This is a genomic window from Methylobacterium sp. FW306-05-D (assembly GCF_058782155.1).
The window spans coordinates 1-47,839 of sequence record NZ_JBYSXL010000034.1 but is presented as its reverse complement, the minus strand read 5'-3'; the positions used below and the strand labels follow the sequence as shown (position 1 = coordinate 47,839).

Below are 47,839 nucleotides of genomic sequence, written 5' to 3'. Positions count from 1 at the left end.
CCCCACCCCTTCGCGGCCGGCCCGGCCCGCGCCCAGGCGCCGGAGGCCGCCCCCGAGGAGGCGGAGGCCCCGGGCCGCAAGAAGTCCCGCCGGGGGCGCGAGCGGGCCTCGAAGGCCGTCGCGACGGCGCCCGGCATGCAGCAGGCGACGCCGGTGGCGATCTTCGGCGACTGGAACGTCTTCGCCAACGGCCAGGGCAAGACCCGCGTCTGCTACGCCATCGCCCAGCCGCAGACGCGCTCGCCCAAGACCCTGAAGCGCGACACGGCCTACCTCTTCGTCACCGTGCGCAAGGCCGAGAACGTGGCCAACGAGGTCGCGGTGATGCTGGGCTTCCCGGCCAAGCCGGCGGGCAGCCAGGCCAAGGCCAATGCGGGCCCGGCGCCCACCGACCCGACCCTGAACCTCGGCGCCACCCGCTACGGCCTCGTCACCAAGGACAACAACGCCTGGCTCCAGAACCCGGCGGAGGAGACCCGGGTGGTCACCGAGATGACCCGCACCCCGAAGCTGCAGATCAGGACCACCTCGATGCGGGGCAATCCCACCAGCGACGAGTACGCCCTGGCCGGGTTCGGCGACGCGATGAAGCGCGCCCGCGAGGAGTGCAAGTAAGGGGGACTACCCCGCCGCCGCCCGGGCCGCCTCGGCCCGGATCGCCGCCAGCGTGAGATGGGCCGGCGGGCCGTCGCCGGCGAGGTTGAGCCCGTCGGCCCCGGAGGCGAGGAGGAGCGACAGCGCCTCCCGCAGCGAGGCCCCGGACGCGATGGCGGGGGCGTCCGGCAGGGGGCCGGGGGTCGCCAGGCTCCCAGCGGCGATCAGGGCGAGGCGGCGCAGGGCCCGGTCCTGCCCGACGAAGCCGGCGACGAAGGCGTCGGCCGGGGCGGCGAGGAGACGCTCGGGCGTGTCGGCCTGGACGATGCGGCCGGCGCGCATCAGCACGACCCGGTCGCCCATCCGCATCGCCTCGTCGATGTCGTGGGTGACGATCAGCACGGTCTTGCCCAGGCGCCGCAGGATGGCGCCGATCTCGGCCTGCAGGCGGTCGCGGGCGACGGGGTCCACCGCGCCGAAGGGCTCGTCCATCAGCAGGACCGGCGGGTCGGCCGCGAGCGCCCGGGCGACGCCGACGCGCTGGCGCTGGCCGCCGGAGAGCTCGTGCGGGCGGCGCCCCCGGTACTGGGCCGGATCGAGGCCGACGAGGTCGAGCATCGCGTCGACCCGCTCGGCGATCCGGGCCCGCCCCCAGCCGAGCAGGCCCGGCACGGTGCCGACGTTGTCGGCGACGCTGCGATGGGGGAACAGGCCGACGCCCTGGAGCACGTAGCCGATGCCCCGGCGCAGGGCGACGGGATCGGCCCGCATCACGTCCTGGCCGGCGACGAGCACCCGGCCGGAATCCGGCTCGACCAGCCGGTTGACCATGCGGAGCGTGGTGGACTTGCCGCAGCCGGAGGGGCCGATCAGGGCGCAGACGCTGCCCTCGGCGACCGCCAGGTCGAGGCCCTCGACGGCCGGGCGCTCGGCGCCGGGAAACCGCTTGCCGACGCCTTCCAGGCGGATCACGGGGCCCTGGCCGGCGCGCGGTCCGGCGGCCCGCGCCTCAGCAGCCCATGCACTCAGCAGCCCTTGCAGATCGAGCCCATGGTGGTGCGCATCTTGGTGTCCCAGGCCTTGTCGCGGGCGGCGGAGGCACGCTGGGCCTTGGCCATGTCCGCCTCGGTGGAGGCGCGGGTATAGGGGGCCTTGCCCGCATCCGCGCGGCCCGGCGGCTTGGTCACCCCGGTCGGGGCAATGTTGCGCGGGGGCGCGCCCGGCGAGGGCTGCGCCAGGACCGGCGCGGCCCCGAGGAGGACGGCCAGGGCGGAGGCGGCGACGATGCGGGACATGATGGCGGACGATCCCTGACAGGTGACGAAGCGTCGGGACGGCCGGGCGTGACCGGTCCCGCGACCCGCTGGTCCCGTGCATCTACGACGAAGACCGTTCGGGATTATGGCACCTCGGCCGCGCGGCGCGAGGCATCGGCCGGGCAGCGCGTGCGAAATGGCACCCCTGGCGGGCGGTTCCCCGCCCGGCGCCGGCTCAGGGGCCGCTGAGGAAGCCGATCCGCTCCCGCGCCGGCTGGCCGAGCCAGAGCAGGACGGCGCCGATCACGAGGCCGATCAGGGCGGCGGGCGCGAGGGTGAGGGGCAGGACCAGGATCTTCCAGAGCCAGGGGGCGACGCTCTCCACCGTCCCCTGGAGGGCGTTCGCCCGGTCCTTGAACAGCGTGAAGGCGAGGTCGCTGACGCTGGTGACCCGCAGGGTGTTGTTCGCGATCGAGCGGGCGCCGTCATAGACGAGGCAGACGAAGCCCGCCGCCAGGAAGACGAGGCCGAGGAAGCGGCTGAGGAAACGGACCATCGCACCCGATCGCACCCGCCGGCATCCGCGCCGGCCCTGGGGCTGAGTAGGAGGGCGCGCCGACGGGCGCAAGCCACCGACGCCGGTGCCGCCGAGACCGGACCCTGCGGGCCTCGCGGTTTGCGCCGGCGGTTTGCGCCGGATGGCGAGCGCGCCATATGCGGGCACGGGGCCGCGCCGCGGGCGGGGCCCGGCCGCAACCCGAGACCCGATCCAGACCCATGCGCGACGCCTCCGCCCTCCTCGACCCGGTGCCCGCGCCCGGCGAGACCGCCCCGCCCCTCGGGCTGGTGATCTTCGATTGCGACGGGGTGCTCGTCGACAGCGAGCCGATCAGCCTGGCGCGCCTCACGGCCGGCCTCAACCGCATCGGTGTGCCCATCGACGTCGAGACCGTGCGGGCGCGCTTCGCCGGCACCTCGATGGTCTCGATCATGGGCCACATTGCGCAGGATTACGGGATCGCGGCGCCGGAGGGCTTCGTCGAGGCCGTGAAGGCGGATACGCTGCGGGCCTTCGACACGGAGCTGCGCGCGGTGGCGGGCGTCGCCGCGGCGGTGTCCGCCCTCGGCCTGCCCTCCTGCGTCGCCTCGAGCAGCGACCCCGTGCGGCTGCGCCATTCCCTGGGACTCACGGGGCTGCTGCCGCTGTTCGAGGGGCGGATCTTCTCCTCGACCCTGGTGGCGCGGGGCAAGCCGGCGCCGGACCTGTTCCTCCATGCCGCCGCCGCGATGGGCGTCGCCCCCGCGGCCTGCCTCGTCATCGAGGACAGCGTGCCCGGCGTCACGGCGGCCCGCGCCGCCGGCATGCGCGTCGTCGGCTTCAGCGGCGGCGGGCACTGGGTCCACGATCCGGCGGCCGCGGACCTGACCCGGGCCGGCGCCGCCCGGATCTTTCGCGATTACCGGGACCTCGCCGCCGTCATCGCGGCCGCCTGATCGGGTTCGCGAAGGAAGCCCGCGTGCCGGCGGCCGAGCGGGGCCGTTTCTGCCAAGGATCGCACGGCATTCGGAAGATCGATCCGTTGACGAAATGCGGTCCGATGAGCATCTTGAAGACGTCCGGCGACGCCACTGCGCGTCGCCGGACCGCGGTGATTTGAAGTGTGTAGCTTGCGCCGCGTCATCAAACGCTAAAGCACCGCGATGCGCTCGCGCCTCGTGGTCCTTCTTGGAAAGGATGACTTGCCGTGACTGTCTGCAACGCAATCCCTGGGCGGGGCGATGCCTCGCTTCTCCCGTCCTCGGCGCTCCGGTCCCAACGCGGCTGCTGTCGACGCTGACCTCTCCGTCGCGTCCCACCGTTCGTTGTCCGCCGGCCCCGCGCCGGCCACCGGAGTCCTTGTCATGTCCCATCTTCAGATCGAGGCCGAGCGGGCGCTCAATCGCCTGCACGCCGCCCACGGCTTCGTGGATCACCGGGCGGAGCGCGCCCGCAACCGCCTCCATGCCGAGCCGGCCCCGCCGCGGGTCATCGAGATCGGCGAGATCACCGCCGGCATCGCCGTGCCCGAGCCGGGCGGCGTGCGCTTCTTCTCGTCGAGCCGCGACTTCGCCCCCCTCGACGGCACGGTCTTCCGCAGCGTCGAGCAGGCGGCCCGCGCCGCCCGGGACCGGTTCCGCAGCCGGACGCGTCCCGCCGCCGGCGCACGGGCGCCCCGGCTCCAGGCCGTGTGAGCGTCGTCCGTCGCGGGTCCGGGCTCGCCCACGGCGCCCCGGAATGACGGCGCGGGGCCGTCTGCGATCCCCCTGCCCGAAGGGAGAGGGCCCTGTCGCGAGCGGGCCGACCGACGTGATCGGCCGGAGCGGGTTTCAGACCGGCCAAGCCGCGCCGCGATAGGCCCCGTCCCAGAACAGGTATTCGAGGCGGGTGGCCTGGGTGTAGGCCCGGTGCATCCCGGCCCGGACCTCCGGCGAGGCGCCCCGGGCGGCCTCGTCGGTGGCGGCGATCATCGCGGCGACCGCCTGGGCGAAGTCCTCGCCCGCATAGGTGTCGATCCAGGCGCGGTACGGATTGTCGGCCCGCGCCCGGGCGACGATGTCCCGGCCGATCTCGGCATAGATCCAGAAGCAGGGCAGCAGCGCCCCGAGCACCACGGCGTAGGGCTCCGCATAGGCGGTGGCCACGAGGTAGGACACGTAGTGGTCGCAGGGCGGCGAGAGCGGGGTCGCCGCGAAGGTCTCGGCGTCGATGCCGTAATCGCGGAAGAAGCCGCCGTGGAGCGAGCGCTCCACCACGATGGCGGTCTCGGCCGCCCGGGCGAACTGCACCATCCGGTCGGGGTTCGGCGCCTTGGCGGCGGCCAGCGCCAGGGCGCGGCCGAAGCCCACGAGGTAGTGCGCGTCCTGCACGATGTAGTGGATGAAGCGCGCCCGGGTCAGGGTGCCGGCGGCGAGCTCGGCGTTGAACGGCATGGTGCGGATGGCCTCGTAGGCCGCCGCGTTGCGGGCCCAGGCCTGCGCTGAAAAGGCTTCGGACGGGACGGTGTCGGTCATGCCCGGCTCTCCCGCTCGAAGGACAGGGTGACGCCGTGGCGGGCGCGGCCGCCCGGGGCCAGCAGGCGCTGCGAATCGCGGTCCTTGAGATCGCCCGCGAAGCCGGCCCAGTCGGCGTGCCCGGTCCAGCATTCCAGCGAGAGGAACGGCGCCGTCGGCTTGGTCCAGACCGCGAGGTGGGGAAAGTCCGACACCGCGAGGCGGATCGCCGTGCCGTCCGGGCCGGTGAAGCGCATCCAGCCGCTCGCCGCATCGCGGAAGACCAGGGCCTCGGTGAAGAGCGCCGGATCGAGGGGCAGGGTGTCGCCCTGGAGGGGGATCGGCCGCTCGTCGCGCAGGAGCAGCCCGCCCGGCCCGACCTCGGGGGCGAAGGGGCGCTCGGGGTGCTCGAACCGGACCGCGTAGCCGCCCCCGGCCGCCCGGGTGCCGCCGGCGAAGGGCCAGGGAAAGGCCGGGTGGAAGCCGAGCCCGTAGGGCAGGGGCACCGTGTCGGTGTTCTCGATCCAGATCTCGAAATCGAGGAGCCCGGGGCCGACCCGGGCCGTGATGTCGAGGCGGAAGGCGTAAGGGTAGTGCACCCGGGTCTCTTCGCTGTCGGCGAGGCGCAGGCTCACGCCGTCGCCGGAGCGCTCGATCACCGTGAAGGGCAGGTCGCGGGCGAAGCCGTGCTGGGGCATCGGATAGGCCGCCTCGCCCACATGAACCGTGCCGCCGGTCGAGGCGCCGACCACGGGGAAGAGCCAGGGCGCGTGCCGGTTCCAGTGCGCCGGGTCGCCGCTCCAGAGGTACTCGCCGCCCCCGACCCGCCAGGAGACGGGCTCGGCCCCGTCGGCGTCGATGACCGCCTGCGTGCCGTCGCCGGCCGTGATCGTGATCCGTTCGCCCATCGCTCGTCCTGTCGTCCGGCTGGCCGCCCCCCGCGCCGGGAGCGGCGGGAGAGGTGCTTCAGCGCGCCTTGAGCACCGCCCGGCAGGCGGCCGGCAGCGCGGCCATGGTCATCGGCGGCTTCGGGCGCGGCGGCTTCGTCGCGGGCTTCGGGTTCAGGATCGCGTCGCTGAACCAGTAGGCCAGCTCCTCGCCGCAGCCGTCGCCGGCGGGCGGCGGGGCCTGGTCGTCGCATTGGTCCTGGCCCGCCGGGCAGGCGAGGCGGATGTGGTAGTGGTAGTTGTGCCCGTACATCGGCCGCACCTTGGAGAGCCAGGCGCGGTCGCCGCCGGCCTCGCGGCACAGGGCCTTCTTGATCGCCGGGTTGACGAAGATGCGCGCCACCTCGCGCTCCTGGGCCGTCATCCGGATCAGCTTGAGGTGCTCGGGGGTCCAGACCTGCGGGTCGATGTCCAGGCGGTCGGGCCGGACCACGTCGGTGGCGGAGGTCTCCTCGCGCTCGACCCGGCTCATGCGGTGGTCGGGCATCGGGGTCAGCCAGATGTCGGCGTCGAGGCCGAGCTGGTGCGAGGCGTGGCCGGTGAGCATCGGCCCGCCGCGGGGCTGGGACATGTCGCCCACGAGGAGGCCGTTCCAGCCGATGCGGGGCGCCTTGGCGGCCAGGCGCTCCAGGAAGTCGACGAGGGGCGGGGTGCCCCACATCCGGTTGCGCGACAGGCGCATGACCTGCCAGTTCGGCCCGTCGACGGCCAGGGCCTCGCCGCCCGAGAAGCAGCCCTTGGCGTAGGAGCCGTAGGCGTGGGCGGGGCCCGGCGCCGGGGTGGTGGCCCGGCCGAACAGGGCCTTGGCCGGCGTGTCCGGCGCGTCCGGGTTGGCGAGCGGCGGCAGCGGCTTCGGGTTGACGCTGCCCCGGTCCTGGGCCTGGGCGGGCAGGCCCAGACAGGGGCCGAGGAGCAGCAGCGTCGCGAGGCGGAGGCGAAGGGTCAGCGGAGGGCTCCCGGGATCGCGTCCCCGCCGGGCGGGGCGCCGAGGATCGTCTGAGGCGAAGGGTCGAGGGCGAAGGGTCGACGGCGAAGGGTCGAGATCTCGGCGCCACGCTAGTCCATCGGGGATCGCCTCGTCGAGGGTCCGCGGCGCCGCCCTACTCCGCCGGCGCCACGGCGATCCGGATCGTGTCGGCGGGCGCGCCGCTGACCAGGAGGGTGATCGGCGCGGTGCCGAGCTGGAAGCGCACGCTCTTGGCGAGCAGGGGGCAGCCGGGCCGCATCGTGCTCGCGGTCGGGGGCCGGGTGGTGTGGCCGTCCTGGCTCACGTCGATCCAGGCGGGCTGCGACAGGGTGACCTGATAGGCCCCCGGAGACAGGGGCGCCTCGAGCCGCAGCAGGCCGCCATAGGTGCCGGGCTTCGGCTCCCGCGACGGCGGGACGGGCGCCTCGACCGCGTCCTGCGGCTTCAGGGCCAGGATCGCGGCCGGCATCGCCGCCGGCAGGGTGCCGCCGGACTCGACCCGGGGCAGGCTGGCGGCCGAGAACCAGGCCTGCTCGCGCAGGAGCGACCAGTCGAACTGCGTGCAGGCCGCCGGGTCCGCGGCCGGCATCGCGCCGGGCTCGCGGGGCGGCGGGTCCTGCGCCCAGGCCGACGGGGCGGACAGGGCGAGGAGCGCGAGCGCGGCGAGCCGGCGCATCGCCCTCAATCCACCGCCACCAGCACGTCGGAGGACTTCACCACGGCATAGGCCTCGCCGCCCACGGTGAGCTTCAGGCTGTCGACGGATTCGTTGGTGATCGAGGCGGTGACCAGCTGGCCGCCGGCGATCTCGATCTTCACATGGGCCGTGGTGGCTCCCTTCTCGACCGAGACGACCTTGCCCTTGAGGACGTTGCGCGCGCTGATCTTCATGGCGACCTGTTCCCTGTGCTGGGCCGGCCCGGGGGGAGGGGGCCGGCGCGGCGGGACGATGCCGTCCGGGCCGGCGCGGTGCAAGGTGCCCGGATGCAACCCAGCACCGGAGCCCACGCGACCGTGATCGCGCTCAGTCGGACTCGTCGTCCTCCGGCGCGGCGATCTCCTCCTCCGAGACCCGGCGGCGCGAGCCCCATTCGGCCAGCACGGCGTTGAGGTCGTCGAGGACGAAGTGCCGGGCGCTGTCGCGGTCGTAGCCCTCGTCCAGCAGGGCGTCGTACTCGGTGAAGACGTGGCGGGCATAGGACACCAGGGCGAGCCAGGCCGCGTTGTCCGGGCGCGCGTTGCGCAGGCCCGGGCTCGCCAGGGCGCGGTCGACCACCGCCTCCGATTCGAATTCGGGCAGGCGCGGGGCGAGCTGCGCCAGGGCCGCCGCCACGACCTCGCGCCGGTTCATCGCCCGTCTCCCATCGGTTCCGCCCCTCGCCGTCCGCACCCTGCGGGCAGGAGGTGCGCGACCGGGCCGCAAAAGTCCACGCCCGCCGATCGTCGCCCCGGGGCGGGTCGTCACGCCGAGGCGGAGCGATCGGACGCGGTCCGCGAGATTTGTCGGCGATGCCCAGTGCCGGCCCGTGTCGGGTGGGATTTCGCCCGGCCCCTATCCCTGGCTGATCCGCAGAAAACACGTAGACGGATCGCCACGACTGGGTGATGCTTTGTCGTGAATTGTTCGATAATGAATTGGTGTCAAATGTTGAGGGTCGGGCTCCGGAGCCGGATCGCAGACCACGTTGACGGACCCTCTCGTGACCCAGGACAATTCCGTTCTCATCGTCTCGGACAGGCCACAGCTGGCGGCCCTGCTCTGTCGCGCCGTCGAGAACGTGGTCGCCTGCCGCTGCATCGAGCCGCGCGCGGCCCTGCCGGCGACGCTGCCCCTCGTCGCGGTGGTCGACGTCAGCGGTGACCCACGCCTCGCCGCCACCTGGATCGCACGCTTCCACGGCGCCCGCATCGCGAGCCTGCAGCTGACCAATCAGGCGCCCGCCACCCGCGGCCGGGCCGCCGTGGCCACGCGGACCCTGCCGGCGGACGCGCCCCGCACGACGGTCCTCGCCACCCTGTTCGCCCTGGTGGACACCTGGCAGGCGGCCCGCCGGAGCGCCGCCGCCCCGGTCCGGAAGATCCGCGACATCGCCGAACGGGCGCGGGCGGCCGTCACCATGGTGGCGGACGCCTTCCGGGCGGCCGAGACCGGGCGCCCCGTGAACCCCGAGGAGGTCGATGCCGGGACCGAGCTGATCCTGGAGGCGGTCTCGGATTCCGGCATCCGCACCTGGCTCGACGTCATCCAGAGCCACGACCAGCAGCTCTACCAGCACTCCCTCAGCGTCGCGGGCTATGCCGCCGCCTTCGGGGCCGGCCTGCGCCTCGCTTGCGCCGACCAGAAGCGGCTGGCGCGCGCCGCCCTGCTGCACGACGTCGGCAAGGCGAAGATCCCCCTGGCGATCCTGAACAAGCCCGGCCGCCTCACCGAGGCGGAGATGGCGGTGATGCGGACCCATCCGGGCATCGGCGCCGACCTGCTCGCCGCGCAGGGCGGCTTCGACGCGGCGACCCTCGACGTGGTGCGCTTCCACCACGAGATGCTCGACGGCAGCGGCTATCCCGACGGCCTGAAGGGCGCGGCGATCCCCGACCTCGTGCGCCTCGTCACCATCTGCGACATCCACTCGGCCCTGACCGAGCGGCGCCCCTACCGCGATCCGCTGCCCCACGCGGAAGCCCACGCCCTGATGCAGGGCATGCTGCCCAAGCTCGACGCCGACCTGCTGGCGGCCTTCCGGCGGCTGGTGCTGCAGGACGTGCTCGACGACGCCGTCGCCTGACGGCGCGCCGCCCGGGTTCGGCGGAGCCCGATCGGCCCGGGCGGTGAAAATTCCGGCACCATAATGCCTGTCGAACGGGATCATCTCCCGATGGCCCGCGGGCCGGAGAGATCGTCTCCCGTGTGCTGCGCATTCAAAAGAACGTTTCATTGATTCTCGGACGTGCAAGGGGCACGTTTTCGACAGACGCGGCGTCACGGAAAACACGTGGCCCGGCCCGTTTTGCAGAGCGAAGATCTTCGGAATCACCGGTGCTGACCAGCGCTCGTCTTGAGCGCGTGCGCAGACGTGTCCGGAGAACTTGGCGCCTACGAGAGTCACCCCATGTCGCTGCCCCGTATCGTCGGCTTCACCGCCAACCTCCAGCGCCCCTCGAAGACCCGGGCGCTGGCCGAATCCCTGGCCGAGGCGGTCGGCGCGCAGCTGCGGGCCGAGATCCGCCTGTACGACATGCTCGATGCCGGCACCGGCCTCGGCGCGGCCTGGTCGCGGGACCTGCTGCCGCTGCCGGCCCGCCGCATCGTCGAGGCGATCGAGGGGGCCGACGCCCTCATCGTGGGCTCGCCGGTCTACAAGGGCGCCTATACGGGCCTGTTCAAGCACCTGTTCGATTTCGTCGATCCGGCGGCCCTGGTGGGCAAGCCCGTGATCCTCTCGGCCACCGGCGGCGGCCCGCGCCACGCCCTCGTGGTCGAGCATTCCTTGCGCCCGCTCTTCGGGTTCTTCAGCGCCCACACCATTCCCAGCGCGGTCTACGGCTCGGACGCGGATTTTCGCGACGGAATCCTCGTCGATCCGGGCGTGAAGGCCCGCATCGCCGACGCGGCGGGCCAGCTCGCGGAGCTGCTCCAGGCCCGGGCCGCCCGCGCCGGGACGCCGGAGGCCCCGGTCGCCGCCTTCGCCAGCGCCGGCTGAGAACCGCCCCGATGCTCTCCCGACGCGACCTCCTCGCCGGCGCCCTGGCGGCGGCGGCCCTGCCCGGGCCGGCCGCCGCGCCCGCGCGGGCCGAGGGCGGCACCTTCCGGATCGGCTACCAGAAGAACGGCATCCTCGTCGTCGCCAAGCAGCAGGGCGCGATCGAGCAGGCGCTGAAGCCCCTCGGCGTCTCCGTGCGCTGGACCGAGTTCTCGTTCGGGCCCCCCGTCCTCGAGGCCCTCGGGGTCGGCGCCATCGATTTCGGCCAGACCGGCGCGCCGCCCCCGGTCTTCGCCCAGGCCGCCGGCAACACCCTGCTCTACGTCGCGGCCCAGGATGCCGGCGGCTCGGGCGAGGCGATCCTGGTGCCGCAGGGCTCGCCCCTGACGACGCTCGCCGATCTCAAAGGCCGGCGTGTCGCCTTCGCCAAGGGTTCGAGCGCGCATTACCTCGTGGTCCGCGCCCTGGAGACGGCCGGTCTGACCTATGCCGACATCGAGCCCGTCACCCTGGCGCCGGCGGATGCGGCCGCCGCCTTCGCGCGGGGCGCCGTCGACGCCTGGGCGATCTGGGACCCCTACTTCGCCATCGCCGAGCGCCAGCCCGGCACCCGCATCCTGGCCAGCGCCGCCGAGATCGAGAAGCCCACCAACTTCTTCCTCGGCAACCGGGACTTCACGCAGGCCAACGCCGCCGTGGTCCAGGCGGTGGTCTCCGCCCTCGGTGACGTGGCGGCCTGGTGCGAGGCGCATCGCCCGGAGGTCGCCGCCCTGCTCGCGAAGGGCACGGGCGTGCCCCTCGACGCGACCCGGCGCGCCGTCGACCGCAGCGTCTACGTCATCGCGCCGCTGAGCGAGGCGGTCGTCGCCGGCCAGCAGCGCGTGGCCGACCGCTTCCAGGCGCTGGGCCTGATCGCCAACCCCATCCGCGTCCGCGATGCCGTGTGGACGCCGCCGGTGCCCCCGGCGAGCAAGGGCTGAACCCCATGACGACCTCGTTCCACACCCGCACCCTGGAGCGGCTGACGCCCTGGCTCGTGCCCGCCGCGATCCTGCTCGGCTGGCAGGTCGCCGCCTCCACCGGCCTCGTCTCCACCCGCTTCATGCCGGCCCCCTCGGGCGTCGTCGCGGCCGGCTGGCAGGCGGCCCGCAGCGGCGAGCTCTGGACCAACCTCTCGATCAGCTTCGCCCGCGCGGCCGTCGGCTTCCTGATCGGCGGCGGCATCGGCTTCGCGCTCGGCCTCGCCAACGGCCTGTCGCGGCTCTCCGAGCGCCTCACCGACACCACGCTGCAGATGATCCGCAACATCCCGCACCTGTCGCTGATCCCGCTCGTGATCCTGTGGTTCGGCATCGACGAGGAGGCCAAGCTCTTCCTGGTGGCCATCGGGGTGTTCTTCCCCGTCTATGCCAACACCCTGCACGGCATCCGCTCGGTGGACCCGCAACTCGTCGAGATGGGCCGGGTCTACGGCATGTCGCCCACCACCCTGTTCCTGCGCGTGGTGCTGCCCGGCGCGCTGCCCTCGATCTTCGTGGGCCTGCGCTACGCGCTCGGCATCATGTGGCTGACGCTCATCGTCGCCGAGACGATCTCCGCCTCCTCCGGCCTCGGCTACATGGCGATGCAGGCGCGCGAGTTCATGCTCGTCGACGTCGTGGTGCTGGCGATCGTGATCTATGCCGGCCTCGGCAAGGCCGCCGACGCCGTGACCCGGCTGCTGGAGCGCCGGTTCCTGGCCTGGAATCCGGCCTACCGGAACACCTGACGGAACGCGCGTTCCCCTCCCCGCAAGGGGGAGGGCGCGCCCGAGCCTCGACGCCCCACGGCGTCCTTCCCAGACTCCTCTCCCATTCGACGGTCCGTCCCATGCTCGCCACCGCCCTTCGCGTCCCCGAGGACAGCCAGATCCGTGAGGTGAAGCCCCGCGAGGTCGCCGCCCCGAAGGCGTCGGCCCGGACTGCGCCCGCGCCCTCCGCCACGGGCATCGGCGTCACCCTGCGCGACCTGCGGAAGGACTTCGACGGCCACACCGTGATCGAGGGGCTCGACCTGCACATCCCGGCCGGGCAGTTCGTGGCCGTGGTCGGGCGCTCGGGCTGCGGCAAGAGCACCCTGCTGCGCCTGATCCTCGGCCTGGAGCAGCCGAGCGCCGGCCGGATCGCCCTCGAAGCGCAAGGTCTGCGCACCCCGCCCAAGCGGATCATGTTCCAGGAGCCGCGCCTGCTGCCCTGGGCCCGGGTCGTCGACAACGTGGCGGTGGGCCTCGGCGAGGGCGGCCCCAAGGCGGAGCGCCGCGCCAAGGCGCAGGCGGCCCTGGCCGAGGTCGGTCTCTCCGAGAAGGCCGGCAACTGGCCCGCGACCCTGTCGGGCGGCCAGCGCCAGCGGGTGGCGCTCGCCCGCGCCCTCGTCAGCCGCCCCGGGCTGCTCGCCCTCGACGAGCCGCTGGGCGCCCTCGACGCGCTCACCCGCATCGACATGCAGGCGATGATCGAGCGGATCTGGCGGGCGCAGGGGTTCACCGCGATCCTCGTCACCCACGACGTCGCCGAGGCCGTGGCGATGGCCGACCGCATCCTGGTGGTGGAGGCCGGCCGCATCGCCCTCGACGTCGCCGTGGACGTGCCGCGCCCGCGCCGCCGGGGCGACGCCGACCTCGCGGCCCTGGAAGGCCGCATCCTCGACCACCTGTTGTCCGAGCGCGCGCCCGCCTGAGCGCTGCCGCCAACCGCGAGAAAGAACCCCCCATGACCGGACAGACCGACGTTCTCTGGTTCCTCCCCACCCACGGCGACGGCCGCTACCTCGGCGCCCAGGAAGGCGCCCGCGACGTCTCGATCGCCTATCTGCGCCAGATCGCCCAAGCCGCCGACGAACTCGGCTATTACGGCGTGCTCCTGCCCACCGGCCGCTCCTGCGAGGATTCCTGGGTGGTGGCCTCGGCGCTGGCGCCGCTCACCAAGCGCCTGCGCTTCCTCGTGGCCGTCCGGCCCGGCCTGCAGGAGCCGTCCATGGCCGCCCGCATGGCCGCGACCCTCGACCGGGTCTCGGACGGGCGCCTGCTCATCAACGTCGTCACGGGCGGAGACCCCGTCGAGCTGCGCGGCGACGGCGTCTTCCTCGACCACGACGAGCGCTACGTGGTCACGGACGAGTTCCTGCACATCTGGCGCGGGCTGATGTCGGGCGAGACGGTCAGCTACGAAGGCAAGCACCTGAAGGTGGAAGAGGGCCGGGTGATCTTCCAGCCCGTGCAGAAGCCCTATCCGCCGCTCTATTTCGGCGGCTCCTCGCCCGCCGGCATCGAGGTCGCGGCCGAGCATTGCGAGGTCTACCTGACCTGGGGCGAGCCCCCCGCCGGCGTCGCGGAGAAGATCGCCAAGGCCCGGGAGGCCGCCGACCGCAAGGGCAAGACCTTCTCCTACGGCATCCGGCTCCACGTCATCGTGCGCGAGACGGAAGGGGAGGCCTGGGCGGCCGCCGAGAGCCTGATCTCGCGCCTCGACGACGAGACCATCGCCAAGGCCCAGGCCACCCTGAAGCGCCAGGATTCCGTGGGCCAGAGCCGCATGATGGCCCTGCACGGGGGCGACCGCACCAAGCTCGAGGTCTCGCCGAACCTCTGGGCGGGCGTCGGCCTGGTGCGCGGCGGCGCCGGCACCGCCCTGGTCGGCTCGGCCACCCAAGTGGCCGACCGGATGAAGGAATACATCGATCTCGGCATCGACCGCTTCATCCTCTCGGGCTACCCGCATCTGGAGGAGGCCTACCGCTTCGCCGAGCTGGTCTTCCCCAAGCTCCCCCTGCGCGCCACCACCGGCGTCCCGCCCTCGAACGCCCGCAACAACGGCCCGTTCGGCGAGGTCATCGCCAACGACATCGTGCCCGGCCGCCGCATCGCGGCGCATTGAGGGGGCCTTTCCTCGGGCGAAAGCCTTGCCGCCAAACGCCTTGTCGCCAAGGAGCGGTGTCATTCCGGGGCGCCGCAGGCGAGCCCGGACCCGAAGGGGCGCGCCAGCGGCGTGCAATCCAGAGTCGCCGACCGCGCCCGGTTCGGCACCCCTTGCGCGTCTGGATTCCGGGTTCCGCTCCGCGGCCCCGGAATGACGGTGTGCGGAGGGAAGCCGATCGAGCTGGATGATCTATCGCGCATCGAGTCCCATCACCCCAGCCCAGAGGACACCCCATGCCCGCCGCCACCCGCGCCCTCGCGCTCCGCTCCGACGGCACCCGCCGCGCCTGGATCCTGCTCACCGCCCTGGCGCTCCTGACCCTCGGCGTCCTGCACGCCCGCGCGGACGAGCGGGTGATCCGGATCGGCTACCAGAAATACGGAACCCTGGTCCTCCTCAAGGGCAAGGGCCTCTTGGAGCAGCGCCTGAAGCCGCTCGGCTACCGCGTCACCTGGGCCGAGTTCCCCTCGGGGCCGCCCCTGATGGAGGCGCTGAACGCCGGGGCCGTCGATCTCGGCTCGGCCGGCGAGGCGCCCCCGATCTTCGCCCAGGCCGCCAACCCGGACCTGCTCTATGTCGGCCACGAGCCGGCCGCCCCCAGGGGCGAGGCGATCCTGGTGGCCCGGGACAGCCCGATCCGGACGGTCGCGGACCTGCGGGGCAAGAAGATCGCCCTCAACAAGGGCTCCAACGTCCACTACTTCCTGGTCCGGGCCCTGGAGCAGGCGGGCGTGCCCTACGAGGCGGTGACGCCGACCTTCCTGGCGCCGGCGGACGGGGCCGCCGCCTTCGCGCGGGGCGCCGTCGACGCCTGGGCGATCTGGGACCCCTACCTCGCCTCGGGTGAGCGCAGCACCGGCGGGCGCATCCTCGTCGACGGCACCGACCTCGTGCCCAACCGCCAGTTCTACCTCTCGACCCGCGCCTTCGCCGCCGCCCACGGCCCGGCCCTCGACGCGACGCTCGCCGCCATCGGCGAGATCGACGCCTGGGCCAAGGAGAACACCGACGCGGTGGCGGCCGAGCTCGCCCCCTCCGTCGGCATCCCGGCGCCGATCCTCACCGTGGCCCTGCGCCGCCTCACCTACGGGGTCACGCCGCTGAACGCCGAGACCACCGCCGACCAGCAGCGCGTCGCCGACACTTTCCACCGCCTCGGCCTGCTCCCGAAGCCCCTCGACGTCGCTGCGGCGGTGCGCAAGCCCGGGAGCTAGGTCGAAGCAGTTTCGACCAGTCCAGGCCGCACACCCTAGGGTTGAGAATTCTTCGCTGAAAGACTAGCGTGCCGAAGCGGCCGAGGTGGAAGGTCGGCATTCCATCCAGAGTGATGCTCATGGAAGGTCGGATCGTTGTTCGTCTCTTGAGTGGTGCCGTCGTGTTCGCGCTCGGTATATTGGTCGCGGTGCCGATCTGGGCCCTGCAGGCCGCTGTGCCGGCAATCACGAGGCCTCCCCTCGTCCGGGGGCTGCCGGACGGGTTCGACAAGGCCAGCGATGCCTTCCGGGCGCGCATCGCCAAAGTCTTTCCACCCGGCTTTCCGGAGGCCGCCATGATCCAGCGCCTGCATGCCGAAGGGTTCGCCCAGCCCATCTCCGAAGCGTCGGGGATGCGACGGGTGGTTCTCCAACTTCCGATGCCGTCCTGCGTCGTAACGTGGCGCGTGCGCTGGCAGGCGCGGGACGGCTATCTCGTCTCGGCGGTGGGAGATCAGGGCGCGACCTGCTTGTAACGAGACGTCCTCTCGAACCGCGACCCCGTCGGTTTCACGTCCGCGCTCCGATGCCCTCGCGTCAGCCCTTCAGCACCGGCGCCTTGGCCCCCGGCAGGCGGTCGAGGTCGGCCGGGCTGAGGTGGGTGTGCGCCGCCACCAGGGCGTGCGGCGTGAGGGCGAGCCACTGGCGCAGGGAGATGTCGGCGTAGGTCGGGCTGCGGAACATCTCCAGGAAGGTCAGCGGCGTCGTACCGGTGTTCTCGATGTAGTGGCCCATGGCGAAGGGCACGTAGCCGACGTCGCCGGCCTGGTAGTCGAAGGTGCGGGCCTTCGATTCCGAGCCGAACACCGTCATGCGGCCCTGGCCGGCGATGTAGAACTGCCACTCGTCGCCGTTCGGGTGCCAGTGCAACTCGCGGATCGCACCGGGCTCCAGCTCCACCAGGGCGGCCGCGATGGTCTTCGAGGCCTTGAACACCGAGGAATCGGTGATGCGCACGGTGCCGCCGGGCAGGCTCAGGGGTGCCTGGGCCAGCATCCGGTGGCTGAAGGGCTCCGGCACCGGGCCGGCGCCGGCCATCCGGTCCGCGTCGAGGGGGCCGGGGGTCGGCCCGGGGAAGATGTAGAGCTCCTTCTCCGGCACGCCCGCGAAGGCGCTCTCCGGCAGGCCGAAGTTCTTGGCCAGGATGTCCCTCGGCGTATGGGCCAGCCAGTCGGTCAGGAGGAAGGTGGAATCCTCCGAGAAGCCGCCGTCGTCGAAGACCAGCAGGAACTCGCAGCCGTCGACGCCCTCGGCGGACAGGCCCTGGATCGAGTGCGGGATGCCGGAGGGGAAGTACCAGAGGTCGCCCTCGCCGACATCGTCCGCGAAGGTCCGCCCCTGCGCGTCCACCGCGGTGATCCGGGCCCGGCCCTTCAGCATGTAGGCCCACTCGGCCTCCTTGTGCCAGTGCATCTCGCGCACCACGCCGGCGCCGAGGCGCATGTTCACCCCCGCCATGGCCTTCGAGACGGGCAGCTCCCGGATCGTCGTCTGCCGGGCCCAGCCGCCCTCCTCGAGACGCATGTGGCTGTCGGCGAAGGACCATTTCAGGTTCGGCATCGTGCCGTGGTCGGTCGAGGGCGGGCGCAGGGTGAAGGGGTCCTCGGCCTCCCGGGCGGGGTTGCGCGGCCCGAGGATCGTGGCGCCGTCCTTGCCCCGGATCGGGCTCTGCGCCGCGGGCTGGCCCTGCGCTCCGGCCACGGTGAACAGCGATCCCCCGGCGGCGGTGGCGGCCAGCAGGCTTCGGCGGGACAGGTCCGTCATGGGTGTCGGGTCTCGTATGGGGGCCGTGGGGCGCCGTGGGGCGCCCCGTTTCCGTCCGTCAATCGACCCTCACGGACCGCCGTTCCGTGCCTCACGGCCTCGTGCGGACCTCCGTCACGCCGCTGCCTCGACCGCGGGCGGCGCCGGGCGCGCGCCCTGGGCCCGCAACCGCTCCAGGAAGGCGGCGGCGAGGCGCCCGCGCGTCGCCGGGTCCTCGCTGCCCTGGCGCAGGAGCACGCGGTTGTCCTTGCGCACGATGTGGGCGTGGACGGGCACCTGCAGCGGCGGCGCGTTGGGCCGCAGGTCGGCGGCCAGGCCCTGCGGGCCGCCGCTGAGGCGGTGGATGCCGAGCGCCAGGCAGCCGACCCGGAGCCGGGCCAGGGCGATCAGGTCCTCGAAGGGCGCGGGCGGCGGGCCGAAGCGGTCGACCACCTCGCTGCGCAGGGCCTCCACCTCCTCCGGGTTCGCGAGGCGCAGGAGGCGGGTGTAGAGGCTGAGGCGCACCTCCGGCTCGGGCACGTAGTCGGCCGGCACGGCGCCCGAGAGGCCCAGCCGGATCTCCGGGTTCCAGTCCTCGGCGGGCTCGCCCTTGGCGGCGCGCAGGGCCAGGTGCAGCAGGTGCTGGTAGAGCCCGAGGCCGATGAGCTTGACGTGGCCGGCCTGGTTCTCGCCCACGAGGTCGCCCGCCCCGCGCAGGTCCAGGTCCCGGGCGCTGATGGCGAAGCCCGCACCGAGGCGGTCGAGGGCCTCCAGCGTCCGCAGGCGCTTCTCCGTGGCCGGCGTCAGCGGCCGGTCGGGGCGGCTCAGGAGGTAGACCACGCCGCGGCGCTGCCCGCGCCCGACCCGGCCGCGCAGCTGGTGGAGCTGCGACAGGCCGAAGCGCTCGGCGTCCCAGACCAGCATGGTGTTGGCGCGCGGCACGTCGAGCCCGCTCTCGATGATGCTGGTGGCGAGCAGCACGTCGCCCTCGCCGTCGGCGAAGCGCACCATCACGTCGTCCATCTCGGCGGCGTTGAGATCGCCGTGGGCGACCCGGGTCGCCAAGTCCGGCACCAGCGTGGCGAGGCGCGCCGCCATGGGGGCGATGTCCTCGATGCGCGGGCAGACGACGAAGCTCTGGCCGCCGCGCCGGTGCTCGCGCGTGAGGGCGTCGCGCATCGCCTCGTCCTCGAAGGGCGCGATCACCGTGCGGATCGGCTGGCGCACGGAGGGCGGCGTGGCGATGACGCTGAGGCTCTGGAGCCCGACCAGCGCGCTCTGGAGGGTGCGGGGAATCGGGGTCGCGGTCAGCGTGAGCACGTGGCCGTCGCCCGCCGCCACCCGCAGGCCCTGCTTGATCCGGGCGCCGAAGCGCTGCTCCTCGTCGATGACCATCAGGCCGAGATCGGCGAAAGCCACGCCCTTGGCGGCCAGGCAATGCGTGCCGACCACGAGGCGGATCGTACCGTCCGCCAGCCCCGCCTTCACCCGCTTGGCCTCGGCCGGAGAGACGAGGCGGGACAGGTGGGCGACCTCAATACCGAAGCGGGCGAAGCGCCGGGTGAAGGTCTGCACGTGCTGGCGCGCCAGCACCGTGGTCGGGGCGACGATCGCCACCTGCTTGCCGGCGAACACGGCCGCCGCGGCGGCGCGCAGGGCCACCTCGGTCTTGCCGAAGCCGACATCGCCGCAGACGAGGCGGTCCATCGGCCGGCCGGAGGCGAGATCGGCCATCACGCCGGTGACGGCGCTCGCCTGGTCGGCGGTCAGCGCGAAGCCGAAGCCGGCCGCGAAGCGCTCCATCTCCCGGTCGGGCGGCACCAGCACCGGCGCCCGGACCGACCGGCGCGTCTCGGCATCGGCCAGCATCACCCGGGCGGCCCGGGCCATGCAGGCCTCCGCCTCCAGGCGCCGGCGTCCCCAGGAGCCGCCTTCCAGCTTGTCGAGGGTCACGGCCTCGACCTCGGAGCCGTAGCGCCAGATCCGGTCGGCCTGCGAGATCGGCACCATCAGGATGCCGTCGCCGGCGAAGCGCAGGCGCAGGGCGTCCTCGCTGCCGCCATCGCCGGTCCCGACCGGCTCCAGGCCCTCGAACACGCAGAGCCCGTTGTCGCGGTCGACGGCGACGTCGCCGATGCGCAGCTCGACCTCGCCGATGGGCAGGATGGCGCTCGGGCCCCCGGCCGTCACGGCGGCGGCGCGGGCGCCGAAGAGGTCGGCGGCGGCGATCACCGCCACGCCCGCGCCCGGCACCCGGAAGCCCGCCTCGATCGGGGCCTCCAGCTGGAGGAGCGCGCCGGATTTCGCCGCCACGGCCTCGGCCCAGTCCCGCACCGTCCGGGCCTTGCGGCCGAGCGCCCGCTCGGCGACGCGCACCAGCCGCGCCAGGGGCTCGGCCGGCCCCGTCAGGAGGATGCGGTCGCCCGCCTTCAGGTGCTCGCGCAGGGTCTCGGCGAGCGCCGTGTTCGGCCGGGCCTTCCGCACGAAGACCGGCATGGTGAGGTCCTGGGCCTCGTCGGCCTGGGCCTCGGCGACCCGGCGCGCGCCGAGCTGGGCCGCCCAGGCCTCGGGGCTGAGGTAGAGACCGCCGTCGTCGGCGCCGCCGCGCCGGGACCGGGCCGCGGCCTCGCGCCCTTCCGCGATCTGCTCGAAGAAGGCCTGCGCCCGCTCCTCGGCCCCGTCCTCGACCACGAGGCGGGCGTCGGGCACCTGGTCGAGGACGGTGACCAGGGACGGGTAGTACCGGGCCAGACCGTGCTCCTGGCCCGTGAAGGGCGCGAGCCGGCTCTCCGAGCCCTCGGGCAGGACGATCTCGGTGGCGGGGTCGATCACCAGCACGTCGGCATCGGCCAGCGAGCGCTGCGAGACCGGGTCGTAGGAGCGGATCGCGGTGACGCGGCCCGCCTCGTACTCGATGCGGCAGGGGCGGTCGGCGGCGGCCGGGAAGACGTCCACGGTCCGGCCCCAGACCGCGACCTCGCCGGGCTCGTCGACCCGGTCGTCGAGGATGTAGCCGAGCCGCTGCAGGAAGGCCGAGACCGCCGTCGGGTCGAGGGCGTCGCCGACCCGGACCTCCAGGCGCGCCTGCGCCCAGGTCTCGGCCGGCGGCACGCGCTGGATCAGGGCCGGGCCGGTGGTGAGCACGATGTCGGGCAGGCTGGCGGTGTCGGTGAGCCAGCGCAGCACGCCGGTGCGCGCGCCCATCACGCCGCGCGAGGGCGAAGCGCGGTCGTAGGGCAGGCAGTCCCATTCCGGGTAGATCGCCACGCTGCGCTCGGGCGAGAGCGCCCGCAGGATCGTCGCGATGGCCTCGAGCCGGTGGCTCTCGCGGGCCAGGTGGACGAGCGGCTTGCCGGTTCTCGTCAGGTCCAGGAGGGCGACCGCCAGGGCGCCGGTGGGCACCAGCGGCGCCACCCGCTCCGGGGCGGGCGCCGTCCCGGCCGCCGGTGCCGCGCCCTGGCCGGAGGCCGGCTTCGACGCCGATGTCCGGCCGGACGCCTTGGCGCTCGATGCCTTGGCGACGGGTGTCTTGGCGCCGGATACCTTGCTCCCCGCGGTCTTGCTCCCCGCGGTCTTGGCGGACGTCCGGGCCTTCGCCCGGACCGGCCCCTCCGCGGGCCGCTTGGCCGAATCCCTGGCCGAATCCTTGGCCGATCCTGTTGCCGATCCTCTTGCCGTCTCGGCCGGAGCGGGAGACGACGCGGTCCTGCGTTTTGCCATCTGGGGTGTGCGCTGCCCGGCTTGGAGGATGGGAGTCTGGAAACGCGGCCGGCGGGCGCGGGCTCCGCGCTTTCGCCGTCCGTCCCCAGTTTGTCGCAGGCCTGTGGATCACATCTCCGGGTCGGGCGCCGCCTCCAGGCGCCCCTGCGCGATGGCCGCCTGGAAGGCCGCGTGGTCGGCCTCGTTCTGGTCGCCGTAGGCGAGCGCCCAGTCCGCCAGGGCCTCGCGCAGGTCGCAGTGCCGGTCGCGGCCGCAATAGCCCGCGATGGCGGCGGCGTCCCCGGTGCGGGCATGCGCCCGGGCCAGCAGGGCGCCGTAGGCCCAGGAGAAGGTGATCAGCGGCTGGCCCGTCAGGCCGGCCACGGGGATGTCGCCCTTCATGTTCTTCATCTGGCGCACGTAGAAGGGGCGATCGTCGATGGTGGTCCAGCCCAAGAGCGGGTCGCCCACCGCCTGGAGCAGGCGCTGGCCGTAGATCACCCGCTCGCCCTCGTGGTCGCCATAGGCGTCGGGCATGCCCGCGAGGTAGGGGGCGTGGGCCGGCGTCACCGCCTCCTTGACCTGGAGGAAGAGGACGTCCTGGTCCGAATTCCCGCACAGGAGCGCCACGTAGGCGCGGGTGCCGACGCTGCCGACCCCGACGACCCGGTGGGCCACGTCCACCACGTGGTAGCGGCTCAGCATGAACCGGCGCTCGCGCGGCAGGGTCTCGGCATAGTGCTCGAGCCCGCCGATCACCGCCTCGCGGGTCTGTGCATCGACGCTGGTCAGGATCGGGGGCTGCTCCTTGAAGCGCCAGCCGCCATCGGTGCGGCGCTCGCCGACCCGGGCGAGCAGGCTCTTGTTGTGCTTCTTGCGCGCCCGCTCCACCGCCTTGGCGATGACCGCCTTCGAAGCCTCGTCGATGGTGAGGCCGGCGAAATCGAGCTGATCGGCCCGGGCCGCCTGGTGCCAGACGTCGAGGGGCCCCTGCGGCGCCAGCTCGGTCATGGTGTGCTGGTAGCCCGCCACCGCCGCCAGGGCGGCCTCGCGGCGCTCGGCCTTGGCGACCCCGTCGGTGCGCGCGGCCACCTCGATGCTGGCCACCAGCCGCTTCAGGTCCCATTCCCAGGGGCCGATCGTGACCTCGTCGAAGTCGTTGAGGTCGAGGACGATGTCGCGCTGGGGCGTGCCGAACAGGCCGAAATTGGCGAGATGCGCGTCGCCGTTCATCACCACCGCGATGCCGCTGCGCGGGGTGTGGGCGAGGTCCCAGGCCATGACGTGGGCGGCCCCGCGCAGGAAGGCGAAGGGCGAGCTCGCCATGCGGGCGACCCGCAGGGGAATCAGGTGTTCCTGGCGCCCGGCATGGGCCGCCTCGATCAGGGAGACGGGGTCCGGCCGGTTGCCGGGCGGCGACCAGCCGGCATGGGCCGCGTGGGGCACCACCGCGCGCAGGGCCTTGCCGGCGTGCCGGCGCTTGTCCCAGGGCTCGCCGGCCTCGCGCAGGTTGATGCGGGGGATGTCGGCCAGGGGCGCCAGGAGAATGTCGTCGGCCTCCTGCTGGATGGCCTCCTGCTGGGTCTCGGGCGTGTTCGAGCCGTCGGCGCGCAGGCCGACATCCTGGGGGATTTCCATGCACGGTCCTCACACGCGACTTCGTGAAGGACAAATCTTGACCGTTTCCGATCGTTCCCGGGGCAACACGTCTCATCCCGGGGTTTCATCCCGAGAAAAAGCCGGGTGAACGATCCGGAAGGGGGTCGTGCAAGTGAACCTTGCGCCGGCGGCCGTGACGGCCCAGTCGATCGTCCGTACACGGCGAAGAGCGCTCACGTCCAATCCGCAAGACCTGGTAAAGACCTGGCGATGCGGCGTGGAGGCCGGGGTCCGGATTTGAACCGGACGTGCGAATCCTTGCGGGGATCCTGGCTGAACACTCACCCACCTGGCCGCGATCCACCAACCACGGATCTGTCGACGAGGCAAGCGGACTATAGTGTCGAGGCGACCGTTCCGTTAGCGATCTCTTAAGATCAGGCCCGTCGCCGCCGCGTTCCTAAGCTGTGAGGCCCCGCCTCGGATCGGCGCGATGCTTGCCTTGCGGCCCGGTCGCGACGGGATGATCCGGGCGCCCGCCCCGCGCGGGCGCCCGGCGGGCGCCGCCGATTGACCCGCGGGGACAAACCGCGTTCTTGGGCGCGGCGATTCAGGAGTGCTCGACCGATGTCCGTAACGACCGTCCCGACGACGCCCTATGACGACCAGAAGCCGGGCACGTCCGGCCTGCGCAAGAAGGTGCCGGTGTTCCAGCAGGCGCGCTACGTCGAGAACTTCGTCCAGGCGATCATCGACTGCATCCCCGACCGGGCCGGCACGACCCTGGTGCTCGGCGGCGACGGCCGCTTCCTGAACCGCCAGGTGGTGCAGACCACCCTGAGACTCGCCGCCGCCAACGGCTTCGCCCGAGTGCTGGTGGGCCGGGGCGGCCTGCTCTCGACCCCGGCGGCCTCCTGCGTCATCCGCAAGCACGGCGCCATCGGCGGCATCATCCTGTCGGCGAGCCACAATCCGGGCGGGCCGGAGGGCGATTTCGGCATCAAGTTCAACACCGCCAATGGCGGCCCGGCGCCCGAGACCGTCACCGCCGCGATCTACGCGCGCACCAAGGCGCTGACCGAATACCGCCTCGTCGAGGGCCCCGACCTCGACCTCGACACGATCGGCGAGACCCGGCTCGGCGACATGACCGTCGCGGTGATCGACCCCGTGGCGGACTACCTCGCGCTGATGCGCGAACTCATCGACTTCGACGCGATCACGCGCCTGTTCGCAGGCGGCTTCCGCATGCGCTTCGACGCCATGAGCGCGGTCACCGGCCCCTATGCCCACGCCATCCTGGAGGGCGTGTTCGGGGCCGAGCCCGGCACCGTCCTCAACGGCACCCCGCGGGAGGATTTCGGCGGCCACCATCCGGACCCGAACCCGGTCCACGCCCACGACCTCTACGCGCTGATGCTGAGCGACGCCGCGCCGAACCTGGGGGCCGCCTCGGACGGCGACGGCGACCGCAACATGATCGTGGCGCCCGGCCTGTTCGTAACCCCGAGCGACAGCCTGGCGATCCTCGCGGCGCATGCCCACCTCGCCCCCGGCTACGCGAACGGCCTGGCCGGCGTCGCCCGCTCGATGCCCACGAGCCGGGCGCTGGACCGGGTGGCGGCGTCGCTCGGCATCAAGGCCTACGAGACCCCCACCGGCTGGAAGTTCTTCGGCAACCTGCTCGATGCCGGCCTGATCACCCTCTGCGGCGAGGAGAGCGCCGGCACCGGCTCGAACCACGTCCGCGAGAAGGACGGGCTCTGGGCCGTGCTGATCTGGCTCAACATCCTGGCCGTCACGGGCAAGCCGGCGCAAGCCGTGGTGCGGGACCACTGGGCGACCTTCGGGCGCGACTACTACACCCGGCACGATTACGAGGAGATCGACGCGGAGGCCGCCAAGCGCCTGATGGAGGGCCTGCGCGCCAAGCTCGCCACGCTGCCGGGCAGCAAGCTCGGCGGCCTCACCGTCGCGGCGGCGGACGACTTCCGCTACGTCGATCCCGTCGACGGCTCCGTCACCGAGCAGCAGGGCGTGCGCGTCACCTTCGCGGAGGATGCCCGGGTGGTCTACCGCCTCTCCGGCACCGGCACGGCGGGGGCGACCCTGCGGGTCTACATCGAGCGCTACGAATCCGCCCCCGACCGGCTCGAATTGCCGGTGGCCGAGGTGCTAGCCCCGGTGGTGGCGGTGGCCAACGCGCTGGCCGACATCGCCGCGCTCACCGGCCGCTCGGAGCCCAGCGTCGTCACCTGAGGCGCACGGGGGCCGAGAAGCACGAAGTCTCGCAGGGGCGCCCGTGATCCGGCGTCGCGGCCCGGAACAGGGCCGGGCGCCCGGCCCTTGTCCCCGCATCGATTCGAACGGTGCGAGGAGACCGGTCCACCATGACATCGCAGGGCAACGGGACACTGCACGGCAAGCGCGCGCTGATCACGGGCGCGGATTCGGGAATCGGCCAGGCGACGGCCGAGCTGTTCGCCCGCCAGGGCGCCGATGTCGCCATCACCTACAACACCGACGCGGACGGCGCCCGCGAGACCGCGCGCCGGGTCGAGGCGGCGGGCCGCCGCTGCCTCGTGATCCAGAACGACGTCGGCGATCCGGCCTCCGTGGAGGCGACCTTCGCGCGGGTCGCTCAAGATCTCGGCGTGCTCGACATCCTGGTGAACAATGCCGGCCAGGCGATGAGCGGGATGCCGGTGGCCGAGATGGACGACGGCAAGCTTGAGCAGATCCTGCGCGTCAACCTGATGGCCCCGGTCTTCTGCGCCCGGGCCTTCATCAAGGTTCGCCGGGCCCAGGGCGGGCGCGGCAAGATCGTCATCGTCTCCTCGGTGGCCCAGCACCTGCCCACCCCGGAGAGCGCCCCCTACGGCATGTCGAAGGCGGGCGTCGGCTCCCTCTGCCGCAGCCTGGCGCGGGAACTGGCCGAGGACCGGATCAACGTCAACAACGTGGCGCCCGGCCTGATCGAGACGCCGATGACCGCCGACCGCTTCGAGAACCCGGACAAGCTTGCCCAGTCCCTGGAGCGCATCCCGTGGCACCGGGCCGGCCAGCCCGACGAGATCGCCCAGGCGATCCTCTACCTCGCCTCGGACGATGCCGACTACGTCACCGGCCACACCCTGGTGGTCGATGGCGGCCTGACCATGCAGTGGGGCGGCGCCTGAGGCACCGGGCGCAGGGTCCGGCCTCGTCGCGGCCCGCCTGCGCGACGGCGGTCATCCGCCGGCCCCTCACGGGTCCCGACCATGGGCCGGGATCGGTGCGATCTTGGATCAGGCGCCCGCGATCGCGGCGGCGCGCTCCCGGTAGGTCCGCAAGGGGCGGCCCAGGAGCGCGGTCAGCCGCGCGACGTCGCCGGCCTCGGGGACCATGCCGTCGGAGAGGAAGCGCTCGGCCATCAGGCGCATGTCGTAGGCCATCCAGCCGGGCATGAACGCCTGCAGGGTCCGCTCGAACCCGGCGGTGTCGTCGCCGCCATAGGCGACCGGGCGGCCGAGCACCGCCGACCAGATCGCGGCCACGGCCTCCCCGGTCAGGGTCTCCGGACCGACGACGTTGATCCGGTCGAGGGGGAGGGGGCCGTCGGCCTGCGCCCGCCGGATCAGCGCCAGGGCCGCGACTTCGCCGAGATCGCGCTCGTCGACCATGGCGAGCCCCCTGGACCCGATCGGCATGGGGTAGAGTCCGTGCTGGAGGACCACGTCCTGGATCGTGTGCTCGTTGCTCATGAAGTAGGCGGGGCGCAGGATGGTGGCCTCGAAGCCCATCGCCTCGATCATCCGCTCCACGGCGAACTTGCCGGCGAAGTGCGGCACGTTCACGTAGACGTCGCTGTGGATCACCGACAGGTAGACCACCCGCCGGATTCCGGCTTCGCGAGCGACGTTGAGGGCGATCAGCGCCTGGGTGACCTCGTCGGCCGTCACCGCATTCAGCAGGAACAGGGTGGAGGCGCCCGCGAAGGCCTCGCGCAGGGAGGCGACGTCGAGGAGGTCGCCCCGGACGACGGCGATGCCCGCCGGCAGGCCGGCCCTGGCCGGGTCGCGGACGAGGGCGCGGACATCGGCGCCGCGCCGCACGAGATGGTCGACGACCTGGCGGCCGATGGTGCCGGTGGCGCCTGTCACGAGGATGGTCATGGTGTCTCTCTCCGGATTGCCGGGGGTGGCAGGCCGAAAATGAGTGATCCACGCCTGTGCCGATAGGCGCTATATCGGGACAGTCCGTCTCACAGATGGAACACGTCTCGGTGGACCCATGGACCTCCTCGCCCTCGCGGATTTCAACCTCGTCGCCCGCCACGGCGGGTTCGGGCGCGCCGCCCGGGCGGCCGGGCGGCCGAAGGCGACCCTGTCGCGCCGGGTCTCCGAACTGGAGGCCGCCCTCGACCTGCGCCTGTTCGAGCGCGGCGCCCGCGCGCTCACCCTCACCGAGGAGGGGCGCGCCCTGCACGCGCGGACCGGGATGCTGCTGGCCGAGCTCGACGAGACGGCGGCGGCCATCGCCTCGGGCAGCGCGACGCCGCGCGGCCGGCTCCGGGTCAGCGCCCCGCTCCTGTTCTCGCAGATCGCCATGGGCAAGCTCGCGGCCACCTTCGCGCTGGCGCATCCCGAGGTCCGGCTCGAGGTCACCACGGAAGACCGGGCCGTCGACATGGTCGAGGAGGGCTACGACCTCGCGATCCGGGTCAATCCGGAGCCCGACGCGAGCCTCATCGGGCGCATCGTCCTGCACGACCACCTGGTCGTGGTGGCGAGCCCGGGCCTCGCCCCGCCGGTGGCGCCCCGGGCCGCGCCGGCCGTGGTGCGCGGCGCGGGCGGCGGCGGGGCCTGGACGGTGCGGAGCCCCGGCGGAGGCGCGGCCATCCCCTTCGAGCCGGTGCTGCGCCTGTCGTCGCTGATCATGGTGCGCGACGCGATCCGGGCCGGCGTCGGGGCCGGGCGCCTGCCGATCTCGCTGGTCAGCCGCGACCTGGCCGCCGGCACCCTGGTGCGCTGGGGCGACGTCGAGGGTCCCGACGTGGCGCTCTGGGCGCTCTATCCGTCGCGCCGGCTGCTCAGCGCCCGGGTCTCGGCCTTCCTCGACCACCTGAAGCGGGCCTTCCCGCACGGCACGCCGGACGAGCTCGCGGCCTATGTCGGCGGGTGAGGGCCGGGGCCGCGGGCGCCGCTAGCGCGGGTTCCGCCAGATGGTCGCGGCGGGCGCGGTGGTGACGGGGCTGAGGCTGCCGGTGGCGACCGGGGCGGCCGGGCGCATCGGCGCGGCGCGCTCCTCCGCCACCCGCAGCTTGCGCGGGGCGAGCGCGGCCCGCCGGGCGGCCCGCACCCGGCGGCGGCGCGGCCGGGGGCTCTCCGAGGTGGCGCCGATATAGCCGCCGACGATGCCGCCCACGACCGCGCCCACCGGTCCGCCGACCAGGGCGCCCGCCACCGCGCCGGTGCCGACGCCCACCGTGGTCTTGCTCGCGGCCATCGCGGCCTGCGGGGCGGCGAGGGCGCCGACGAGCAGCAGCGCGGAGGTGAATGCCTTCATGATGACCCTAACCCCTTGATTCCGGCTGCGGTCCCTGGCGGTCCACCGTGACGAAATCTGGGCCGCGCCGGGCCGGGGCGTGGTTTCGATCCGTCGCGGCCCATGCCGGACGGCGCCTGTGCTTTCCGCACATCAGTCGGCGCGGCCGGCGACCGTCCTCTCGGTCGGCAGCAGGGCGAGCAGGTCCGAAAACTCCGGCCGGCCCGCGATGTCGGGCCCCGTGCAGGCCCGCTCCAGGTCGCGCCAGGGGCCGGCTTCGAGGCCCGCCAGGGTGAGGAGTTCGCCGAAGAGCAGCCCCCAGGCCCGCATCTCGACCCGGCGCAGGGCCGCGCCGGCGGGGCCTTCGGGCAGGGTCGAGGCGGCGCCGAAGTCGCTGAGCACGGCGGCCCCCTCGGTGCCGTCCCACAGGATGTTGTGGCCGTAGAGGTCGCCGTGCAGGAGGCCGCGGGCGTGGAGATGGGCGCAGGCCTCCGCGGCGGCGCGGGCGAGGCGCAGGGCCGCCGCGGGCGCCAGGGCGAGGCCGGGCGCGTAGACGTCGCGGCTGCAGCTCTCCAGGCTCGGCGGGCCGGCGAGCACCCGCCACGCCGCCGGCAGCAGCGGCATCAGCAGGCCCTCCAGGCCCTCCGGGTGGTCGACGAGGCGTCCCAGGGCGCCGGTGAGGTGCGGGTGCGCGCCGGCCGCCAGGCAGGCCGCCATCTCGCGCTCGGGCAGGCCGTCGCTGGTCATGGCGCCCTTGAACAGCTTCAGGGCGACCGCCTCGGCCGGCGCGTCGCCCCGGCGCCAGAGGGCCCGGTGCACGCGGCCCGAGGCGCCCTCGCCGAGGAGGTCGCCGGGCTCGAGGGCGGACCAGGGCACCCCCGGCACGTCGGGGAGCCCGGGCGCGTCGTCGAGGGGATTGCCCGCGAAGGAGGTCCAGGCCAGGGCCGGCAGGCGGGTCAGCCAGGGCGGGAGCGCCTCCAGCCGGTTGGCGGCCAGCCGCACCAGTTCGAGGTTGGGCGCGCCCGCCAGGCTCTCGGGCAGCCGGGTCAGGGCGTTGCCGGACAGCATGAGCTTCTGCAGGCGCGGGCGCTGCCCGAGGGCGTCCGGCAGGGTCGCGATGCGGTTGTCCGTGAGGGTGAGCCAGCGCAGGGCGGGGGGCAGGGCCTCGCCCGGCACCTCCACGAGCCCGGTGCCGCGAAAGCCGACCTGGCTCAGGGCCGGGCACTCCCCCAGCACCGGCGGCAGGCGGGTGAAGCGGCTGCCCGAGCAGAACAGCACGCGCAGGTGCCGCAGGCGCCCGAAATCCGCCGGCAGCGCATCGAGGTGGCTGCCGCTCAGGTCCAGGAGTTCGAGGGTGTCGGCGAGCCCGAAGATCTCGCGCGGGAATTCGGCGAGGCCGGGGGGGAAGCGCAGCGCCCTCGCTCCGGCGCAGTCGCCCCGGCGCAGGGCGGCCAGCAGGTCTTTCGTCATCGCGAGGCGGCGGGGCGGCGGGTCATGCCGCCGGTCCTAGCGCGGGCGGGGGGCCGGGCGCACGGCTTTTCTCGCGCCGGGCCGCCGCCCGGGCGGGGCCGGTGCCGGCGCGCGGATGGGCGGCGTCGAAGGCCTCCATCAGGCGGGTCGCGTCGATCTGGGTGTAGAGCTGCGTCGTGGAGAGCGAGGCGTGGCCGAGCAGCTCCTGGATCGCCCGCAATTCGCCCCGGCGCGCCAGCAGGTGGGTGGCGAAGGAGTGGCGCAGGGCGTGGGGCGTGGCGCTCTCGGGCAGGCCGAGGCCGCCCCGCATCGCCGCCACGGCGTACTGGATGACGCGCGGCGAGAGCGGGCCGCCCTTGGCGCCCACGAAGAGCGGGCCCTCGGGCGCGAGGGCGTAGGGGCAGGCCGCGCGGTACGCCGCCACCGCCGCCGCCACCACGGGCAGCACCGGCACCATCCGCCTCTTGCCGCCCTTGCCGAGCACCGTGACGGAATCGACCCCCGGCCCCGGCGCGTCCCGGGCGGTGAGCCCGAGGGCCTCCGAGATGCGCAGGCCCGAGCCGTAGAGCAGGGCCAGCACGGCGGCGTCGCGGGCCAGGATCCAGGACTCGCGGGCCTCGCCGGCCCGCAGCTCCGGCCCGGTCATCGCCCGGGCGGCGGCGACGGGGATCGGGCGCGGCAGGCGCCGCTCGACCTTGGGCGAGCGCACGGCGCCCAGGGCCGCCACGCTGCCGTGGCCCTGGCGCTCGAGGTGGCGGGCGAAGGAGCGCAGGCCCGCCAGCGCCCGCATCAGCGAGCGCCCGCCGACCCCGTCGGCCCGGCGCGCCGCCATGAAGGCGCGCACGTCGCGGGGTTTCAGGGCGACGAGCGCCGCGAGGCCGGGCGTGCCGTGCCGTCCGGCCCGATGGGCCAGGAACTGGCGCAGGTCCCGCGCATAGGCCTCGACGGTGTTGGGCGAGAGGCGCCGCTCGCGGGCGAGCTCGTCCTGCCAGGCCAGGGCCTCGGCGCGCAGGCCCGCATCGCCGGGAAAGGCCAGGGCGTCGGCGGGCAGCGGGGCGGGGTCGGATGCGGAGGATGCCATCCCGCCATGGAAGCCCGAGAGGCGTTGACGCTCCGTTGCCGAGGGGGCGCCGCGCCGTCCCGTGTCGCGGCTCCGCACACCGGTCCTCTCGTCCGACGGGACGAGCGCGCCGGAGCGGTCGTGCCAGAACGGGACCGCTCTCGACGGTCGGCGAAAGGTTGCCTTTGCGCGTCTCCGGTCAGGTGCCGTCATGTCCTGCCGCGCAGGGTGCCCGCATGCGGAGGTCGGCGATGCCCTCGAACTGGACAATGTTCTGGACCTACCCGGTCATCTATCTGTCCGGATTGCTCGTGAGAGCCTGGTCCGGGCGGCTGCAGGCCGCCGAGACCGAATGGGTCCTGTTCTCGATCGGCTGGATCCTGGTCTTCCTGACGTCGATTGGGCTCGATCGGTGGTTCGGGCGGGTCTCGACGGTCGAGACGGAGCGGGAGAGGAAGGTCATCCGCCGGTTCATCCGAGGTGAAGGCGCCAGCCCGCGCCCCGGCAACGGCCGCGCACCCGATGAGCGGACGGAGATGTGAGGGTCGGCGAAAAGACCTGCGGGTCGCGCCGGCCCGGTCATCGCCCGGGCGTCCGCTTAAGGGTGTGCGAACCATGTCGAAGACAAGGGCTGCACCTTAAGAGACCTGGCAGGCATCGGCCGTTAAGCTTGGCCGCGAGACAGGCCGAGCGATGCAGATCGATCTCCAAACCCTCTGGTACCTGACGGTCGGGACGCTGCTGGTGTCGGCCGCGCTTCTCCTCTGGGAGCGGCAGGCCCATCCAGCGCGCGCCGGCGTCCTCGGCATCCTGGCCGCAGGGCTGTTCGTCTTCGTGCTCGGCTGCGTCGTCGCGATGAACCGCGGCCACGTTTCCGTCGCCCTCGGCATGGGGGCGACCAACCTCCTGATGGTGTCGGGCTACCTCCTCGTCCTCAACGCCATGGCGGGCCTCGACGGCCGGCGGCACCTGCGCGCGTCGGCGGCGGCCCTGGCCGTCCTGGCCCTCGTCTGGGTCCTCGCCGGCACGCAGTTCCCGGCCGCCTTCTGGAACCACGTCTCGGCCCTGCCCATCGCCCTGGTCTGCGGCCTGACGGCCTGGACGCTCCTGCGCAGCCGCACGGTCCGGGGCCTGCGGTCCCGGCCGGTCGCGGCGTCGGTCTCGGCCGTCCATGCCGTGTTCTACCTCGGCCGGGCCTTCCTCGCCCCCGTCCTGGTGCAGCGCTACGGGCCGGAGATGCTGTCCGTCGTCGCGAAGGCGACGATGTACGAGGCGGTCCTGTACTCGGTGGCGATGCCGATGTCCTTCCTGGCCCTCGTGCGGGAGGAGGAGACGCGGCGCCTCCTGCGCCTCTCGCACACCGACCAGCTGACGGGGCTCGCGAACCGCCACGCCTTCTTCGAGCAGGGCGCGCGGATGCTCACGGCGCGGCCCGGCCGCCCCGTCTCGCTCCTCGCCTTCGACCTCGACCACTTCAAGGCGATCAACGACCGCCACGGCCATGCGGCCGGCGACGCGATCCTCAAGCTGTTCGCCGAGATCGCCCGCGACGGGGCGGGCCCCGACGCGCTCCTGGTCCGGCTGGGGGGCGAGGAATTCGCCGCGCTCCTGCCCGGCTGCGACCGCCAGCAGGCGCTCCGCCGCGGCACGGCGATCGCCCAACGGTTCGCCGCGGCGACCGCGCGGGCGGAAGGCCCCGGAATCCCCGCCACCGTCAGCATCGGCCTCGCGGCCCCGGACGGCCGCGACCTCGCCGGCCTGCTCGCGAGCGCCGACGGCGCCCTCTACCGGGCGAAGGTCCTCGGCCGGAACCGCATCGAGGCCGCCGGCCCCTGCGACTGGTCCGCGGCGGCGTGAGGGCGCGGGCGCTACGCCGGAGGGGTTTAATCGCTGGTGACGCGGCCCCCCGCTCGTCCGTCGCCATGTCGCCACGGAAGCCCGAGAGGCATTGACGCTTCTTCGCCGACGGGGCGGCGTGCGCGGGCGGGATTTGCTGGCGGAAGAGGTCGGCTTCCGCTCCTTTGCTACCATTCGCTCGCCCCTGCTAGGGATCTGAGCCCGAGTTGAATGGGACCAAGGGTCTGCTTTACACCTCTTAGACCGACGAGGTCGGACTCTAGCGCCCCCCTCTCGATCCAAAATGAGCCTTCACGACGCCGCAGGACCACACCGAAGCCGCCCGCGTTCGTCCAGTCCGTCGCCCTCACCCCCACCCCATCCGCGCCCCCAGAAACGCCCGAATCCGCGCCTCGGCCCGGCGGGATTCCGGCAGGCCGAGCAGGGGGTAGACGTGCATCAGGCCGGGTTCCTCGTGATAGGCGAGGGGGGCCTCCTCCGCCCGGGCCAGGGCGGCGAGGCGGCGGGCGTCGGCCACCAGGATGTCGTGGGTGCCGCAGAACAGGGCGATCGGCGGCAGGCCCCGCAGGGTGCCGAAGAGGGGACTGACCCGCGCGTCCGTGGGGTCCCAGGGGCCCGCGTACCAGCGCCCGAGGGTGCGCACGCCCGGGCGCATCAGCATCACGTCCCGGGGTTCGATCCGGGCCTGGGACGGGTCCGAGGTGGTGACGTCGAGCCAGGGCGAGATCAGGACGAGGCCGGCGGGACCGGGCGGGCCGGCGAGACCGGGCAGGCCGGCGAGACCGGCCCCGCCGGCCTCCCGGATCTGCATCGCCAGGGACAGGGCGAGGCCGCCCCCGGCGGAATCCCCCATCAGGACGAGGGGCGCGCCCGGATCGGCCTCCGCGCAGGCCCGGTAGACCGCCATCGCGAAGGCGCTCGCCTGCGCGCAGGCATGCTCCGGCGTCAGCGGGTAGAGCGGCACCGTGACGGTGAGGCCGGTGGCCGAGACCAGCCGGGCGAGGAAGCGCCAGTGGTGGCGGGTGATCGGGCTCGTATAGGCGCCCCCGTGCAGGTAGATCACCCGGCCCGCTTGGGCCGCCCGGCCGGGAGCCCCGGCGCCCCTGCGCGGGGCGAGGGTGTAGACCTCGAAGCCGTCGCGGGTCTCCCAGGTCACCGCGAGGCTCCGGCGCTGGGCGCGCGTCGGCCGGGCCGGGCGCGGGCGCTTCGCCACCGCCGCCTCGGGGTCGCGCTCCGCCTTCGCGAGGCCGCGCCGGCGCCCGCTGAGGCGGATCGCCAGGGCGAGGAGGCGGGCCGGCAGGCTGCTCACAGCCGGGCCGCGATATGGTCGCCGACCCGCAGGGCATTGGCGATGATGGTCAGGGTCGGGTTCACGGCCCCGATCGAGGGGAAGAAGCTCGCATCGGTGACGTAGAGGTTGTCGATGCCGTGGGCCCGGCAGTCGCGGTCGAGCACGGAGGTGGCCGGGTCCTCGCCGAAGCGCAGGGTGCCGGCCTGGTGCGCGGTGCCGCCGATGGGCGTGTCCTTGCCGAGATAGAGCGAGCGGTCGAACAGGTGCGGGTGCACGTCGAGCTTGCCGCAGAGGTCGCGCAGCTTCTGTTTCAGGCGTCGATGCCCCTCCATGTTGCTCTCGGTCAGGTCGAGGCGGACCCGGCCGCCCTCGTAGAAGATCCGGTTCTCCGGCCGGGGCAGGTCCTCCGAGGTCAGCCAGAAATCGAGGGAGTGCTTGGCGATCCAGTCGAAGGGCTTTTCGGGAAACCATTGCAGGAAGGCCGGCAGGCCCTCGCCGTGGATCTGCGTGCCGTCGGACTTGCCGACCATCTGGATGTGGCCCAGCGGAAAGTCCCAGTCGTCCGCGCCGAAGTAGAAGTCGTTCAGCCCGAGGGTCTTCTGGAACTTCGTCGGGTTCGGGGTGCGCGAGACCGCCAGCACGGTGGCGTTGTTGTGGCGCATGTAGTTGCGCCCGACCTGGCCGGAGGCGTTGGCGAGACCCTGGGGGTGCGCGTCGTTGGCCGAGCGCAGCATCAGCAGGGCCGAGGAGAGGGCGCCGCAGGCCACCACCACGATGTCGCCCGAGACCGTCCGGCTCTGCCCGTCGCGCACGAGTTCGACGCCGGTGATCGCCCGCCCGCTCGGGCTGGTGAGGAGGCGCTCGACATAGGCGCCGGTCCACAGGGTGAGGTTCGGGTACTGGGCGAGCGCCGGGTCGACGCAGATGATCTGCGCATCGGCCTTGCCGTTGGTCAGGCAGGGATAGCCGTCGAAGGCGTCGCAGCGGATGCAGGCCGAGTGCGGCAGGGCCTGGCCGTCGCGCTCGTCGAGGAGCACGCCCACCGGCAGATGGAAGGGCCGGTGGCCCTCGCGCTTCAGCCCGTCGAAGAGCTCCTGGATGCGCGGCTCGTGGGAGACCGGCGGGTAGGCGTAGGGCTTGGGCGCGGGCGGCTCGGTGGGGTCCTCGCCGCGCAGGCCGTGCACGTGGAAGAGCTCCTCCGCCGCCTGGTAGTAGGGCTCGAAGGTGTCGTACTTCACCGGCCATTCGGGCGCGTCGCCGTCCGGGTGGCGCACCACGTCGAAGTCGCGGGCGCGCAGGCGCAGCAGCACCGAGCCGTAGACCTTGCTGTTGCCGCCCACGTAGTAGTGCAGGCCGGGGTGGAAGGTGCGCCCGTCGGCGCCGTACCAGGTCTCGGGCGCCTGGTAGCGCGCATCCACGAAGACCGCCTGGCTGTCCCAGTTCTCGCGCTCCCGCGGCAGGTAGCCGCCGCGCTCCAGCAGCAGCACGCGCTTGCCGGTCTGCGCGAGGCGCCAGGCCATGGTGCCGCCGCCGGGGCCCGAGCCCACGATGACCACGTCGTAATGCTCGTCGCTCATGGGGGTCCTTCGCTCATCGGGGTTCTCCGCGGGCCTGTGCCTCGGGCTGCCGGGGCCGGGGTTGCCCCAGGGATGCCACGGCCGTGCCGTCCGGCGGGTGCGCGCCGACCCGCGGCATCCGACGCTGCGAACGTTTGAACCGGCGCGCGGGTGCCGCGTTCAACCGCCGATGGCATCACGTTCGCGCGCCTTCGTCATCGCCGGCCGACCTCATCACCCGTCACCGTCACCGCCCGCCAGCGTCCCCCTTCGGATCGCGCCTCGCAGGACCACGCCGTGATCACCTTCAGCCTCGTCGTCGCCTTCGCGGTCCGGCTCCTCCTGGTGCTGCTGTTCCTGCCCTTCAGCGCGCTGGACAAGATCCTGAACTTTCGCGGGGCGGTGGGCCAGGCGCGCGAGCGCGTCGCCACCACCGGGCTCGCCCGCGCGCTCATCCTCGCCGGGCTCTTCGTCGAGGTGGTGATGTCGGCCGGCATCCTCACCGGCATCGCCGACCGGGCCGCCGCCTTCGTGCTCGCCGGCTATTGCGGGCTCACCGCCCTCCTGTGGAAGCAGTTCTGGCGCCCGGGCGACTTCTGGGCCGGCGGCGACAGCAAGGGCCGGGGCCTGTTCTGGGACTTCCTGAAGAACTTCGCCCTGGCCGGCGGGTTTCTGCTCATCACCTTCGGCACCGGGGCCGACACGGTGCGGCTCTTCCTCGCCGATCCGCTGGCCTCCTCGCAGCCCTACCGCACCACCCCTTTTCCCGAGCCCGCCAGGACAAGCCCATGAGCGATTCCACGCGTGACGAGACCGCCCCCGAGAAACCCCGCGTGCCCTACTGGCACCTCTGGACCGACGCGGAGGGCGTCAGCCACCAGACCCGCTGCGCACTGACCGATTTCGACATGAAGTCGATGCAGCCGCCGGCCGACCCGCAATGGCAGGGCCGCAAGACCCATGACGGCGCCACCGTGATGGTCACGGTGCAGCCGGTGGGCTGGACCGGCGCCTGGCACGAGAACCCCAAGCCCCAATGGATCATCCCGCTCTCGGGCCGCTGGTTCGTCGAATCCATGGACGGCACCCGGGTCGAGATGGGACCCGGCGAGATCTCCTTCGGGGAGGACCAGAACACGCGCGAGCGGGACGGGCGCCAGGGGCACCTCTCGGGCACCGTCGGCGACGAACCCGCCGTGCTGATGGTGGTGCAGTTCGATTCGCCCCCGACCCTCGCCACCCCTTGCCGGTTCCGGTAGCGCCATGGCGTCCCCGCTCCCGAATCCGGGCTTCGAAATCGTCGATCCGCGCTTTGCCGGGTACCTGCTCGGCAATGCCGAACTCGAGGAGATCGCCACGGGCTTCCGCTGGATCGAGGGGCCGGTCTGGTTCGGGGATGCCGACTGCCTCCTGTTCCAGGACCTGCCCCGCGACCGCACCCTGCGCTGGAGCGAGGCGGAAGGCCTGTCCGTCTACCGGGCGCCCTCGCACTTCGCCAACGGCCAGACCCGCGACCGCCAGGGCCGGCTGATCGCCTGCTCGCACCGGAACCGCTGCCTCACCCGCACCGAGTACGACGGCGCCGTCACCACCCTCGTCAGCCACCATGCCGGGCGCCGCCTCAACGCGCCGAACGACGTGGTGGTGGCCTCCGACGGCGGGATCTGGTTCACCGATCCGGTCTACGGCATTTCCAACGACTACGAGGGCGGACGCCAGACCTCCGAGCAGCCGCCGGCCCTCTACCGCCTCGACCCGGATTCGGGCGCGATCCGCGCCATGGCCACCGATTTCGACGGCCCGAACGGGCTCGCCTTCTCCCCCGACGAGCGAAGGCTCTACGTCTCCGAGACCGGCGACCAGAGCCGGCCGAACCCGCGCCAGTTCATCCGCGTCTTCGATGTCGGGCCGGACTTCGCGCTCTCCGGCGGCGGGGTCTTCCACACTATCGCGCCGGGGTATTGCGACGGGCTGCGGGTCGACGAGGACGGCAACGTCTGGAGCAGCGCCGCCGACGGCGTCCACTGCATCGACCCGGACGGCCACCTCATGGGCAAGATCTTCGTGCCCCACCGGGTCTCGAACCTCGCCTTCGGCGGCCGGATGAAGAACCGCCTGTTCATCGGCGGCTCGCACACCCTCTACGCCATCTTCCTCAACCGGCGCGGGGCGCAGACGCCGTGAGCGCCGGCCCGCCGAGCCCTGCAGGCCTCCGCCTGAGCCGCATCCGCCTGGTCAGTGCCGACCCCGAGGCCCTGGCCGTGTTCTTCACCGCGGCCCTCGGCTTCACCCGCGTGACCTCGACGCGACCCCTGGTCGACCGGCGAACCACTTTTGGCGAAACCGTCGTGTCGCTCCGGCTCGGCGCGCAGGCCGTCGACCTCGTCGGATTCGACCGGCCGGGCCGGCCCTATCCCGACGCCGTGCCGGGCTGGAGCCCCCTGTTCCAGCACATCGCCCTCGTGGTCTCGGACATGGCCGCCGCCCATGCCCGCCTCGCCGCCTGCCCGGGCTGGCGCCCGATCTCCACGGCCGGGCCGGAGCGCCTGCCCGCGGCCTCGGGCGGGGTGAGCGCCTTCAAGTTCCGCGACCCCGAGGGGCATCCCCTTGAATTCCTTGCATTTCCCGCCGCTGGTATACCCGAGGCCTGGCGCCGGCCGGGGCCGGATCCCTGCCTCGGCATCGACCATTCGGCCCTCTCGGTGACGGACACCGCCGCGAGCCTTGCCTTCTACGCGGGCCTCGGCTTCTCGGTGGGCGCGCGTTCGCTCAATGTCGGTCCCGAGCAGGCGCGCCTCGACGGCGTGGCCGACCCGCACGTCACCGTGACGGGCCTGACCCCGCCGGGCGCCCCGACGCCGCACGTCGAACTTCTTGATTATGCTGGTGAATTTTCCCGTGACGCGCAGCCCTGCGGAGACCGCGACATCGCCGCCACCGTCCTGGTCTTCGCGGGCGCCGGCGGCGAACCCCGCCCGCTCCGCGACCCGGACGGCCATCGCCTCCTCCTGACCTGAGGCCCCGCGCCGGAACGGGCCGGTTGCCCGAGCGGCGGCGGGCGTCCCTCGTCCCTGCTCCGGGTCCGGATCCGCACGGGCTGGAGGCCCGGGGTCATGGGAGGACCGACCTCCTCTGATGCAGATAGGCCGGGTCGAACTCCGCGCGGTTCGTCAGGGCGTCCCAATCGTGGATGACGAGGCGCTGCCCCTGGAGGGTCAGCAGGCCCTGTCCGCGCAGTTCCTGCAGGACGCGGTTGACATGCACGTTCGAGACACCGATCGCGTCGGCGATGTCGCCCTGCGTCAGGGCCATCTCGCAGGTGAAGTCCCGCGCCAGTCCCAGGGCGTGAAGCTTCAGATAGATCTCGCAGAACAGATGGGTGATCCGGCCGAGCGTCGAGCGCCGGCCGATATTGGTCATCCACTCCCGGAAGATCGCGGCATCCACGAGCGTGTCGCGCCAGAGGGCGGCCGTGATGCCGGGATAACTGCGGGTGAGATCGAGCAACGCCTCATGCGGGATGAAGGCTAGCGTGCAGGCTGTCAGCGTGCTGAGGCTGTGATCCATCACCGGCAGGTGCAGGCTCTGCAGGTCCGGGATGTCGCCCGGGATGTGAATCGACAGGATCTGACGCTTGCCCTCGTCGAGGAGCTTGTAGCGGAAGGCCCACCCCTCCAGCACAAGGCAGCACTGCTTGGGATGGTCGCCGTCGCGCACGATGTCCTGATGGGCGCCCAGGTGGCGGCGCGTCACCGGCAGGCCTTCGATCGCCCGACGCTCCGCATCGGAGACCGTGATGATGGTCTCCAGCTTCCGAATGAGCATGCTGAGATCGGCACCAGCGGCGAGGCTCATTGCGAAAATGCCTTTCTTGGGAAGGTTTGATGCCGATAGGTCTAGGTTCTGAGAGGCTGACGACAGCCCCTCTCCCCCGGGAAGGGGAGGCGTGTCGAAATCCCATAGCTCGGCCGGGCCGCTCCGTCGTCATCTTGTAGCATGAAGACCGAGGAGAAGGCGCCAACTTTGGCCGTCGGTGTCGCCACAGACGCTCATCGCCCGAACGACAACGCTCCGACGCTTTGCCGGGCGTGCGAGCCTTCGAAGTCCTGCGCCTGATCGAGACCCGGCGCGGGCGGGGCACGGCCGGGACGCCTGGGCTCTGAAGGCGCGCTTCGCCGGCAGGCATGGGCTGCCCGAGGGCACGTATGGCCGCCTGACCTCGATCCCGGGCGTCGCATCGGAATCCCACCGGTTCGTGCGGGCGGGGCAGGGCCGGACGGGGACAGCTGTTGAGACTTGAGCCGCCCGGCCCCTATTGGAGCACCGACCTTGGGAAGGAGGCACTTCGATCGGTATGGAAGATCCGCGCCCTCTGGACGGACCGGACCTTCGTGAGACATCTTTGATGTCGGCGCCGCGGGCGCAGGTTTCAACCGCGACGCGGCCCTGAGCCGGTGCCACGCCCCTGCCATCGTCTCGGTCCTCGCGGAGGAGCGCGGTGCCCCGTTTCGGAGCCCGCACCGGAGCATGACCGACGTCCGCCACGCGTGCCGCGAGCATCGACGAAGATCAGGCAGATCCCCGTGAAGTCTGCCCATCAGCGTCTCAGGATCGTCCCGCTCCAGGGTTCGACCCGTTACGTGTCGTCGCGACAAATGGCTGTGGACTTGGTCGACCACGGCACCGTACAACCGTTCCAAAGACGAAGCCGTCGCCGCGGAGATCTGGCGGAGCACGGCTCACGACTGGGCAACACGGCAGGAAACGCATGATCCGTCTGAACCTGAACGGCACCGTCCGCGAGGTCGAGGCCGAGCCCGATACGCCGCTCCTCTGGGTGATCCGCGAGCAGGCGGGCCTGACCGGCACGAAGTATGGCTGCGGCATCGCCCAGTGCGGGGCCTGCACGGTGCACATCGACGGCACGGCGGTGCGCTCCTGCTCGATGCCGGTCTCCAGCGTCACGCCGGACCAGAAGATCGTGACGATCGAGGGCCTGTCGAAGGACCGCTCCCACCCGGTGCAGAAGGCCTGGGCCGAACTCGACGTGCCGCAATGCGGCTTCTGCCAATCCGGGATGATCATGGCGTCGGCGGCTTTGCTCGCGCAGAACCCGCACCCGAGCGAGGCGCAGATCCGCTCCGAGATCACCAACATCTGTCGCTGCGGCACCTACAACCGTGTTCTCGCCGGCATCAAGCTCGCCGCCGCCGGCGGCCAGGCCGGTTGAGGAGAGAGCCATGAACGCTCCCATGAAAAACCTCTCCCGCCGCGCCTTCGTGGCCGGCACGGCCGCCGCCGGCCTCAGCCTCGGTTTCCACGTACCCTTCCCCGGGGCCGCCGCCCAGGGGGGCGCCGCCGCGCTCACCCCCGAGGTCAACGCCTGGGTGGTGATCAAGCCCGACGAGACCGTGGTGATCCGCATCGCTCGCTCCGAGATGGGCCAGGGCACCCTCACGGGCCTCGCCCAACTCGTCGCCGAAGAACTCGGCTGCGACTGGAGCAGGGTTGTCACCGAGTACCCGACGCCGGGCCAGAACGTCGCCCGCGGCCGGGTCTGGGGCGATTTCGGCACCGGCGGCAGCCGCGGTATCCGGGAATCCCAGGACTATGTTCGCAAAGGTGGCGCCGCCGCCCGCATCATGCTGGTGGAGGCCGCGGCCAAGGGCTGGGGCGTGGCCCCCTCCGAGTGCCGGGTCGAGAAGGGCGTGATTAGCCACGCTGGTTCCGGCCGCACCACCACCTTCGGCGCGGTGGCGATGGAGGCGGCCAAGGTCACGCCGCCCAAGGACATCGTCCTCAAGGACCCCAAGGACTGGACCATCGCGGGCAAGCCCGTGAAGCGCCTCGACACCGTCGAGAAGACCGATGGCAGCCAGGTCTACGGCATCGATCTGACGATGCCGGGCCTGCTGAACGCGGCGATCCGCGATTGCCCGGTCTTCGGCGGAACGGTGAAGAGCTTCGACGCCAAGGCGGTCGCGGGCATGCCCGGCGTGAAGAGGGTCGTCGCGGTGGGCGAGTCCGGCGTGGCGGTGATCGCCGATACGTTCTGGCGCGCCAAGACCGCGGTGGAGGCCCTGCCCATCGTCTGGGACGAGGGCCCGAACGGTCAGGTCTCGAGCGAGACCATCGCGGCGACCCTGCGCGAGGGCCTCGACGCGCAGGACGCCTATGTGGGCAACAAGGGCGGCGACGTAACGGCCGCCTTGAAGGGCGCGGCCCGGGTCGTGGAAGCGACCTACGGGGTGCCGTTCCAGAACCACGCCACCATGGAGCCGATGAACGCCACGGTGCGCTGGACGCCGGAACGCTGCGAGGCCTGGGCACCGACCCAGAACGGCGAGGCCGCGCTCGCCGCCGTGGCCGAGGCCGCCGGCCTCTCGGCGAACCAGTGCGACGTCTACAAGCTCCTGCTCGGCGGCGGCTTCGGCCGGCGCGGCGCCACCCACGACTGGCTCCGCCAGGCGGTGCTGATCGCCAAGGAGATGCCCGGGACCCCGATCAAGCTGATCTGGACCCGCGAGGAGGACATGACCCACGGGCGCTACCACCCGATCACCCAGTGCCGGATGCGCGCCGGGCTGGACGAGGCCGGCAACCTCACCGGGCTGCACATGCGCATCTCCGGCCAGTCGATCCTGGTCTCGGTGGCGCCGAACCGGATGGTGGACGGCAAGGACCCGGTGGTGTTCCAGGGCCTCAACCCAGGCGGCGCGGAAGCCGCGATCGGCTACACCATCCCGAACATCCTCGTCGATCACGCCATGCGCAACCCGCACGTGCCGCCGGGGTTCTGGCGCGGCGTGAACATGAACCCGAACGCCATCTACCTCGAATGCTTCATGGACGAACTCGCTCATGCGGCGGGGCAGGACCCGCTGGCCTTCCGCCTGAAGCTGATGGACAAGCACCCCAAGCACCGGGCGGTGCTGCAGGCGGTGGCGGACAAGGCCGGCTGGGGCACGACGCCTCCGCAAGGTGTCCACCGGGGACTCGCCCAGATGATGGGCTTCGGCTCCTACGTGGCGGCCGTGGCCGAGGTTTCGGTCGGCGATGATGGAGCGGTCAAGGTCCACCGCATCGTCGCCGCCACCGATCCCGGCCATGCCCTCAATCCGCAGCAGATCGACGCCCAGATCGCCGGCTCCTTCGTCTACGGCCTGTCGGCGGCGCTTTACCAGGAATGCACGGTCAAGGACGGTCGCATCGAGCAGACGAACTTCGACACCTATCCGGTGATGCGCCTGGAGGAGATGCCAGTGGTCGAGACCATCGTGATGCCGTCGGGCGGGTTCTGGGGCGGGGTCGGCGAACCCACCATCGCGGTGGCAGCGCCCGCCGTGCTGAACGCCATCTTCGCGGCCACCGGCAAGCGCGTGCGCCAGATGCCGGTGAAGAACACGGACCTGCGCCGGGCGTGAGGCGCTTCGGCATGGTCGCGGCCTGGCTCCTGGCCGGGTCGGTCGGGGTCGCCTCGGCGGCGGAGCGCCCGCCGCCGGGGGCGTCCTCCTGCGCCGGATGCCACGCCGAGGGGGCCGCCATGGGGGCGATCGACGGGCGCCCGGAGGCCGAGATCGTGGCGGCTCTGGCCGCGTACCGCTCGGGGGCGCGGCCCGCGAGCGTGATGAGCCGCATCGCCAAGGGATTTTCGGACGAGGAGAGCCGGGCCATCGCGGCTTATCTCGCATGGCAGGGCCGGCCATGAGCACCACGCGCCGCGCGCTTCTCGCCACCGGGGCGGCTCTCGCCCTCGCGCGGCCCGCCCTCGCGCAGGCCGCCGCCAAGGTCGTGGTGGTCGGCGGCGGCTTCGGGGGCGCCACCGCCGCGCGCGCGCTCCACCGGGGCGGCCTCGACGTGACGCTGGTCGAGGTGAACCCGACCTACGTCTCCTGCCCGTTCAGCAACGAGGTCATCGCCGGCCTGCAGCCCATGGCGGCCCAGCGCTTCGGCTACGAGGGTCTCGCCCGCGGCGGCATCCGGGTGGTGCACGCCGCCGCCACCGGGATCGACGCGCCCGCCCGCCGGGTCACGCTCGCGGATGGCGGCACGCTCGCCTATGACCGCCTCGTGCTATCGCCGGGAATCGACCTGCGCTTCGACGCCATTCCGGGCTACGACGCGGCCGCCGCCGACCGCATGCCCCACGCCTGGAAGGCGGGCGAGCAGACGCTGCTGCTGGCCCGGCAACTCGCGGCGATGCCGGAGGGCGGCACCGTGGTGCTGTCGGTGCCGGGTAATCCCTATCGCTGCCCGCCCGGTCCCTACGAGCGTGCGAGCCTGATCGCCCATGTTCTCAAGACCACCAAGCCGCGCGCGAAGCTGATCCTCCTCGACGCCAAGGATGCCTTCTCCAAGCAGCGCCTGTTCCAATCGGCCTGGGCCGCGCTCTACCCGACCCAGCTCGAATACGTGCCCCTGGCCGAGGGCGGTCAGGTCAGCGCCGTCGATCCGGACGCCATGATCGTCCGCACCGACTTCTCGGAGTACAAGGCGGATGTCGCCTGCATCATCCCGCCCCAGAGGGCCGGCCGGATCGCGGCGATCGCCGGGGTGGCCGACCGAAGCGGCTGGTGTCCGATCGATCCCGTCACCTTCGAATCGCGGCTGGTGCCCGGCATCCACGTCATCGGCGACGCCGCCATCGCCGGGGCGATGCCGAAATCCGCCTTCTCGGCCAATGCCCAGGCCAAGGTCTGCGCCGATGCGGTGATCGATCTCCTGGCCGGGCGCGCGCCCGAGATCCCGAAGCTGATCAACACCTGCTACAGCCTGGTGGCGCCCGGCTACGGCATCTCCATCGCGGGGGTCTACCATCCGGCGGGCGGCGTCCTTGCGGATGTCGAGGGCGCCGGCGGGATCAGCCCGGTCGATGCGCCGCTGGCCCTGCGCGAGCAGGAGGCGCTCTACGCCGCCGACTGGTATCGCACCATTACGCGGCAGGTCTTCGGGTGAGGGGGGTGCTTCGCTGGGCCTGGATCGCCTGCGCGACCTTGCCCGCGCGGGCGGAGGCCGGAGAGGTTTTGGAGGCGGAGGGGGTGCGACCCGTCACCATCGTCGGCCAAGGCATTCCCGCCAGCCTGACGGGGGTACCGGGCGATCCCGCGCGGGGGCGGGTGATCGTCACCGACCGGACCAGGGGACTCTGCCTGCTCTGCCATGCCGGGCCGTTCCCCGAGGAGCGCTTCACCGGCAATCTCGGCCCCGATCTCACGGGCGTCGGCGATCGCCTGGCACCCGGTGCCCTGCGCCTGCGCCTCGTCGATGGCCGGGTCTTGAACCCGGACACCATCATGCCCTCCTATTACAGCCTCGCCGGCACCGTGCGGGTCGGCGCGGCCTGGCGGGGCCGGCCCGTCCTGGGACCCCAGGAGATCGAGGACATCGTCGCCTTCCTGGCGACGTTGCGCGACACACCATCGGAGAGGCCGGCGCCGTGAGCCCGCAGACATCCCATCGTCCGAGCCGTCGCGGACTCCTCGCCCTGGGACCCGGCATCGCCGCGACCGTCGCCCTGCGCCCGGTGGCGGCCGGGGCCGCGACCCGCACCGAGAGCACCGCCGAGGCCATCCGGCGCTTTGCCGGCGAGGCCGAGATCCAGGCAGGGCGCATCCGCCTCGACCTGCCGCCGCTGGTCGAGAACGGCAACGCGGTGACGATCACCGTGACGGTGGACAGCCCGATGACGCCGGAGGACCATGTCCGGCGCATCGCGGTGTTCAACGACAAGAATCCGCAGCCGAACGTGATCACGGTATACCTGGGGTCGCGTGGAGGTCGCGTCGCGATCACGACCCGAATCCGCCTCGCCGACACGCAACGCATCACCGCCATTGCGGAGACCAGCGACGGCCGCTACTGGTCGACCACGGCCGATGCCATCGTCACCCTCGCCGCCTGCCTGGAGGGCTGAGCCGCCATGGCCCGTACCCTGATCAACGTTCCGAAGACCGCCCGGGCCGGCGAGGTCGTCACGATCAAGACCCTGATCTCGCATCCGATGGAGACCGGCTTCCGGCCGGGGGCCGACGGGCGCATCCGCCCGCGCGACATCATCACGGAGTTCACCTGCCTGTACGACGGCGAGGCGGTGTTCCGGGCCGAGCTGTTCCCGGCGACGGCGGCCAACCCCTACCTGACCTTCAGCCTGCGGGCGACGCAGACGGGCACGCTCACCTTCACCTGGCGCGGCGACAACGGCTTCTCGCAGACCGAGACCGCGACCCTGACGGTGACGTGAGGCGGCTCGCGCTCCTGATGCTGGCGGGCCTGGCGGCGGGCCCGGCGCGGGCGGGCGAGATTCCGCCGGCCGACCGGCGCTCGGGCTTCGACACCATGAGCCCGGACATCCAGGCGATGCAGCGCGACGCCATGGCCAACCCGGCCCTGCTCTGGCTCGAGGACGGCGCCGACCTCTGGGGCCAGCCGCCGGCCCCGGGCGGACGCGCCTGCGCCGGCTGCCATGGGGAGGCCGCGACCGCGATGCGGGGCGTCGCTACGCGTTACCCGGCCTGGGACGCCGAGACCGGGGCGCCGATCGACCTTCAGGGCCGGGTCAACGCCTGCCGGCGCCGCCACCAGGGCGCGGAGCCCTACCCGTACGAGAGCCGGGAACTCCTCGGGCTCACCGCCTACGTCGCCGCCCAGTCCGCGGGCCTGCCGATCACGGTCCCGGACGATCCCCGCCTCGGTCCCGCCCGGGCGGCCGGCGCGGCGCTGTTCACCCGGCGCATGGGCCAGCTCGGTCTGTCCTGCGCCGCCTGCCACGACGCCAATCACGGGCGCCGGCTCGGCGCGGCCCTGATCCCGCAGGGACATCCCACCGGCTACCCGCTCTATCGCCTCGAATGGCAGGGGGTCGGCTCGGTGCAGCGGCGGCTGCGCAACTGCATGACGGGGATGCGGGCCGAGCCCTTCGCCGACGGGTCGCCGGACTTCGTCGCCCTGGAGCGCTACCTCATGGACCGGGCCGCGCCCCTGCCGGTGGAGACCCCGGCGGTGCGTCCGTGAGGGTCAGCGGGCCCAGGACAGCGCGAGGCCGCCGGCCGCCGTGAGCAGCACCACGATCCAGGGGGGCACCCGCCCCACGGTGAGGAGCACGAAGGCCAGCACCGCGAGGGCGAAGTCGCGGGCATTGCCCACGGCACTGATCCAGACGGGATCGTAGAGGGCGGCCCCGAGGATGCCGACCACGGCGGCGTTGGTGCCGCGCATCGCCGCCTGGGCCCGGGGGCGGGCGCGCAGGACGTCCCAGTAGGGCAGGGCGCCGTAGACCAGGAGCAGGCCGGGCAGGAAGATCGCCGCCAGGGCGATGGCCGCCCCGGCGAGCCCGTGCGGCGCCGGCTGGACCGCGGCGCCGAGATAGGCCGCCACGGTGAAGAGCGGCCCCGGCACCGCCTGGGCGGCGCCGTAGCCGGCGAGGAACCGGGCCGGGTCGATCCAGCCGGGGCCGACCAGCTCCGCCTGCAGCAGGGGCAGCACCACGTGGCCGCCGCCGAACACCAGGGCGCCCGAGCGGTAGAAGGCGTCGAACAGGGCGAGCCCCTGGGCCGCCGGCCCCCCGCCGCCCGGCGCGGGCAGGACGGGCGCGAGGAGAGCCGGGCCGACGAGCAGGATCGCGAACAGCATCAGCGCCGCCGCGCCCGCCCGTCGCGAGACCGGCACCGCGAGGCGGCCGCCGGTCGCGGCGGGGCCGGCCCGGCACAGGAACAGCCCGGCCGCCGCCCCGAGGCCGATCGCCAGCACCTGGCCGACGGCGCCGGGCAGGACGACGACGCCCGTCAGCGCCGCCACGGCGATCCCGGCGCGGGGCCGGTCGGGGGTGAGGGTGCGGGCCATGCCCCAGACCGCCTGGGCCACCACCGCCACGGCCACGAGCTTGAGGCCGTGCAGCACGGCCTCGGCCCAGGGCCCCATCAGGGCGCCGGCCCCCAGGGCGAAGGCGAGGAGCACCAGGGCGGAGGGCAGGGTGAAGGCCGCCCAGGCCGCGAGCCCCCCGAGGAGGCCGCCGCCCCGCAGCAGGCCGAGGGAGAACCCGACCTGGCTGGAGGCCGGCCCCGGCAGGAACTGGCACAGGGCGACGAGGTCGGCGTACCCGGCCTCGTCCATCCAGCGCCGGCGCTGCACCAGCTCGGCCCGGAAGTAGCCGAGATGCGCGATCGGGCCGCCGAAGGCGGTGAGGCCGAGCTTCAGGAAGACCCGGAACACCTCCGCGGGCGATCCTCCGGCGGGGGGCACTTCGGCGGAGGGCGCTGCGGCAGGCGGGACTTCGGCAGGGGAAACCACGGCAGGAGATCCTGCGGCGGCGAATTCCGCGGCGAGGGATCGTTCGGCGGGCGGG

48 protein-coding genes and 1 tRNA gene are annotated in these 47,839 nt (G+C 72.9%); 28 read left to right on the top strand and 21 right to left on the bottom strand.

Annotated features, from left to right (window positions below; translation table 11 throughout):
• Positions 1-615, top strand: a 615-nt coding sequence (locus tag AC3WLN_RS13465; RefSeq protein WP_492481949.1) for an invasion associated locus B family protein, incomplete at its 5' end; no start/stop codon positions are given.
• A gap of 6 nt (positions 616-621) precedes the next feature.
• On the opposite strand, the gene AC3WLN_RS13460 is transcribed toward AC3WLN_RS13465, so the two are convergent.
• The 3 genes from AC3WLN_RS13460 to AC3WLN_RS13450 form a co-directional block, all read right to left on the bottom strand.
• The gene (locus AC3WLN_RS13460) at positions 622-1,566 is read right to left on the bottom strand and encodes an ABC transporter ATP-binding protein (protein WP_492481947.1); all 945 of its coding nucleotides are present in this window, start codon (positions 1,564-1,566) and stop codon (positions 622-624) included.
• A 53-nt stretch (positions 1,567-1,619) separates the two neighbouring features.
• On the bottom strand, positions 1,620-1,889 hold the full coding sequence (locus AC3WLN_RS13455; RefSeq protein WP_463771465.1) for a hypothetical protein: 270 nt from the start codon (positions 1,887-1,889) through the stop codon (positions 1,620-1,622).
• 196 nt (positions 1,890-2,085) lie between these two features.
• Complete coding sequence (locus AC3WLN_RS13450) at positions 2,086-2,406, bottom strand: PetM family of cytochrome b6f complex subunit 7 (RefSeq protein ID WP_463771463.1); 321 nt, start codon at positions 2,404-2,406, stop codon at positions 2,086-2,088.
• A gap of 221 nt (positions 2,407-2,627) precedes the next feature.
• Here AC3WLN_RS13450 and AC3WLN_RS13445 point away from each other — a divergent pair, with 221 nt between their 5' ends.
• Together AC3WLN_RS13445 and AC3WLN_RS13440 are read left to right on the top strand one after the other, a co-directional pair.
• On the top strand, positions 2,628-3,344 hold the full coding sequence (locus AC3WLN_RS13445) for an HAD-IA family hydrolase (protein ID WP_492481944.1): 717 nt from the start codon (positions 2,628-2,630) through the stop codon (positions 3,342-3,344).
• 408 nt (positions 3,345-3,752) lie between these two features.
• Entirely contained in the window at positions 3,753-4,082 is a 330-nt protein-coding gene (locus AC3WLN_RS13440; protein WP_492481942.1) for a hypothetical protein, read from the top strand.
• A gap of 135 nt (positions 4,083-4,217) precedes the next feature.
• On the opposite strand, the gene AC3WLN_RS13435 is transcribed toward AC3WLN_RS13440, so the two are convergent.
• The 6 genes from AC3WLN_RS13435 to AC3WLN_RS13410 form a co-directional block, all read right to left on the bottom strand.
• Complete coding sequence (locus tag AC3WLN_RS13435) at positions 4,218-4,901, bottom strand: TenA family protein (protein ID WP_492481940.1); 684 nt, start codon at positions 4,899-4,901, stop codon at positions 4,218-4,220.
• Positions 4,898-5,788 carry an aldose 1-epimerase family protein gene (locus tag AC3WLN_RS13430; protein WP_492481939.1) on the bottom strand — a complete coding sequence of 297 codons (891 nt, stop codon included), beginning with the start codon at positions 5,786-5,788 and terminating at the stop codon, positions 4,898-4,900. The genes AC3WLN_RS13435 and AC3WLN_RS13430 overlap by 4 nt, the downstream gene beginning before the upstream one ends.
• A 58-nt stretch (positions 5,789-5,846) precedes the next feature.
• Complete coding sequence (mepA, locus tag AC3WLN_RS13425; protein WP_492481955.1) at positions 5,847-6,773, bottom strand: penicillin-insensitive murein endopeptidase; 927 nt, start codon at positions 6,771-6,773, stop codon at positions 5,847-5,849.
• Positions 6,774-6,927: 154 nt separating this feature from the next.
• Positions 6,928-7,470: a hypothetical protein gene (locus AC3WLN_RS13420; RefSeq protein WP_492481937.1), complete on the bottom strand. Its 543-nt coding sequence runs from the start codon at positions 7,468-7,470 to the stop codon at positions 6,928-6,930.
• Between the two features lie 5 nt (positions 7,471-7,475).
• Positions 7,476-7,685 (bottom strand): TOBE domain-containing protein, encoded by a 210-nt coding sequence (locus tag AC3WLN_RS13415; protein WP_055948660.1) that lies wholly within the window; start codon positions 7,683-7,685, stop codon positions 7,476-7,478.
• Between the two features lie 133 nt (positions 7,686-7,818).
• Positions 7,819-8,145, bottom strand: a complete 327-nt coding sequence (locus tag AC3WLN_RS13410) for a DUF2293 domain-containing protein (RefSeq protein WP_492481934.1) — start codon at positions 8,143-8,145, stop codon at positions 7,819-7,821.
• A gap of 334 nt (positions 8,146-8,479) precedes the next feature.
• Here AC3WLN_RS13410 and AC3WLN_RS13405 point away from each other — a divergent pair, with 334 nt between their 5' ends.
• The 8 genes from AC3WLN_RS13405 (at position 8,480) to AC3WLN_RS13370 (ending at position 16,174) form a co-directional block, all read left to right on the top strand.
• Complete coding sequence (locus tag AC3WLN_RS13405) at positions 8,480-9,577, top strand: HD-GYP domain-containing protein (protein WP_492481932.1); 1,098 nt, start codon at positions 8,480-8,482, stop codon at positions 9,575-9,577.
• Between the two features lie 324 nt (positions 9,578-9,901).
• Positions 9,902-10,492: an FMN reductase gene (gene msuE / locus AC3WLN_RS13400; protein ID WP_492481930.1), complete on the top strand. Its 591-nt coding sequence runs from the start codon at positions 9,902-9,904 to the stop codon at positions 10,490-10,492.
• 11 nt (positions 10,493-10,503) lie between these two features.
• Positions 10,504-11,472 carry an aliphatic sulfonate ABC transporter substrate-binding protein gene (locus AC3WLN_RS13395; protein WP_492481928.1) on the top strand — a complete coding sequence of 323 codons (969 nt, stop codon included), beginning with the start codon at positions 10,504-10,506 and terminating at the stop codon, positions 11,470-11,472.
• A gap of 5 nt (positions 11,473-11,477) precedes the next feature.
• Positions 11,478-12,260: an aliphatic sulfonate ABC transporter permease SsuC gene (gene ssuC, locus AC3WLN_RS13390; protein ID WP_463771436.1), complete on the top strand. Its 783-nt coding sequence runs from the start codon at positions 11,478-11,480 to the stop codon at positions 12,258-12,260.
• Positions 12,261-12,361: 101 nt separating this feature from the next.
• Entirely contained in the window at positions 12,362-13,207 is an 846-nt protein-coding gene (locus tag AC3WLN_RS13385) for an ATP-binding cassette domain-containing protein (protein WP_492481926.1), read from the top strand.
• A 32-nt stretch (positions 13,208-13,239) separates the two neighbouring features.
• Positions 13,240-14,403, top strand: a complete 1,164-nt coding sequence (gene ssuD, locus AC3WLN_RS13380; RefSeq protein ID WP_492481924.1) for an FMNH2-dependent alkanesulfonate monooxygenase — start codon at positions 13,240-13,242, stop codon at positions 14,401-14,403.
• Positions 14,404-14,678: 275 nt separating this feature from the next.
• The gene (locus tag AC3WLN_RS13375; protein ID WP_492481922.1) at positions 14,679-15,659 is read left to right on the top strand and encodes a sulfonate ABC transporter substrate-binding protein; all 981 of its coding nucleotides are present in this window, start codon (positions 14,679-14,681) and stop codon (positions 15,657-15,659) included.
• 119 nt (positions 15,660-15,778) lie between these two features.
• Positions 15,779-16,174 (top strand): hypothetical protein, encoded by a 396-nt coding sequence (locus AC3WLN_RS13370; RefSeq protein WP_492481920.1) that lies wholly within the window; start codon positions 15,779-15,781, stop codon positions 16,172-16,174.
• Positions 16,175-16,235: 61 nt separating this feature from the next.
• Here AC3WLN_RS13370 and AC3WLN_RS13365 read toward each other — a convergent pair whose 3' ends face one another.
• The 4 genes from AC3WLN_RS13365 to AC3WLN_RS13350 form a co-directional block, all read right to left on the bottom strand.
• On the bottom strand, positions 16,236-17,462 hold the full coding sequence (locus AC3WLN_RS13365; RefSeq protein ID WP_492481918.1) for an oxalate decarboxylase family bicupin: 1,227 nt from the start codon (positions 17,460-17,462) through the stop codon (positions 16,236-16,238).
• A gap of 114 nt (positions 17,463-17,576) precedes the next feature.
• Positions 17,577-20,855, bottom strand: coding sequence for a helicase-related protein (locus AC3WLN_RS13360; RefSeq protein WP_492481916.1), 3,279 nt, complete (start codon positions 20,853-20,855; stop codon positions 17,577-17,579).
• 414 nt (positions 20,856-21,269) lie between these two features.
• Positions 21,270-22,778, bottom strand: coding sequence for a DUF2252 domain-containing protein (locus AC3WLN_RS13355; protein ID WP_492481914.1), 1,509 nt, complete (start codon positions 22,776-22,778; stop codon positions 21,270-21,272).
• A gap of 239 nt (positions 22,779-23,017) precedes the next feature.
• Positions 23,018-23,094: transfer RNA gene (locus tag AC3WLN_RS13350), tRNA-OTHER, on the bottom strand.
• Positions 23,095-23,366: 272 nt separating this feature from the next.
• On the opposite strand from AC3WLN_RS13350, the gene AC3WLN_RS13345 reads away from it, so the two are divergent.
• Together AC3WLN_RS13345 and AC3WLN_RS13340 are read left to right on the top strand one after the other, a co-directional pair.
• Positions 23,367-24,998, top strand: coding sequence for an alpha-D-glucose phosphate-specific phosphoglucomutase (locus AC3WLN_RS13345; protein WP_492481912.1), 1,632 nt, complete (start codon positions 23,367-23,369; stop codon positions 24,996-24,998).
• Between the two features lie 131 nt (positions 24,999-25,129).
• A complete protein-coding gene (locus AC3WLN_RS13340) occupies positions 25,130-25,918 on the top strand; it encodes an SDR family NAD(P)-dependent oxidoreductase (RefSeq protein ID WP_492481910.1) in 789 nt (262 codons plus the stop codon).
• 108 nt (positions 25,919-26,026) lie between these two features.
• Here the strand turns inward: AC3WLN_RS13340 and AC3WLN_RS13335 are convergent, their stop codons facing one another.
• On the bottom strand, positions 26,027-26,893 hold the full coding sequence (locus tag AC3WLN_RS13335; protein WP_492481908.1) for an SDR family oxidoreductase: 867 nt from the start codon (positions 26,891-26,893) through the stop codon (positions 26,027-26,029).
• A gap of 118 nt (positions 26,894-27,011) precedes the next feature.
• Here AC3WLN_RS13335 and AC3WLN_RS13330 point away from each other — a divergent pair, with 118 nt between their 5' ends.
• Entirely contained in the window at positions 27,012-27,902 is an 891-nt protein-coding gene (locus AC3WLN_RS13330) for a LysR family transcriptional regulator (protein ID WP_492481906.1), read from the top strand.
• 21 nt (positions 27,903-27,923) lie between these two features.
• Here AC3WLN_RS13330 and AC3WLN_RS13325 read toward each other — a convergent pair whose 3' ends face one another.
• The 3 genes from AC3WLN_RS13325 to AC3WLN_RS13315 all read right to left on the bottom strand — a co-directional run bounded on the left by AC3WLN_RS13325 (position 27,924) and on the right by AC3WLN_RS13315 (position 30,816).
• Positions 27,924-28,286, bottom strand: coding sequence for a hypothetical protein (locus AC3WLN_RS13325; RefSeq protein ID WP_492481904.1), 363 nt, complete (start codon positions 28,284-28,286; stop codon positions 27,924-27,926).
• 132 nt (positions 28,287-28,418) lie between these two features.
• Positions 28,419-29,735, bottom strand: coding sequence for a leucine-rich repeat-containing protein kinase family protein (locus tag AC3WLN_RS13320; RefSeq protein ID WP_492481902.1), 1,317 nt, complete (start codon positions 29,733-29,735; stop codon positions 28,419-28,421).
• Positions 29,736-29,757: 22 nt separating this feature from the next.
• On the bottom strand, positions 29,758-30,816 hold the full coding sequence (locus tag AC3WLN_RS13315) for a tyrosine recombinase XerC (protein WP_492481900.1): 1,059 nt from the start codon (positions 30,814-30,816) through the stop codon (positions 29,758-29,760).
• 248 nt (positions 30,817-31,064) lie between these two features.
• Here AC3WLN_RS13315 and AC3WLN_RS13310 point away from each other — a divergent pair, with 248 nt between their 5' ends.
• The gene (locus AC3WLN_RS13310) at positions 31,065-31,337 is read left to right on the top strand and encodes a hypothetical protein (RefSeq protein ID WP_492481898.1); all 273 of its coding nucleotides are present in this window, start codon (positions 31,065-31,067) and stop codon (positions 31,335-31,337) included.
• A gap of 151 nt (positions 31,338-31,488) precedes the next feature.
• Positions 31,489-32,652, top strand: a complete 1,164-nt coding sequence (locus AC3WLN_RS13305) for a GGDEF domain-containing protein (protein WP_492481896.1) — start codon at positions 31,489-31,491, stop codon at positions 32,650-32,652.
• Positions 32,653-32,998: 346 nt separating this feature from the next.
• Here AC3WLN_RS13305 and AC3WLN_RS13300 read toward each other — a convergent pair whose 3' ends face one another.
• Both AC3WLN_RS13300 and AC3WLN_RS13295 read right to left on the bottom strand, forming a co-directional pair.
• On the bottom strand, positions 32,999-33,961 hold the full coding sequence (locus AC3WLN_RS13300; protein WP_492481894.1) for an alpha/beta hydrolase fold domain-containing protein: 963 nt from the start codon (positions 33,959-33,961) through the stop codon (positions 32,999-33,001).
• A complete protein-coding gene (locus AC3WLN_RS13295) occupies positions 33,958-35,520 on the bottom strand; it encodes a GMC family oxidoreductase (protein ID WP_492481892.1) in 1,563 nt (520 codons plus the stop codon). Before AC3WLN_RS13295 ends, AC3WLN_RS13300 begins: the two co-directional genes overlap by 4 nt.
• A 276-nt stretch (positions 35,521-35,796) precedes the next feature.
• Between AC3WLN_RS13295 and AC3WLN_RS13290 the strand changes: the two genes are divergently transcribed.
• From AC3WLN_RS13290 to AC3WLN_RS13275, 4 genes are read left to right on the top strand one after another with little or no spacing between them, the layout of a single operon-like run.
• The gene (locus AC3WLN_RS13290; RefSeq protein ID WP_492481890.1) at positions 35,797-36,291 is read left to right on the top strand and encodes a DoxX family protein; all 495 of its coding nucleotides are present in this window, start codon (positions 35,797-35,799) and stop codon (positions 36,289-36,291) included.
• Positions 36,288-36,758, top strand: a complete 471-nt coding sequence (locus tag AC3WLN_RS13285; protein ID WP_492481888.1) for a cupin domain-containing protein — start codon at positions 36,288-36,290, stop codon at positions 36,756-36,758. The genes AC3WLN_RS13290 and AC3WLN_RS13285 overlap by 4 nt, the downstream gene beginning before the upstream one ends.
• Before the next feature lie 4 nt (positions 36,759-36,762).
• Positions 36,763-37,683, top strand: coding sequence for an SMP-30/gluconolactonase/LRE family protein (locus AC3WLN_RS13280; RefSeq protein ID WP_492481886.1), 921 nt, complete (start codon positions 36,763-36,765; stop codon positions 37,681-37,683).
• Positions 37,680-38,516: a VOC family protein gene (locus AC3WLN_RS13275; RefSeq protein ID WP_492481884.1), complete on the top strand. Its 837-nt coding sequence runs from the start codon at positions 37,680-37,682 to the stop codon at positions 38,514-38,516. Before AC3WLN_RS13280 ends, AC3WLN_RS13275 begins: the two co-directional genes overlap by 4 nt.
• Positions 38,517-38,610: 94 nt before the next feature.
• Here AC3WLN_RS13275 and AC3WLN_RS13270 read toward each other — a convergent pair whose 3' ends face one another.
• Complete coding sequence (locus AC3WLN_RS13270) at positions 38,611-39,324, bottom strand: Crp/Fnr family transcriptional regulator (RefSeq protein ID WP_492481882.1); 714 nt, start codon at positions 39,322-39,324, stop codon at positions 38,611-38,613.
• Positions 39,325-40,267: 943 nt separating this feature from the next.
• On the opposite strand from AC3WLN_RS13270, the gene AC3WLN_RS13265 reads away from it, so the two are divergent.
• Genes AC3WLN_RS13265 through soxA form a run of 8 tightly spaced genes read left to right on the top strand, consistent with a single transcriptional unit; the run spans position 40,268 to position 46,509 of the window.
• Complete coding sequence (locus AC3WLN_RS13265) at positions 40,268-40,729, top strand: (2Fe-2S)-binding protein (RefSeq protein WP_492481880.1); 462 nt, start codon at positions 40,268-40,270, stop codon at positions 40,727-40,729.
• A 10-nt stretch (positions 40,730-40,739) separates the two neighbouring features.
• Positions 40,740-42,923, top strand: a complete 2,184-nt coding sequence (locus AC3WLN_RS13260) for a xanthine dehydrogenase family protein molybdopterin-binding subunit (protein WP_492481878.1) — start codon at positions 40,740-40,742, stop codon at positions 42,921-42,923.
• An 11-nt stretch (positions 42,924-42,934) separates the two neighbouring features.
• Complete coding sequence (locus AC3WLN_RS13255) at positions 42,935-43,207, top strand: c-type cytochrome (RefSeq protein WP_492481953.1); 273 nt, start codon at positions 42,935-42,937, stop codon at positions 43,205-43,207.
• Positions 43,204-44,454, top strand: coding sequence for an FCSD flavin-binding domain-containing protein (locus AC3WLN_RS13250; RefSeq protein ID WP_492481876.1), 1,251 nt, complete (start codon positions 43,204-43,206; stop codon positions 44,452-44,454). The genes AC3WLN_RS13255 and AC3WLN_RS13250 overlap by 4 nt, the downstream gene beginning before the upstream one ends.
• A gap of 5 nt (positions 44,455-44,459) precedes the next feature.
• Positions 44,460-44,939, top strand: a complete 480-nt coding sequence (gene soxX / locus AC3WLN_RS13245; RefSeq protein WP_492481874.1) for a sulfur oxidation c-type cytochrome SoxX — start codon at positions 44,460-44,462, stop codon at positions 44,937-44,939.
• The gene (locus AC3WLN_RS13240) at positions 44,936-45,412 is read left to right on the top strand and encodes a SoxY-related AACIE arm protein (RefSeq protein ID WP_492481872.1); all 477 of its coding nucleotides are present in this window, start codon (positions 44,936-44,938) and stop codon (positions 45,410-45,412) included. Before soxX ends, AC3WLN_RS13240 begins: the two co-directional genes overlap by 4 nt.
• Before the next feature lie 6 nt (positions 45,413-45,418).
• Complete coding sequence (gene soxZ, locus AC3WLN_RS13235; protein WP_492481870.1) at positions 45,419-45,739, top strand: thiosulfate oxidation carrier complex protein SoxZ; 321 nt, start codon at positions 45,419-45,421, stop codon at positions 45,737-45,739.
• A gap of 17 nt (positions 45,740-45,756) precedes the next feature.
• Positions 45,757-46,509 (top strand): sulfur oxidation c-type cytochrome SoxA, encoded by a 753-nt coding sequence (gene soxA / locus AC3WLN_RS13230; RefSeq protein ID WP_492481951.1) that lies wholly within the window; start codon positions 45,757-45,759, stop codon positions 46,507-46,509.
• 3 nt (positions 46,510-46,512) lie between these two features.
• On the opposite strand, the gene chrA is transcribed toward soxA, so the two are convergent.
• Entirely contained in the window at positions 46,513-47,706 is a 1,194-nt protein-coding gene (chrA, locus tag AC3WLN_RS13225) for a chromate efflux transporter (RefSeq protein ID WP_492481868.1), read from the bottom strand.
• Between the last annotated feature and the right edge of the window lie 133 nt (positions 47,707-47,839).

Coding starts and splice junctions, on each gene's coding strand:
- AC3WLN_RS13455 (WP_463771465.1), bottom strand. CDS start 1,889: ATGTCCCGCATCGTCGCCGCCTCCGCCCTGGCCGTCCTCCTCGGGGCC.
- AC3WLN_RS13450 (WP_463771463.1), bottom strand. CDS start 2,406: ATGGTCCGTTTCCTCAGCCGCTTCCTCGGCCTCGTCTTCCTGGCGGCG.
- AC3WLN_RS13445 (WP_492481944.1), top strand. CDS start 2,628: ATGCGCGACGCCTCCGCCCTCCTCGACCCGGTGCCCGCGCCCGGCGAG.
- AC3WLN_RS13440 (WP_492481942.1), top strand. CDS start 3,753: ATGTCCCATCTTCAGATCGAGGCCGAGCGGGCGCTCAATCGCCTGCAC.
- AC3WLN_RS13435 (WP_492481940.1), bottom strand. CDS start 4,901: ATGACCGACACCGTCCCGTCCGAAGCCTTTTCAGCGCAGGCCTGGGCC.
- AC3WLN_RS13430 (WP_492481939.1), bottom strand. CDS start 5,788: ATGGGCGAACGGATCACGATCACGGCCGGCGACGGCACGCAGGCGGTC.
- AC3WLN_RS13420 (WP_492481937.1), bottom strand. CDS start 7,470: ATGCGCCGGCTCGCCGCGCTCGCGCTCCTCGCCCTGTCCGCCCCGTCG.
- AC3WLN_RS13415 (WP_055948660.1), bottom strand. CDS start 7,685: ATGAAGATCAGCGCGCGCAACGTCCTCAAGGGCAAGGTCGTCTCGGTC.
- AC3WLN_RS13410 (WP_492481934.1), bottom strand. CDS start 8,145: ATGAACCGGCGCGAGGTCGTGGCGGCGGCCCTGGCGCAGCTCGCCCCG.
- msuE (WP_492481930.1), top strand. CDS start 9,902: ATGTCGCTGCCCCGTATCGTCGGCTTCACCGCCAACCTCCAGCGCCCC.
- AC3WLN_RS13395 (WP_492481928.1), top strand. CDS start 10,504: ATGCTCTCCCGACGCGACCTCCTCGCCGGCGCCCTGGCGGCGGCGGCC.
- ssuC (WP_463771436.1), top strand. CDS start 11,478: ATGACGACCTCGTTCCACACCCGCACCCTGGAGCGGCTGACGCCCTGG.
- AC3WLN_RS13385 (WP_492481926.1), top strand. CDS start 12,362: ATGCTCGCCACCGCCCTTCGCGTCCCCGAGGACAGCCAGATCCGTGAG.
- ssuD (WP_492481924.1), top strand. CDS start 13,240: ATGACCGGACAGACCGACGTTCTCTGGTTCCTCCCCACCCACGGCGAC.
- AC3WLN_RS13375 (WP_492481922.1), top strand. CDS start 14,679: ATGCCCGCCGCCACCCGCGCCCTCGCGCTCCGCTCCGACGGCACCCGC.
- AC3WLN_RS13370 (WP_492481920.1), top strand. CDS start 15,779: ATGGAAGGTCGGATCGTTGTTCGTCTCTTGAGTGGTGCCGTCGTGTTC.
- AC3WLN_RS13365 (WP_492481918.1), bottom strand. CDS start 17,462: ATGACGGACCTGTCCCGCCGAAGCCTGCTGGCCGCCACCGCCGCCGGG.
- AC3WLN_RS13355 (WP_492481914.1), bottom strand. CDS start 22,778: ATGGAAATCCCCCAGGATGTCGGCCTGCGCGCCGACGGCTCGAACACG.
- AC3WLN_RS13345 (WP_492481912.1), top strand. CDS start 23,367: ATGTCCGTAACGACCGTCCCGACGACGCCCTATGACGACCAGAAGCCG.
- AC3WLN_RS13340 (WP_492481910.1), top strand. CDS start 25,130: ATGACATCGCAGGGCAACGGGACACTGCACGGCAAGCGCGCGCTGATC.
- AC3WLN_RS13335 (WP_492481908.1), bottom strand. CDS start 26,893: ATGACCATCCTCGTGACAGGCGCCACCGGCACCATCGGCCGCCAGGTC.
- AC3WLN_RS13330 (WP_492481906.1), top strand. CDS start 27,012: ATGGACCTCCTCGCCCTCGCGGATTTCAACCTCGTCGCCCGCCACGGC.
- AC3WLN_RS13325 (WP_492481904.1), bottom strand. CDS start 28,286: ATGAAGGCATTCACCTCCGCGCTGCTGCTCGTCGGCGCCCTCGCCGCC.
- AC3WLN_RS13320 (WP_492481902.1), bottom strand. CDS start 29,735: ATGACGAAAGACCTGCTGGCCGCCCTGCGCCGGGGCGACTGCGCCGGA.
- AC3WLN_RS13315 (WP_492481900.1), bottom strand. CDS start 30,816: ATGGCATCCTCCGCATCCGACCCCGCCCCGCTGCCCGCCGACGCCCTG.
- AC3WLN_RS13310 (WP_492481898.1), top strand. CDS start 31,065: ATGTTCTGGACCTACCCGGTCATCTATCTGTCCGGATTGCTCGTGAGA.
- AC3WLN_RS13305 (WP_492481896.1), top strand. CDS start 31,489: ATGCAGATCGATCTCCAAACCCTCTGGTACCTGACGGTCGGGACGCTG.
- AC3WLN_RS13295 (WP_492481892.1), bottom strand. CDS start 35,520: ATGAGCGACGAGCATTACGACGTGGTCATCGTGGGCTCGGGCCCCGGC.
- AC3WLN_RS13285 (WP_492481888.1), top strand. CDS start 36,288: ATGAGCGATTCCACGCGTGACGAGACCGCCCCCGAGAAACCCCGCGTG.
- AC3WLN_RS13280 (WP_492481886.1), top strand. CDS start 36,763: ATGGCGTCCCCGCTCCCGAATCCGGGCTTCGAAATCGTCGATCCGCGC.
- AC3WLN_RS13270 (WP_492481882.1), bottom strand. CDS start 39,324: ATGCTCATTCGGAAGCTGGAGACCATCATCACGGTCTCCGATGCGGAG.
- AC3WLN_RS13265 (WP_492481880.1), top strand. CDS start 40,268: ATGATCCGTCTGAACCTGAACGGCACCGTCCGCGAGGTCGAGGCCGAG.
- AC3WLN_RS13260 (WP_492481878.1), top strand. CDS start 40,740: ATGAACGCTCCCATGAAAAACCTCTCCCGCCGCGCCTTCGTGGCCGGC.
- AC3WLN_RS13255 (WP_492481953.1), top strand. CDS start 42,935: ATGGTCGCGGCCTGGCTCCTGGCCGGGTCGGTCGGGGTCGCCTCGGCG.
- AC3WLN_RS13250 (WP_492481876.1), top strand. CDS start 43,204: ATGAGCACCACGCGCCGCGCGCTTCTCGCCACCGGGGCGGCTCTCGCC.
- soxZ (WP_492481870.1), top strand. CDS start 45,419: ATGGCCCGTACCCTGATCAACGTTCCGAAGACCGCCCGGGCCGGCGAG.
- soxA (WP_492481951.1), top strand. CDS start 45,757: ATGCTGGCGGGCCTGGCGGCGGGCCCGGCGCGGGCGGGCGAGATTCCG.